Genomic DNA, 57671 nt, shown 5'->3' on the forward strand with positions numbered 1-57671 from the left:
GTCTGCCTGGATAGGAAAATAGTTTTTGGCAAATTTATGAAATTCCCGAATAAGCGTGGATTTACCGCTGCCACTAATACCCGAAAAAATAATGGCTTTGGGGCTCACTACACTCGTCAATCCAAAAGCAAATTTGGTATCTTCAAACCGTTCTTCAACGAGCTCTGGGCTTGGTTTAACTTCTCTAACCATTAACTATGCAAACGTAATTGATGATATTTATTTTGCAAACTTAGCACTTGCTCAATCACCGGCAAAACTTCCCGATAACGCTGTGGCACAAGTTCAAAATAGGCAGTTTCTAAATCTCGTAATAAGAGCCTATCTTGCTTACCTGCTTCTGTTTTTAGGGCTCCACTCATCATCATATCGGAAACGGTATCCGCACAAATCTCGTGAAAGACATCGCTAAAAGGCACATAGTCCTTAGCAAGGCTGGCTAGAATATGTTGTTTTTTCTCTTCTGTTAAGATCATAGATTTCCCCCAAGCAATGGATTTTACCCTGCTTTGGCTATTTTGCAAATTTTGCTGCTTTTTAGCCCGCTTGTTGGTTAAAAAAGCCTTTTACCGCCTGTACATCTCGCTCAATCTGGGCTTTCAATTCATCAAATGAGGCGAATTTGATTTCAGACCGCACCTTATGCAAGAAGGCCACTTCAATACTCTGGCCGTAAATAGACTGGTTAAAGTCGAAAATATGGACTTCCAAAAGCGGTTTTGTGCCGTTGATGGTGGGGCGGTTGCCTACATTGGCGATGCCCTGGAAGTCGCCTTGGGCGGTTTTAACCTGCACGGCATAGACCCCTTGAATAGGTGTAACCAGGCGGTTAAGCATAATGTTGGCCGTGGGGAAGCCGATGGTGCGGCCCAGCTTGTTGCCGTGGGCGACACGTCCTGCGATGGCATAGGGCTTGCCCAAAAGGCGTTGGGCCAGGGCTAAATCGTCCTTTTGCAGGGCCTCTCGAATCAGGGTGCTGCTAATGCGGTTTTCATCAAAATGATGGGTGTGGCTTTCCTCCACCGCAAAGCGGTATTTAAGGCCAGCATTACGCAAGGTGTGGTAATCACCCGCCCGCTTGGCCCCAAAACGGAAATCATCGCCTACGCTCAAATAACGCACCTTGAGCTGCCTAACTAAAAGCTCACTGATAAACTCTTCCGCACTGATTTGAGCGAATGTGTCCGAAAAGCGTACACAAAGCACAAAGTCCACGCCAGCATCTTCGAGTGCCTTGAGCTTGTCCCGCAGCCGCATCAGGCGGGCAGGCACCTTACAAGCGGTCAGATTTCCTGATTTTTTTGCAAAAAACTCCCGAGGCTGGGGTTCAAAGAGCATTACTACCGACGGCAGGCCTAATTCCATGCCCTTGTCGCAGAGGCGGGCCAGGATGTTTTGGTGGCCGATATGCACGCCATCAAAATTGCCAATGGAAAGGACACAGCCCTGGGCAAGCAGGGGAAAATTTGAGAGATTATGAAAGCCGCGGATCAGTTGCATGTTGGTGGTTTCTCGTTAAACATAGGGCCCATTATACGCATTAGTGGTTCTCAAACCAACTTTCTAAAATCAAACAGGCCGAAATGGAATCGACTTTGCCTTTTTTTAAGGCACGGTAGCCGCCCCGTTCAAAGATTTCTGCTCGAGCGGCCACGGTGGTCAGGCGTTCATCTTGCAATTCCACCGGCAGATTAAACCGCCCATTGAGGCGGTTGGCAAACTTTTTGGCTCGTTGTGTGAGTGGCTGCTCCGTGCCGTCCATATTGAGCGGCAGGCCCACGACTAAGAGATCAGGCTTCCATTCAGCAATGGTTTTTCCGATCTGCTCCCAATTGGGAATGCCGTCTTGGGCCTTAAAGGCGGGCAGGCCCTGGGCCGTGCCCGTAATACTTTGCCCGACCGCACAGCCGATACTGCTGGTGCCAAAGTCAAAGGCGAGAATGGTTTGGGTCATAAGTTATCCAGTAATTGTGTTTCAATTTCTTCAATCGTAGGTAGGCTACTCTTTAGATTATCAGGTAATTGCTTGGTCAATAAATATTCGCTTACCCCGATTGGGCTGTTGATATTGCGTAAGGCAAATTCGACATCAATATTATTTTTTTCCTTACAAAGCAGTAAACCGATGGTTGGGTTATCCTCAGGCATTTTAACCAAACTATCTACCGCAGACAGATAGTAATTAAGTTTACCCGTAAACTCTGGCTGAAAAGCGGTATTTTTTAGCTCAATGACGACATAGCATTTCAAGCGAATATGGTAAAAAAGCAGGTCAATATAATAGTCATTATTGGCGACCTTAAGATGATATTGCTGCCCCACAAAAGCAAATCCCTTGCCGAGTTCCAACAAAAATTTACTGACATAAGCTACCAACTGATTTTCAACATCACGTTCACGATAGGGTTCATCAAGGCTGACAAAATCGAAAATATAAGGGTCTTTTAAGGTTTGTTGAGCCAAATCTGAAACAAGAGGCGGTAAGGTTTGGGCAAAATTACTGACGGCCTTGCCTTCTCGTAAATGTAATTGATGTTTGATCTGTGTAGCTAATATATCCCTACTCCAGCCATTATCAATACACTTTTGCATATACCAAAAACGAGTCTTTCTATCCTTTATTTTCTCCATTAGCAGAATGTTATGGCTCCACGGCAATTTTGCCACAGCCTGTGGCAAAATTGATTTATCAGGATATTCTTTATAAAAAGCAAGCATTCTGCCTAAATTTCGCTCTGAATAACCTTTTAGATCACTAAATTCACTTTTCAGATCTTGGGCTAATCGTGGAATCACCTTAGCCGACCAACCTTCCTGATCTTGCCGTTGGGCGATAATTTTCCCTGTTTGCCAATAAAGCAAAATCATCTCAGCATTTACGGCCAGCATTGCTGTCAGCCTTGCTTGCTGGATGGTTTGTTTAATTTCGCTTAGTAGTGATTGATATGAAATAAGGCTCATCATATTTCCTTGCAAAATGTTGGTTTTTTTGCCCCGCTTGCTGGTTAAGCTCGTCCCGCCCGAGCCAAAATCCCCTCAATCCCGAACAACTCATTGGCTTCAACCCAGCGATCTAGGTAGCCTGTATCGAACAGGGTTTTGTGGTTGGCAGGCGAAACCAACCAGTAGTTTTTGGCGATTTCATATTCAAGCTGGCCTGGCTTCCAGGTGGAACAACCCAGGCAGACCAGGAATTTTTCTGGGGCGGTTTCTCGGCCGAAGGTGTCTAAAATATCGCCTGATGTGGTCAGCATAACATCATCAGCAATGGGGTAGCTGTGGAGGAAGTCCTGCCCAGTTTTGGTGTGGAGGATAAAGCCCCTGTCTTGGCTGACAGGGCCACCACTTAGCACGATCTGATCCTTGCTATAATCCCGCTGGTTGGCCATCATAAAATCCATTCGAGCCAGGAGCTCCAGCACAGAAAGATCGGTTGGGGCGGTGATCATCAGGCCCATGGCTCCGTTGTCGTTATGCTCACATACATAAATGACCGAACGGTCGAAATAATCATCGTCCATATCTGGGGTGGCAATCAAAAATTGTCCCTGTAAATTATTCAGTTCTAACATTATAAATCTCCAAAGCAGACCTGTAGGGCGGTGATGGCGGCTAGACCTGCGGTTTCCGAGCGAAGCACTCGCTTGCCCAGCAGGACTTCAGTAAAGCCCTGCTGCTCGGTCATGGCAATTTCCTCAGGTGACAGGCCCCCTTCCGAGCCAATCAAGAGTCGCACACCGGCAACTGGCATTTCAGGCAGGGAACGGATGTTGTACTTGGCCCGTGGATGCAGATTGAGCTTAAGCATGCCATCCTGCTCCGCACACCAATCGGCCAGCTTCATCATAGGGCGGATTTGAGGCACCACATTACGACCACACTGCTCACAGGCGGCAATGGCGATTTTCTGCCACTGCTGCAATTTTTTGTCTTGACGTTCAGTATCCAGCTTGACCCCGCAACGCTCCGACCAAAGCGGAGTAATCACACCCACCCCCAGCTCCACTGCCTTCTGAATGGTAAACTCCATCTTATCCCCCGGGAAATGACCTGGCCCAGGTGAATAGGCAAATTGGATTCCCGATCGTCCAAGGCACTCTCATAAATCTCTGCAAGAATTTGCTTTTTGCCAACCGCTTGCAGGCGGGCCTTAAAAATATGGTTTGAGCCGTCAAAGAGGATAATTTCATTGCCCTCAACCATACGCAGCACCCGGCCAACATGGTTGGTGGCGTCTTCGCTGAGGGAAACTATGGATTGATGAGCCAGTGGCTCGGGGTGGTAGATTCTTGGGATTCGCATATTGACTGCTCTTGATTAAAAACAGGCAAGGTGCGTTATAAACGCACCTCATAAAATAAGTGATTAAATAATTATGTCCTAACGCAATTTCAAAGTCACTAACCCAATCAAAACCAACATCAGGGTAATAATCCAGAAACGGACAATAACCCGTGGTTCTGGCCAGCCCTTGAGTTCAAAATGGTGGTGGATTGGGGCCATGCGGAAGATGCGTTTTTTGCGGATCTTATAGGAGCCCACCTGCAAGATAACAGACAGAGCTTCGACCACAAAGACCCCGCCCATAATCACTAAAAGTAACTCTTGGCGAACCAAAACGGCAATCACACCCAGGGCCCCACCTAGGGCAAGTGAGCCCACATCGCCCATAAAGACTTGGGCTGGGTAGGTGTTAAACCAGAGGAAGCCTAGGCCTGCCCCCACAATGGCGGTACAGACAATCACCAGCTCACTACTGAGTTTCACATAAGGAATGTGTAAATATTCGGCAAAATTGACGTTACCCGTAGCCCAGGCAATCAGGGCAAAGGCAGCTGCCACCATAATAATCGGCACAATAGCCAGGCCGTCTAGGCCGTCTGTGAGATTGACCGCATTAGAGGTGCCGACAATCACGAAGTAGGACAAGATAATATAAAATAAGCCCAGTTGTGGCATAAATTCTTTAAAGAAAGGCACAACCAACTGGGTGGCAGCGGTGTCCTTGCCCACAGCATACATGCCAAAAACGGCAATCAGGGCAATAACGGATAGCCAAAAATACTTCCAGCGAGCAATGAGGCCATCGGTATTTTTGCGGGTGATTTTGCGGTAGTCGTCCACAAAGCCGATGGCTCCGTAACCAAAGAGGACAAAGAGAGTAAACCAAACATAGGCATTACGCAAATCGGCCCATAAGAGGGTGCTGACCCCAATGGCAAAGAGGATCATAACTCCGCCCATGGTTGGCGTGCCTCGTTTGCTAAAGTGGCTTTCAGGCCCGTCATTACGGACTTCTTGGCCAAATTTGAGCAGCTGTAAGCGTTTAATCACTTTCGGCCCGATCCAAAGCCCGATGCCCAAGGCGGTAAGCAGGGCCATAATGGAACGGAAGGTAATATAGGAAACCACGTTAAATGCGGTATTAAGTTGAACAAGATATTCAGCAAGCCAAACGAGCATTGTCTAATCCTTCTATAACTAAAAGATTTTTTATGGGTAAGTAGGGTGGGCATCCCTGCCCACCGCTACGACATTATACTTTAAATGGTGGGCAAGGATGCCCATCCTACTTTATTTTAAGGCACTTTCAAGCAAAGCAATCAACTCTTCCATCTTCTGACTACGGGATCCTTTGGCCAGTAATACAAGCGGTTGATTTTCTTGGATTTTTTGCAAAATCACTTTCTTCAAAAAGTCAGCCATTGCAGCCTTATCGGTAAAATGATGTTGGGCATTAGCACTTATCACCGTACTTTCTCGGCCGAAAGAGACCACTAAATCCAAGCCAGCCTGGGCCACATAGTCCGCCACTTCTTGGTGGCAGGCCTCACTTTCTTGGCCCAGTTCAGCCATATCGCCCACAGCAAGAATTCGGTAGGCTGGATAGGCCTTGAGCACATCCACCGCAGACTTCATCGAGTCCACATTGGCATTGTAGCTGTCATCAATCAGCAAGAGCTTGTCGCTGATTTCAATGGGATAGAGCCGGCCCTTGACCTGGGAACGCTGTTCTAAACCTGCCTTAACCGCCTGCAAGTCTGCCCCCACAGCCATAGCCAGGCTGGTGGCCGCTAGGGCATTGCTAACATTGTGCTTGCCTAGATAAGGCAGGTTGATGTCAATTTCGCCCTGGGGAGAATGGAGGGTAAAGCGGGAGCCGTTGAGGGTCAGTTCCACATTTTCAGCCCAGTAGTCGGCATAGGAATCGGTATCAGAGCCTGTGTAGCTAAAGGATTGTAGCTCGTGGCTGCCAATCTCGGCCTGCCATTGCGGGTAGTAATGAGCCAGATTGACAATGGCCTTGCCGCCCTCTTTTAAGCCTCGGTAGATTTCCCCCTTGGCCTGAGCCACGCCTGCCAGTGAGCCGAAACCTTCTAGGTGGGCAGAGGCCACATTATTGACCAGGCAGGCATCAGGTTGAGCCAAGGCGGTAGTATAAGCAATTTCACCAATATGGTTGGCCCCTAGTTCGACCACGGCAAACTTATGCTCTGGGGTTAATCGAAGTAGGGTCAGCGGCACGCCTAAATCGTTGTTGAGGTTGCCGAAGGTGTAAAGTACTTCATCGTCACAAGCGGTGACTTTTTGCAGGATTTTTGCAACCATTTCCTTGACGGTGGTCTTGCCTGAGGAACCTGTCATGGCCACGGTTTTAGGATTGAGTTCGGCCTTGAGCCACTTGGCAAGCCTGCCCAGAGCTAGGCGGGTGTCGGCCACGATCACTTGTGGCACATCAATATCACATTCCTTTTCAACCACCACGGCCACGCAACCCTGTTGGACGGCTTGGACTAGGTAGTTATGGGCATCAAAGTTTTCACCCTTAAGTGCAAAAAAGAGGCCTTTTTCTACCGCTTGGCGGGTGTCGGTGCTGATATTTTTCACTTCCACATCAGGCTGGCCCAGCAGTTTGGCATCAAGGATATGGGCAATTTTATCTAAGCTTAGTTTGATCATTGTTTTTCTGTCTTGAGTTTATTTAAATCCCCAAGCCTGGCTTGAGGAAAAACCTCGCAATTCTAGCACTCTTAGGGCTGGGATTAAATCGCTTATACACAAAAGCAGGCATTTTTAGGCTTTTTGCAAAAAAATGAGGAAATTAGACCGCTTGTTAGCCCTAAGGCAATTTAAAAACACCCTCCCCCACTTCAATCACCCGCCCGCCAACGTAGATGGTCTGCTCGGCATCTAATTGAAGGGAAAGGCGGTTGGGCCTGCCCATATCATCGCCCTGGTGGATGGTGCGAGCTAAGGGAAACCGCCCCAAGGACAAGAAATAAGCCCCCAAATTGGCGCAAGCAGACCCTGTGCCGCTGTCCTCCACCAGCACGCCATTTTCAAAGGAAAAGAGGCGGGCATAGATGGTATCATTTTCTTCTGCCCAAAGATAAATCACCGAACGCCCTTCATCCTGTTCGCAAAGCTCAAAGAGCCTAGAGCCATCTATCTTGAGCCGGCTCAGGCTGGCCTTGTCATAAAGCTGTAAAAGCAACTGGGGCGACCCGCTGTTAAGCCAATAGGCCTGGGAGGCAAAATCACAGGTGGCTAAACCCGTTACGGCTGATAGTTGTTGGGCAGTCGCTAGGCTTGGGCTGATTTCATAGCCCTGAATGGCCATTTGCACTAAGCCATCTTGTACACTGATGCCAACTGGCTTGGCCCGGGTATTAACTTGGAAATGGGCAGGCAAGTTTTTCAGCTGCTGCAATACATAGGCACAACCCAAGGTAGGGTGGCCGGCCAAGGGCAGTTCCAGATGAGGGGTGAAAATGCGTAAATCCGCAGCTGCATTTTGCGAGGCAAAAGCAAAAACCGTTTCACTTAGGTTAAATTGACGGGCAATGGCCTGCATTTCAGCATCCGTCAGCCCATGAGCCTCAGGGAAAACCGCCAGGGGATTGCCGCCGAAGTGTTCTTGGGCAAAAACATTGACCAGTTTGAAGGGGTAGGTGCGTTGCATAAACTTCCTTAATCTTCATTTGCAAGTTTTTGGGAATATTTGACCGCTTGTTAAGCGGCCACTAAACAATCAGTAGGTTCTCACGAGAGGAGCTTGGTAGGAGGCAATAAAGGCCTCAATCTCGGCCAAATCTTCACTAAAGAGTAGCTTGTCAAAATCGGTCTGGGTCAGGAAGCCGGCTTCCATCATAGAGGCGTACATTTGCCTTACAGGGTTATAGAAGCCTTGTTTATTAAAGAAAATACAAGGGGAAGAATTTTGCCCGATTCTGGCCCAGGAATAGACTTCAGTGATTTCTTCCAGGGTGCCAGGCCCACCCGGCAGGGCAATACAGGCATCGGCCAGTTCCAACATTTTGGCCTTACGCTGGGCCATGGTGTCCACCAAAACAAATTCCGTTAAGGCAGGATGGGCAAGTTCTCGTTCTTGCAGAAATTTAGGCATTATGCCAATCGCCTTGCCGCCCTGGGCCAGCACGCTATCGGCAATCAGGCCCATCAGGCCAGCTCGGCTGCCGCCATAAACAAGCGTGTGTTGGTTAGAAACAATCCAGTTGGCTAGATCTTTTGTTGCTTCTTGGTGGGCGGGGTGATTGCCCAGGCTGGCGCCGCAATAGACAGTGATCTTCATCTTTGATCCTTGGTTTGATTTCATACACATAAACAAAAGGCGAACCGCAGTTCGCCTTGACACCAAATCTTATTGTTTTGAGAGCGGTGGTACGAAGGTGATGCCCAAGTCCCAAGGTTGCTCGATCCAGGTTTCTTGTGGGATGTCGATCACATAATCGTCTACTAAAGGCGCACCCTGTGGCTTAGCAAAAACAGTTACAAAGCGGGCCTTTGGATACATTCTGCGGATTTCCTTGGCTGTGTTGCCAGTATCGACTAGGTCGTCCACCACGATAAAGCCTTCGCCATCGGTCTCAGCCGCATGTAGCACCTTGAGTTCGCCCTGGCTGTCGTGGTCGTAGCTGGCAATGCAGACGGTTTCTACATGGCGAATGCTAAGCTCACGGGCAAGGACTGCTGCTGGGAAAAGCCCCCCACGGCTAACTGCAATAATCCCCTTCCACTGGCCGGCTGGCAGTAAACGCTCTGCTAATTTGCGGGCGTGCATATGGAACATATCCCACGTTACCACGTATTTTTCGTTTGTGTATTTTTCGCTCATACTCTTTACCTAGATATAAAAAATTGCCGAATTTTAGCGGAATTTTCGGGTTTTGGATAGCAAAAATCGCTAGGTCAGGCAAAAATGCTGGATCAGTTCCCGCAATAAGGCCTGGGTTGGGGCGATGAAATTCATATCCAAGTATTCATCTGGCTGGTGGGCCTGCTCAATAGACCCCGGCCCCAGCACCAGGGTTGGACAGAGGGTTTGGATAAAGGGGGCCTCGGTACAGTAATTAACAGCTTCACACTTTTCGCCCAAGAGCTTTTCAACTACCTGGACGATCTGGGCCGAATGTTCGCACTCATAGCCTGGAATACCCGCGTGCAGGTGGCGGATGTCAATCAGATCGCCCCACTTGTCTAAGAGGGGCTTGAGGCTCTCATCTAGCATGCCCCACAAATCTTGCAGGGCCAGGCCGGGCAGAGGGCGGATGTCTAGTTGCAGTTCGCAGCAGGCACAGATACGATTGACTGCATCGCCCCCATGGATACTGCCAAAATTCATGGTTGGGTGGGGGATTTGAAAGAGGGGGTTGTGGTACTTGGCTCGTAAATCCTGCTTGAGCTGGGACAGATGGCCGATGGCCTCGTGCATAAGCTCAATGGCATTGACCCCACGATCTGGATCGCTGGAATGGCCTGTTCTGCCTGTGATCCGCACCGCCTCACCCAAGTGGCCCTTGTGGGCACGGATAGGTTTAAGAGAAGTCGGCTCGCCAATGATGGCACAAGCGGGGCGAATATGGCTGGTAGCACTAAAGGTCCTGGCCCCCAGCATGGTGGTTTCCTCATCGGCCGTGGCCAGGATCCGCAGGGGCTTGGTTAATTTGCTTAAATCCAGCTGGCTGACCACATCCACCACAAAGGCAAAAAATCCCTTCATATCGGCCGTGCCTAAACCATAGAGCTTGCCGCCTTTTTCGGTTAGCTTGAAGGGGTCGAAAGTCCAGCGGCCCTCATCAAAGGGCACGGTGTCGGTATGCCCGGCCAGGAGCAAACCGCCCTCCCCCTCGCCATAGGTGGCCAGGAGATTGTATTTGTTGCGGGAGCCTTCCAAGGGAAGCACCTCGGTACGAAAGCCCAGATCAGCCAGCCAGTTGGCTAAAAGGTCAATCAGGGGCTTGTTGGATTGATCATACTCGGCCCTGAGGCTGGAAATGCTTGGAATGGCGATCAATTCTTGGTAGCGGTTGAGAAAGGGGATGTGGGGCATGGGGTGTCCTTAGCGATAGCATGATGGCACAAGCATCCTCGCTTGTGCCTTATCTACATAGTTTTCAGCACCAGCCCGGAGGCTGGTGCTATCAGTTCAGAGATTATAAACCCTTTCAATACTTTGACCTAGTTCACATTTTCAAACAAGCGGTCTGTTTTTTGCGGAAATTTACAAGCCCAACTTTTGGAAGATGGGCAAAATGGTGTTACTATTAGCACCAAATTTTTAGAGAATTAGAAGAAGAATGAAAGATACCCTACGCATTGCTACCCGCCAAAGCCCACTGGCCCTGTGGCAGGCAAATTTTGTCAAAGAGGCCTTAGAAGAACGCTTCCCAGAGCTGACTGTGGAACTGGTCACCATGGTGACCAAGGGCGATATTATTTTAGACACCCCGCTGGCCAAGATTGGCGGCAAGGGGCTTTTTGTTAAGGAATTAGAACTGGCCCTGCTGGAAAACCGAGCCGATTTGGCCGTTCATTCCATGAAAGATGTGCCTATGAGCTTCCCAGAAGGTCTGGGCTTGGCCGTAATTTGTGAGCGGGAAGACCCCCGTGATGCCTTTGTTTCCAACCACTTTGCCAGCCTGGCAGATCTGCCAGCCGGGGCGGTGGTGGGGACATCCAGCCTGCGTCGCCAGTGCCAGCTCATGGCCAAGTATCCACATTTGACGGTCAAATCCCTGCGGGGCAATGTGGGCACACGTTTATCCAAGCTCGATAGCGGAGAATACGATGCCATTATTTTAGCTTCTGCGGGCCTTATTCGCTTGGGCATGGCTGAACGCATCCGTGCCTTTATTTCTGTAGAAGATTCCCTGCCCGCCTGTGGCCAAGGGGCGGTGGGGATTGAAACCCGGGTTGATGATGAGCGGGTGCTCCGCTATATCAGTGTGCTCAACCACCAGCCAACCCGCTACTGTGTGGAGGCTGAACGGGCCATGAACACCCGCCTACAGGGTGGCTGCCAGGTGCCGATTGGGGGCTTTGCCACCCTTGAGGGCGATGAAATCAGCCTCAATGCCCTGGTTGGCTCCTTAGATGGAACGGAGATTATCCGGGCCTCTGGCAGGGCCAAGCTGGAAGAAGCCCAGCAGTTGGGCCAGCAAGTGGCTAAATCCCTCTTGGCCCAGGGGGCAGACAAGATTTTGGCCCAGGTCTATCAGGCAGGCTAGGATGAACGTACTGATTACCCGCCCCCAGCCCAGCGGCCAGGCCTTGGTGGATATGCTCAACAAGGTGCAAATTTTTGCCCTCCACCAACCGCTTGTTAGCATTGAAGCTGGCCGGGAACTGCCTCAGCTCCATGCAGCCCTTAATCAACTTAAGGCAGGTGACTATGTTTTTGCGGTGTCCAAGCATGCGGTAGATTTCGCCACAGATACCCTCAAACAAACGGGTTTTCACTGGCGGGAAGATTTAAACTATTTTGCGGTGGGCAGACAGACAGCCCAGCATTTCGCTGCCCAAAGCGAACAGCAAGTGGCCTACCCGATTGAATCGGAAAACAGCGAAGGCCTGCTCAATTTGCCCCAAATGCAGGACTTGACCGATAAAACCGTGCTTATTTTACGAGCCGAAACAGGCCGGGAACTTTTTCCTGAGGAAGCCAGCCGAAGGGGGGCAAAGATTGCCTATTTGGAATGCTACCAACGCCAACCTGTGGCGGATAATTTGGCAGATCAAATTAGCCTCTGCAAGCGGGCAGGGATTGATACCATCGTGGTGACCAGTGGCGAGATCTTACAGGCCCTCTATGATCAAACCCTGGCAGAAGATCGGGCTTGGCTAACCGCCTGCCGCCTCTTAGTGGTGGGGCCACGCTTGGCAGAGCAGGCTCAAGGCCTGGGTTGGCAGGCTGGCAATATTATACTTTCTGAAAAAGCAGACAACCAAAGTCTGTTTGACAGACTCATTCAGAATGTGGGACGTTAATTAACTAAGGTGGACTTATGTCAAAGCAAAAGAGAGAGGTTGAAGACCTAGAAGTAACTGAAGTGCCTGTAGAACAAACAGAAGCGACAGTGGAAGCAGAACAAGCGGTTCATTCTGAGCCAGAATTAACAAATGAACCTGAAGAAGGAACCCAAGAAGAACTTAAAGAGGAGCCCTTAATGGAAAATACCGAAAATACCCCGGCACCAGAAGCCAAAAAATCGGGCGGCACAGGCCTTGCCCTACTTGCCCTGTTAGTGGCCCTAGGCTTGGGTGGCGCAGGCTACTACTTTGGCAGCCAAAAACTGGCCAGCCTAGAAGCTAATGTCCAGCAGCAGCTTGCAGGCGCAGTCAATAAACTCAAGGAAGCCCAGCCAGAGCAAATGCAGATTGAACTGCCGAATTTCGATGCAGAAAAGGTGCAGATCGCCACACTTAGCAGCAATTACCAACAGGCTCAACAACGTATCAGCCAGCTTGAGCGTGAACAGGCCGTTTACACCCAACAGATCAACAGCCTCCAGCAGCAAATTCAGCAATTAGGCAATATGCCAAAAGCCGATACCTCCACCTTCCTCTTATCTGATGCCGACTTCCTACTCAACAATGCCATCCGCAAAATGGTCTTGGATAACGACATGGACACCACCAAAAACCTCTTGATTGAGGCTGATAAGGTGTTGGCCCAGGTGTCTGATTCAGGCGTACTGGCCGTGCGTGAAGCCATTAAGGCAGACCTTAACCAACTGTCTTCCATTAACGAGGTCGATCAAAACGCCCTCATGCTCCGCCTGACTCAGCTGGCCAACCGCCTCGATGATATGCCGCTCTTGGATAACGACAACCAAGAAGAAGGCTTAAGCACGGGTGAAGTGTCTGATTCCATCGCTGATTATGCGGAAAACTTGGAGAAGAGTGCCAATTCTTTCCTCAACCACTTTATCCGTGTTAGCGACAAGGGTGCGACCACAGAAAAAGCCTTTGTGGCCCCGCATCAGGAAATCTACCTACGTGAAAACATCCGTCTGCGTTTGCAAATTGCGATTTTAGCCATTCCACGCCAACAAAATGAGCTTTATAAGCAATCCCTTGATGCCGTGGGCACCTGGGTGCGCAGCTACTTCGATCTGCAAAACGAGAATGTAAAATCCTTCTTAAAAGATTTAGATACCCTTAATGAGCAGTCCATCTACATTGATGCGCCTAAGCAGCTCCAGAGCTTGAACGCCTTGGATCAGCTGCTCAACAAGCAATCGCCAAAGGTAGAAAAAATTGAGATGGAGGCTGAAAAAGCCCTTGAGCCAGCAGCAGAGCCACAAGGCCAGACGCCAGCCCTGCCTGAAGCGGAAGCTCAACCACAAGCCACCCCTGCCCAATAGGAGATTGTATGTTTAGAGTACTATTTTTAATGCTTGTCCTCCTTGCAGGACTGGTCGCAGGGCCTTATATCGCAGGCCACCAGGGCTATGTGAGAATTGAAACCGATGCCAAGGTAATTGAAATGAGCCTGGTCATGTTGGTGGTTTTCTTTGTGGTTACCCTAGCCCTAATCTATGGCCTAGAAACCCTGCTTAGAAAGCTCTTTAGCCTTAGCCGTGGCGCCTATAACTGGTTCGGCAACCGCAAACGTAAAAAAGCCCAACAGCAAACCCTTGAGGGCTTAATGAAGATGAGCGAGGGCAACTATGCCAAGGCAGAAAAACTGATTGGTAAAAACGCCAAACATGCTGACGAGCCGATTCTCAACCTGATCAAGGCTGCCGAAGCTGCCCAGCAAAATGGCGATGATCTGACCGCCAATAAATACCTGATTGAGGCCTCCAAACTGGCTGGTAAGGACAATATCGCCCTAGAAATCGCCCGCACCCGCATTCTTATGCAACAGGGCAAACTGCCTGCTGCCCGCAGTGCGGTAGATAGCCTGCTTGAGCTAGCCCCAAACAACGAAGATGCCAACCGCCTAGCCATCCAAATCTACCAAGATTCCAAGGCCTACAAGGCGCTGGACAAATTGCTGGACGATGTCGGCCAACGCAGTTTCCTCTCTGCCCAGGAATTTGAGGCACTAGAACACTTTGTCGATGATGGTTTACTGGATGAGATCCTCCACGAAGAAGGCCAAGAAGGCCTGCTCAACTGGTGGGAGCAACAACCAAGTCGCCGCCGTAAATCGGTTTACACTCGTGTAGCCCTGGTCACCCGCTTAATTGACAGCGATGACCACGAATCTGCCGCTGAACTGGCCCTTGAAACCGTGAAGAAATTTGAAGACGAGCAACTGGCCCCACTCTTCGCTCAACTGACCCGTCTCCAAGTGCCCGAAGACAGCAAGCTCATTAAGGTGTTAGATAAACGTGCGAGCAAGGCCATCGAAGAATACAGCGATGATTACGCCCGTGCCCTAGGTTACATCTACACCCGTGAGGGCCTCTTTGCCAAGGCCAAGCCGTATTTTGTTCAGGTTATCAACCACAAACAATGTACCGCCCAAGACAGAATTATGGCCCTACACATGGCCGAGCAGTTGCACGATGAGGAACTTATCGACCTTATCCGTGAACGCAACCTTAAAGAGGTCAATATGCAGCCGCAAGAGCCAACCCCGCTCCTGCCGGAAAACCTACCAAGGGCTGAATAAGCCCCAAACAAAAACCGCACAATGTGCGGTTTTTTTATCCCTAGAACAAGGGGGCTGAAATATGCAAGTTTTTGCAACAATCAGCCCGCTTGTACTTACTTTATGCAGCAAACGGATCACGCAGGATCATGGTTTCCACCCGATCTGGGCCTGTGGAAAGAATATCCACTGGCACGCCAACCACTTCCTCAATCCGCTTGATATAGTCAAGGGCGGCTTGTGGTAGGTCTTCACGCTTGGTGACACGGAAAGTGTTTTCGCTCCAGCCTGGCAGGGTTTCGTAGATTGGCTCTACCCCTTCCCAGTCGGCTGCTGCCATTGGGGCGTATTCCACCACACGGCCGTCTGGCATCTTATAGGCCACACAGATCTTGAGCTCATCAAAGCCATCTAGCACGTCTAATTTGGTCATACAGAAGCCTGAAATGGAGTTGATTTGCACGGCACGGCGAACGGCTACAGCATCAAACCAGCCACAACGGCGTGGACGGCCTGTTACTGCCCCAAATTCGTTCCCCTTACGGGCAATTTCAGCCCCGACTTCGTCAAAGAGTTCGGTGGTGAAAGGGCCAGAACCCACACGGGTGCAGTAGGCCTTGATAATGCCTAGCACATAGTCAAGGTTGCGAGGGCCGAAGCCTGAACCCGTTGCCACGCCACCTGCGGTGGTGTTGGAGCTGGTTACGAATGGGTAAGTCCCATGGTCAATATCCAACATGGTGCCTTGGGCGCCTTCAAAGAGGATATTGTCGCCATTTTTGCGGGCTTCGTGTAAGAGGGTAGTAATGTCGGCCACCATGCCCTTGATCACATCAGCCACAGCAAAGACGTCATCCAAGGTTTTTTGGAAGTCCACCGGCTCAACCTCGTAGTAGTGAACCAATTGGAAGTTGTAGTATTCTAGGATCTTCTTGAGCTTTTCAGCAAAGGCCTCTTTATTGAAAAGATCGCTGACCCGCAAGCCACGGCGAGCCACCTTATCTTCATAGGCCGGCCCAATACCACGGCCGGTAGTGCCGATTTTCTTGTCACCCAAGGCCGCTTCACGAGCGTGATCCATGGCCACATGGTAAGGAAGAATGAGTGGGCAGGCCTCTGAAATTTTCAGGCGACTGCGTACATCAATGCCCCGGGCCTCTAGTTCGCCCATTTCTTTGAGCAAGGCTTCTGGTGAAAGCACTACGCCATTGCCGATTAAGCAGGTTACATTATCCCGTAGGATACCGCTTGGAATCAGGCGAAGAACGGTTTTTTCGCCGTTGATAATGAGGGTATGCCCTGCGTTATGTCCGCCTTGGTAGCGAACCACATATTTAACACGATCGGTTAAGAGATCGACGATTTTGCCTTTTCCTTCGTCGCCCCATTGAGCGCCGAGGATAGCTACACTTTTGCCCATGTTATTTGCCTCTTAGTGGTTGGTAATTTAATTTAGGTTACATATCTGGTTTCGACCGCCGATTTCATCGGCGCTCGAGCATACTTTTCTTTGCTCGTGCAAAGACAAAACCGTTAGGTTTTGAATGTTGCCTTTAGGCAACAGCCTGAAAGGTGAGCAAAGCGAATAAAAGTAGCCAAAAGAAAACACGCCCTACTTCACCGCTTTTCCTCACTTAGCTGAAATTTTCTTAACGGAAAATAACCCTGTTGTTCGCTTCGCTCTCGCTCGGGATTATTTTCCTAAAAATTTCAGCACGTTCGGGCGGTTCAGAAGGGAACCCGATCGGGCTAATCCAATAACAAGCGGTCTAAAATTTATGATTTTTTGCAAATTTTTGAGGAATTTGCTCCGCTTGTTAGCTGCATAAAAAAGACCCTAATCAGGGTCTTTTGGGTAGAGCTATTTTGTGCCCTTGTCCATGAAGCGGAAGAATTCGCTCTTTGGACTTAATAACATCATGTTGTTTTGGCCTGGGCCGAAACTTTCTTCGTAGGCCTTGAGGCTGCGTACGAAGGCATAGAATTCAGGGGCTTGGCCGAAGGCTTCTGCGTAGATTTTGGCTGCTTGGGCATCGCCCTGACCTTTCAGTTCTTCAGCAGTCTTATTGGCAGTGGCTTGAATTAAGACCACTTTTTTGTCCACTTCAGCCCGGATAATTTCGGCCTTTTCTTCACCCTGAGAACGGTGTTCACGGGCTACCGCATCACGTTCAGCCCGCATACGTTGGTAGATGGAGCTGGATACTTCATTCGGCAGGTTGATTTGCTTAACCCGCACATCCACTACCGCAATCCCCAATTTTTCTGCCCCGTCATCGCCATCGTTAAGGGCCTTTTGAGCCCCGGCCATGAGTTCACCACGGGAACCTGATACGATATCCTTGATGGTGCGGGAACCGATTTCTGAACGCAAGCGGTCATTTACCTTACGTTGAAGGAGGTCGGCTGCTTTTTTGTAGTCGCCACCTGTTGAGGTGTAGAACTGGCCAAAGTCGCTGATCTTCCATTTAACGTAAGAATCGACCAACAAGTCCTTCTTCTCAACCGTAACAAAACGGGCCTCTTGGCCGTCTAGGGTCTGGATACGGGCATCTAAGACCTTGAGTTGGTCAATAAAAGGCACCTTGAAATGCAGACCTGGCTCATAGACCACCACCTTGTTATCGGCATCACGGTGTACCTTATTAAAGCGTAGCATAATGCCCCGCTGGCCTTCTTGAACAATCAATACCGATTGGAAAACCACAAAGGCGATAATCGCTAATAAGGGTAATAATTTACGCATGATTAGAATCTCCCCTTGCGAGTGTTGTCGGCGGGTTCAGTTGTTTGCACCTGTGGTGCAGCTTGCTGAACCTGTGGTTGGGCCATCTGTGGTTGAACCTGTGGCTGGCTGCTTGGTTGGGTCGTGGCAGCTGGTTTGCCGTTTAAGATTTTCTCAAGCGGCAGAACGGTCAAGTTATTGCCAGCCTCACCATTCATCAGCACCTTAGGTGTATTTTTCAGCACCTTTTCCATGGTTTGCAGGTATAAACGCTCACGGGTGACTTCTGGTGCAGCCTTATACTCTGGCAAAATCTGCTTGAAGCGTTCCACTTCCCCCTGGGCATTGAGCACCACTTGTTCCTTGTAAGCAGAAGCCTGCTCTAAGATCCGTTGGGCGTTACCACGTGCAATTGGCTCTTGGCCACGGGCATAGGCTTCGGCTTCACGGATTAAGCGTTGTTCATCTTCCTGAGCCTTGATGGCATCATCAAAGGCAGCCTTAACTTCTTCAGGCGGGCGGGCGTATTGGAAGTTAACGTCCGTCACCAAAAGGCCCATATCGTAGGTTTTGATGATCTCACGCAGGGCATTCCAGGTGTTTTCCCGCACAATGGCCCGGCCGGTGGTTAAAATATCGTCCATGGTCATATGGCCGATGACATAACGCAGAGCACTGTCGGTGGCCTGTTTGAGGCTGTCGTCAGGGTTTCGGACACTAAAGAGATACTTGGCTGGGTCTTCAATCCGGTATTGCACCGTCATTTCCACCAAAACCATATTTTCATCTTGGGTCAGCATGGCCCCGCTGGTGCTGAGTTCTGAAACCCGCTCAATATTGACTGGGCGAACCTCATCAATAAAGGTTGGCTTCCAGTTAAGGCCTGGCATAACGATGTCGTTGAGCTTACCAAAACGGGTCACAACCCCACGCTCGGCCTCTTGCACGGTATAAAGGCCTGAACCGGCCCAAACCAAAACCCCCAAACCGATTAAAAGCGGCAGGAACTTGCCTAAGGATGGCATAGGTTGGCTGTTATTTGAGCCATTTTGCTTGTTACCCCCGCCCATTTTTTTCAGCAAATTGCTGAAGGCTTCTTCCAAATCTGGCGGCTGGCCTTGATTATTCTGTGAAGGCTTAGGCTCTTGTTGATTGCCCTGCCCCTGCTGTTCTTCAGGCTTTTTTTGCCCTGGTTTTCCCCATGGGTCTTGCTGGTTGCCTGATTCATTCCACGACATAAATTTCTCCACGTTAAGAAAGTGTCTTTGCCTTTTTCGCAAGCCTTGGATTGTAACGATTTCGTTACCGTTTGGCTAGCCATTTCCTTGCAAAAAATTGCTCAAAAGCAACCGCTTGCCTACCTAGCACATCAATACCCAAACAAGCGGACAAAAAATCAGGTTATTTTGCAAAAATTGTGACTTTCTTCACATTTCCCTTGAAAAGGGCTTGACAAACCCCATTTAAGGTTTCGTTGATGAGGGGATTGTCCCCAACATCGAAGAATTAAGGAAAGATCATGAACATTGATAAATTTACCAGCAAATTTCAAGAAGCCATTGCCGAGGCCCAATCTTTGGCGGTTGGCAAGGATCATAACTATATCGAACCCGCTCATTTACTTTTAGCCCTGCTTAAGCAAGAAGGAGGTTCGGTTGCTCCGCTCTTTACGGCCTTAAAGGTCAATACGAGCCACTTAAAAAGTGAATTGGAAGCCCTTTTAAACCGCCTGCCGCAAGTACAAGGGGGAGTCAATACCCAACCTAGCCAGCAGCTCTTCCGCCTGCTCAACCAGTGCGATAAGTTGGCACAAGAAAAGGGCGACAGCTTTATTTCGTCTGAACTCTTTGTGCTGGCCGCCCTTGAGGACACAGGCGATTTAGGCCGCTTACTTAAAAAATTAGGCTTGAACAAGGCGAATGTAGATCAGGCCATCAACCAAATTCGTGGAGGGGAAAAAGTGAATAATCAAAATGCCGAAGAAACCAGACAAGCACTTAGCAAATATACCATCGACCTAACCGAACGCGCCCGTGCGGGCAAGCTGGATCCTGTGATTGGCCGAGATGAAGAAATCCGCCGAGCCATTCAGGTGCTGCAACGCCGCACTAAAAACAACCCTGTGTTGATTGGGGAACCAGGCGTGGGTAAAACCGCCATTGTTGAAGGCCTAGCCCAGCGGATTGTGAACGGCGAAGTGCCAGAAGGCTTGAAGAACAAGCGGGTTCTCTCTCTGGATATGGGCGCCCTCATTGCAGGGGCCAAATATCGGGGCGAGTTTGAAGAACGCCTTAAAGCCGTGCTTAACGAGCTGGCCAAGGAAGAGGGGCAGGTTATCCTCTTTATTGATGAAATCCATACCATGGTTGGAGCCGGCAAAACAGACGGAGCAATGGATGCGGGCAACTTGCTCAAGCCAAGCCTAGCCCGTGGTGAGTTACACTGTGTGGGGGCGACAACCCTAGACGAATACCGCCAATATATCGAAAAGGATGCCGCTCTTGAACGCCGTTTCCAAAAGGTTTTGGTGGATGAACCGACTGTGGAAGACACCATTGCCATCTTGCGTGGCCTGAAAGAACGCTATGAGATCCACCACCACGTGCAGATCACAGATCCAGCCATTGTGGCAGCGGCAACCCTATCCCACCGCTATATTAGCGACCGCCAGTTGCCAGACAAGGCCATCGATCTGATTGATGAAGCGGCTTCCAGCCTACGGATGGAAATTGATTCCAAACCTGAACCGCTTGATAAGCTGGAACGTCGCATTATCCAGCTCAAGCTGGAACGCCAGGCTCTACAAAAAGAAGAGGACGAGGCCAGCCGCCAGCGACTTGCAAAATTAGACGAGGAAATGACCGCTAAGGAGCGGGAATATGCTGAGCTAGAAGAGGTCTGGAAGGCAGAAAAATCTGCCCTACTTGGCACGCAACATATCAAGACCGAGCTGGAAAATGCCCGCATTGCCATGGAACAGGCTCGGCGGGAAAGCAATTACGAGAAGATGTCGGAATTGCAATATGGCGTGATTCCAAGCCTAGAAAAACAGCTCAAAGAAGCTCAGGAGCGTGAGGAACAGGGCAGCGAAAACCACCTACTCCGCACCAAGGTAACAGATGAAGAGATTGCTGAAGTCCTGTCCAAGGCCACGGGGATCCCTGTGTCTAAGATGATGGAGGGCGAAAAAGAGAAGTTACTGCGTATGGAAGAGGCCTTGCACAAACGAGTGATCGGCCAAAATGAAGCTGTCGATGCCGTGGCCAATGCCATTCGCCGCAGCCGTGCGGGGCTGTCAGACCCCAATAAGCCGATTGGATCCTTCCTCTTCCTCGGCCCAACAGGGGTGGGTAAAACCGAGCTTTGCAAGACCTTGGCCAACTTCCTCTTTGATGATGAAGATGCGATGGTGCGGATCGATATGTCAGAGTTTATGGAAAAACACAGCGTTTCTCGCCTAGTAGGTGCGCCTCCGGGCTATGTGGGCTATGAAGAAGGCGGTTACTTAACCGAAGCCGTCCGACGCCGCCCTTATTCCGTAGTGCTTTTGGACGAGGTGGAAAAGGCTCACCCAGATGTCTTTAACATCCTGCTCCAGGTGCTAGACGATGGCCGTTTAACTGATGGCCAGGGCAGAACCGTGGACTTCCGCAATACCGTGGTGATTATGACCTCCAACCTAGGATCGCATTTAATCCAAGAGCACGCCCACCAGGGCTATGAGGCGGTCAAGGCCATGGTGATGGAAATTGTCGGCCAACACTTCCGCCCAGAGTTTATCAACCGGATTGATGAGACTGTGATGTTCCACTCCCTTGGCCAAGAGCATATCCGCTCCATTGCCAAGATCCAGCTCCAACGGCTGATTAACCGTATGGCTAACCGAGGCTACCAAGTGCAGGTATCCGATGCCGCCCTAGATCACATCGGCCAAGCAGGCTTCGACCCACTCTTCGGGGCCAGACCGCTTAAACGGGCTATTCAACAAGAGCTGGAAAACCCATTGGCCCAAGAGATCCTCTCTGGTCGCTTACTACCAAATAAATTGGTGGTGGTTGATTATGTTGATGGGAAGGTTGTGGCTAAGCAAGAGGGCTAGTTAGGGCTGACAAGCGGTCTAAATCCGTAAAAAAGCTGCAAAATAAAATCGCTAGGTTGAAAAATCTAGCGATTTTTTTATTATACTGGCCACCTTATCGGCACAGATCTTCAGAGCCAGGAGCCAAAATGAAACTTAAAAACCCCCATCTTTTCAAACAAGCCTGCTACATCAACGGCCAGTGGGTAACAGCGCAAGGGCAAGCTGGAATTGAGGTGGTTAATCCCGCCACCCAGCAAATCTTAGGCACTATCCCAAATTTAGGGCGAGCAGAAGCCTTACAAGCAGTGGAAGCCGCCAGCCTGGCCTTTTGTGCTTGGAAGAAGAAAACTGCCAAAGAGCGTAGCCAGATCCTGCGCCGTTGGTTTGATTTGATTATGCAGAACCAAGATGACCTGGCCCTGCTCCTTACCCTTGAACAGGGTAAGCCTTTGGCAGAGGCCAAGGGCGAAATTGCCTATGGAGCAGCCTATATTGAGTGGTTTGCCGAGGAGGCCAAGCGGATTTATGGCGATACCATTCCTGCCTCATCCTCCCAGGGGAAAATTATCGTCACGAAAGCACCTATTGGCGTGTGTGCTGCCATTACCCCTTGGAATTTCCCCAACGCCATGATTACCCGTAAGGCTGCCCCCGCCCTGGCCGCAGGCTGTAGCTTTATTATCCGCCCAGCCTCGCAAACGCCTTATTCTGCGCTTGCCCTGGCTGTCTTAGCCGAAGAAGCAGGCATTCCTAAAGGCGTTTTTAACGTGATTACAGGCCATGCTCATGAGATCGGCAAGGTGCTGACCGAAGATGACAGGGTCAAAAAATTTAGTTTTACCGGCTCAACCCAAGTCGGCCGCCAACTTATGGCGCAATCGGCCTCTACTATCAAAAAGGTCTCCCTAGAATTGGGCGGCAATGCACCTTTTATTGTCTGTGACGATGCAGACCTGGATAAGGCAGTAGAAGGTGCCATCGCCTCTAAATTCCGCAATGCGGGCCAAACCTGCGTCTGTGCCAACCGTTTTTATGTACAAGCAGGTGTTTATGAGGCATTTCTTGCAAAATTTAGCCAGGCAGTCAGTAAACTTTCCACTGGCGACGGCACTCAGCCACAAAACCAAATCGGCCCCTTAATTGATGAAAAAGCCGTCCTTAATGTCGAAGCCTTATTAGCAGATGCTCTGGCTCAAGGCGGGAAAGTTATCACAGGTGGAAAACGCCTAGAACAAAGCCTCTTCTTTGAACCCACCATCATCGCCAAGGCAACCCCTGCAATGCGCCTGGCCAAGGAAGAAATTTTCGGCCCACTTGCACCTATTTTCAAATTTGATCACCTTGATGAGGTTATCCAGCAGGCCAACGACACAGAATATGGCCTTGCAGCCTATTTCTATGCCCAAAACATCAGTACTATTATGCAGCTTTCTGATGAATTAGAATACGGCATAATCGGCATCAACACAGGCCTCATTTCCAACGAAGCCGCCCCTTTCGGCGGCCTTAAACAATCAGGCCTGGGCCGTGAGGGATCCAAATACGGAATTGAGGAATATGTTGAGATTAAGTATTTGGCTTTGAGTTATTAAATTTGAGCCATTTATGCAGCGGGTTGAGGCTGATCCGAGTGTAGATGCTGTACGAGTGCAGGAAGGATTGAAAGGATAGGTTCACCAAGCGGTTGGGATTTGTGGTTTTCTTGCAAATCTCAACCGCTTGTCTTAAGTCTAGATAGCAAAAAACCGCTAAAGCTTTCACTCTAGCGGTTCTTCTTAATAAAACCCTGATGGTGTCCTACTCTCACATGGGGAAACCCCACACTACCATCGGCGTGACTGCGTTTCACTTCTGAGTTCGGGATGGGGTCAGGTGGTGCCACAGCACTATGGCCATCAGGAAAATTCTTTTCTCTGTTGTTTTTTGTTTTTGTTCTTTTTTGTAATCAAGCTGAAAACCTAGTAGTCTTTGTTATTCGTTGTTTCTTCGTTTTTGCTTCTTCGTTTCTAAAAACGCTTGAGCGTTGTATAGTTAAGCCTCTCGGGCAATTAGTATCAGTTAGCTCAATGGCTCACACCACTTACACATCTGACCTATCTACGTCGTAGTCTTCAACAACCCTTACTGACTTATAGTCAGGGAGAACTCATCTTAAGGCAAGTTTCGTGCTTAGATGCTTTCAGCACTTATCTCTTCCGCACTTAGCTACTCGGCAATGCGTCTGGCGACACAACCGAAACACCAGCGGTGCGTTCACTCCGGTCCTCTCGTACTAGGAGCAACCCCTCTCAATTCTCCAACGCCCACGGCAGATAGGGACCGAACTGTCTCACGACGTTCTAAACCCAGCTCGCGTACCACTTTAAATGGCGAACAGCCATACCCTTGGGACCTACTTCAGCCCCAGGATGTGATGAGCCGACATCGAGGTGCCAAACACCGCCGTCGATATGAACTCTTGGGCGGTATCAGCCTGTTATCCCCGGAGTACCTTTTATCCGTTGAGCGATGGCCCTTCCATTCAGAACCACCGGATCACTATGACCTGCTTTCGCACCTGCTCGACTTGTCTGTCTCGCAGTTAAGCTTGCTTATACCATTGCACTAACCTGACGATGTCCGACCGTCATTAGCAAACCTTCGTGCTCCTCCGTTACTCTTTGGGAGGAGACCGCCCCAGTCAAACTACCCACCAGACACTGTCCGAGTACGTGTTTCCATACTTCGTTAGAACATCAAACGTTAAAGGGTGGTATTTCAAGGACGCCTCCACAATGACTAGCGTCACTGCTTCTAAGGCTCCCACCTATCCTACACATCAAAATTCAATGTTCAGTGTCAAGCTATAGTAAAGGTTCACGGGGTCTTTCCGTCTAGCCGCGGGTACACCGCATCTTCACGGCGATTTCAATTTCACTGAGTCTCGGGTGGAGACAGCCTGGCCATCATTATGCCATTCGTGCAGGTCGGAACTTACCCGACAAGGAATTTCGCTACCTTAGGACCGTTATAGTTACGGCCGCCGTTTACTGGGGCTTCGATCAGGAGCTTCTCTTTAAAAGATAACACCATCAATTAACCTTCCAGCACCGGGCAGGCATCACACCCTATACGTCCACTTTCGTGTTTGCAGAGTGCTGTGTTTTTAATAAACAGTTGCAGCCAGCTGGTATCTTCGACCGGTTCAACCTTCATCCGCGAGGGACTACAATCTACGCCGGCGCACCTTCTCCCGAAGTTACGGTGCTATTTTGCCTAGTTCCTTCACCCGAGTTCTCTCAAGCGCCTGAGTATTCTCTACCTGACCACCTGTGTCGGTTTTCAGTACGGTTTAGATAAACCTGAAGCTTAGTGGCTTTTCCTGGAAGCGTGGTATCAGTTACTTCAGTGCCGTAGCACCTCGTCATCAGTTCTCGGTGTTAAGAGAGTCCGGATTTGCCTAAACTCTCCACCTACCGCCTTAAACAGACATCCAACAGTCTGCTAACCTAACCTTCTCCGTCCCCACATCGCAGTTTATCCAAGTACGGGAATATTAACCCGTTTCCCATCGACTACGCTTTTCAGCCTCGCCTTAGGGGCCGACTCACCCTGCCCCGATTAACGTTGGACAGGAACCCTTGGTCTTCCGGCGAACGAGTTTTTCACTCGTTTTATCGTTACTTATGTCAGCATTCGCACTCGTGATACGTCCAGCAAGCCTCTCGACTCACCTTCATCCGCTTACACGACGCTCCCCTACCCAACAATGTTTCCATTGATGCCGCAGCTTCGGTGCTATATTTGAGCCCCGTTACATCTTCCGCGCAGGCCGACTCGACTAGTGAGCTATTACGCTTTCTTTAAATGGTGGCTGCTTCTAAGCCAACATCCTAGCTGTCTAAGCCTTCCCACTTCGTTTCCCACTTAATATAGACTTGGGGACCTTAGCTGGCGGTCTGGGTTGTTTCCCTCTTCACGATGGACGTTAGCACCCACCGTGTGTCTCCTGAGTATCACTCTTCGGTATTCGCAGTTTGCATCGGGTTGGTAATCCGGGATGGACCCCTAGCCGAAACAGTGCTCTACCCCCGAAGGTGTCCGCTCAAGGCTCTACCTAAATAGATTTCGGGGAGAACCAGCTATCTCCCGGTTTGATTGGCCTTTCACCCCCAGCCACAAGTCATCCGCTAATTTTTCAACATTAGTCGGTTCGGTCCTCCAGTTAGTGTTACCCAACCTTCAACCTGCCCATGGCTAGATCACCGGGTTTCGGGTCTATACCTTGCAACTAGACGCCCAGTTAAGACTCGGTTTCCCTACGGCTCCCCTATTCGGTTAACCTCGCTACAAAATATAAGTCGCTGACCCATTATACAAAAGGTACGCAGTCACCTTGCGGCTCCCACTGCTTGTACGTACACGGTTTCAGGTTCTATTTCACTCCCCTCGCTGGGGTTCTTTTCGCCTTTCCTTCACAGTACTGGTTCACTATCGGTCAATCAGGAGTATTTAGCCTTGGAGGATGGTCCCCCCATCTTCAGACAGGATATCACGTGTCCCGCCCTACTTGTCGTAAGCTTAGTTCCACAATAAGGCTTTCAAGTACGGGGCTATCACCCGCTATGGCCCAGCTTCCCAGCTGATTCCTCTAACCTCACTGCTATAACTTACTGGCTCTTCCACTTTCGCTCGCCGCTACTCACGGAATCTCGGTTGATTTCTTTTCCTCGGGGTACTTAGATGTTTCAGTTCTCCCGGTTTGCCTCTATTGCCTATGTATTCAGCAATAGATAGTAGGTTCTTCACCTACTGGGTTTCCCCATTCGGATATCTTGGATTAAACGCTTCTTATCAACTCATCCAAGCTTTTCGCAGATTAGCACGTCCTTCTTCGCCTCTGATTGCCAAGGCATCCACCGTGTACGCTTAGTCACTTAACTATACAACCTCAAACGCTCTTCTAAGTTCGCTTCGTTTTATCTTAGCTTCACTTTTTCAAACACTTAGGTCTAATTAACAACTAGACTTGAACGCTTTTGTTCGTTCAAGATTTTTACTACTCAGACTTTTTCTTATCCTTTTGATATGTTGATTTCTCTTCATATCGGACTTGAAAGTCTCTTCAGTTTTTCAGCTTGTTTACAAATTTTTAAAGAACAATCAGACAAGGTCTTTCGACCATCATCATTTTTCAATGTTTTAGCTTACATCATTTGGCGCTTGCAAAAATTTCGCATTTTTACTCCGCTTGTAAAACATTCAAAAATGATGACTTGGTGGAGATAAGCGGGATCGAACCGCTGACCTCCTGCGTGCAAGGCAGGCGCTCTCCCAGCTGAGCTATATCCCCAAACATCTTTCCTTCCGGTTTTTCACTCTTCACACTCGCTTTGTTTTACTTCGCTTGGCTTGAGTGGTGGGTCTGAGTGGACTTGAACCACCGACCTCACCCTTATCAGGGGTGCGCTCTAACCACCTGAGCTACAGACCCAAAAGGATGCTTTGTCTTTCCTTCTATCAAACAATCTGTGTGAACACTTGCAGTCGTTCTTGTTTCGGTAAGGAGGTGATCCAACCGCAGGTTCCCCTACGGTTACCTTGTTACGACTTCACCCCAGTCATGAATCATACCGTGGTAAACGCCCTCCCGAAGGTTAAGCTATCTACTTCTGGTACAACCCACTCCCATGGTGTGACGGGCGGTGTGTACAAGGCCCGGGAACGTATTCACCGCAACATTCTGATTTGCGATTACTAGCGATTCCGACTTCATGGAGTCGAGTTGCAGACTCCAATCCGGACTTAGATGCACTTTCTGAGATTCGCTCAACGTCGCCGTCTCGCAGCCCTCTGTATGCACCATTGTAGCACGTGTGTAGCCCTACTCGTAAGGGCCATGATGACTTGACGTCATCCCCACCTTCCTCCAGTTTATCACTGGCAGTCTCCTTTGAGTTCCCATCTTTACATGCTGGCAACAAAGGATAAGGGTTGCGCTCGTTGCGGGACTTAACCCAACATTTCACAACACGAGCTGACGACAGCCATGCAGCACCTGTCTCATAGCTCCCGAAGGCACAGACTCATCTCTGAGTCCTTCTATGGATGTCAAGAGTAGGTAAGGTTCTTCGCGTTGCATCGAATTAAACCACATGCTCCACCGCTTGTGCGGGCCCCCGTCAATTCATTTGAGTTTTAACCTTGCGGCCGTACTCCCCAGGCGGTCGATTTATCACGTTAGCTTCGGGCACCAGAGTCAAACCCCAATCCCCAAATCGACAGCGTTTACAGCGTGGACTACCAGGGTATCTAATCCTGTTTGCTCCCCACGCTTTCGCATCTCAGCGTCAGTATTGTCCCAAGGGGCTGCCTTCGCCTTCGGTATTCCTCCACATCTCTACGCATTTCACCGCTACACGTGGAATTCTACCCCTCCCTAACATACTCTAGCTACCCAGTATGAAATGCAATTCCCAGGTTAAGCCCGGGGCTTTCACATCTCACTTAAGTAACCGCCTACATGCCCTTTACGCCCAGTTATTCCGATTAACGCTCGCACCCTCCGTATTACCGCGGCTGCTGGCACGGAGTTAGCCGGTGCTTCTTCTGTGACTAACGTCAATCGATTAGTCTATTAAACTAACCGCCTTCCTCATCACCGAAAGAACTTTACAACCCGAAGGCCTTCTTCATTCACGCGGCATGGCTGCATCAGGCTTCCGCCCATTGTGCAATATTCCCCACTGCTGCCTCCCGTAGGAGTCTGGACCGTGTCTCAGTTCCAGTGTGGCTGGTCATCCTCTCAGACCAGCTAGAGATCGTCGGCTTGGTAGGCCTTTACCCCACCAACTACCTAATCCCACTTGGGCTCATCTTATGGCATGTGGCCCGAAGGTCCCACACTTTACTCCTAAGAGACTACGCGGTATTAGCGACAGTTTCCCGTCGTTATCCCCCTCCATAAGCCAGATTCCCAAGCATTACTCACCCGTCCGCCACTCGTCAGCAAAGAAGCAAGCTTCTTCCTGCTACCGTTCGACTTGCATGTGTTAAGCCTGCCGCCAGCGTTCAATCTGAGCCATGATCAAACTCTTCAATTCAAAAAGTTTAATCGCTCAATAAACTGCTTAACTAAAGTTTACATATAAATATCAATCCAAAAGAACCAATATCTAATAATGAATTTCTAGTTTAAGCACCTATTAAGACTTTAATCAAAATTAAAAATATTTTAACAAGTCAATCAACAAGTGCCCACACAGATTGTCTGATATCTTTTTAAAGAGCAAAAAAGAACGACGCACTTGCAGAAAACTGATTTGCAACTGTGCGTCGTTGCGATGGGGCGTATTATAGAGATTTTACAAATCCTTGCAAGCGGTTTTTGCAAAAAATTTCAATTTTTTTACCGCTTGCAGATTAAATACTCAAAACTCTTAAAAACCCAACAAACCTCATCTATATTTTAGGCAATCGGCGGCACATAAGTGCCATTAGCGATGGAATCCTTAATCCGCTCGGCCTCTGCTTGAACCTGGGCCAGTAGGGCTTTCACGTTTTCAAGGGTGGCAATCGGGCTTAAGGTGGTCATCTTAAGGGATTGCTTATCACCAACCTTGGTCACACCAATGTTGGCCTCACCACGGGCGAAGAGTTCGTCTGCCACATTTTGGTTGAGGGCGTCGATAAACTCGGCTGGGTAGCCTGCTGGCACAACCCGGAAGAGGACGGAGGCGAACTGGCTTGGCACTAGCATTTCTAGGCCCTCTGCCTGGTTGATGTAGGCTTCTACTTCCTTGGTTAATTTGACTCCGTGGTCGATCATTGAAGCGTAGAGATCTTCGCCTAGGGCTTCCACCGTAAACCAGAGTTTGAGGGCATCAAAACGGCGGGTGGTTTGGAGCGACTTGGCCACCAGGTTCGGCACGCCGTATTCTTCGTCATATTCCGAGTTGAGATAGTCAGCCTTGTAGTCGATAAAGCGGTAGTTGGCTTCATCTTTGAGCAAGAAGGCCCCGCAGGAAATGGTTTGGAAGAAGTGCTTGTGGAAGTCCAGCGTGATGGAGTCGGTCAGCTCAATCCCATCTAGGAAGTAGCGGAAGTCTTTAGATAAGAGTAAAGCGCCACCCCAGGCCGCATCCACGTGCAACCAGACCTGGTGCTGGTCGGCTAGTTTGCGGATAGCCTTGAGATCGTCAATGGCACCCGCATCAGTTGTGCCTGCGGTAGCCACGATACAGGCCGCAATCTTGCCCTCGGCCTTGAGCTGGTTGAGGGTTTGCTCTAGGGCAACTAGATCCATTTGGGCATTGGCGTTAGATGGTACGGTAACGACAGACTGGAAGCCCATCCCCATCATGGCCATATTTTTTTGTACGGAGAAGTGGGCATTTTCAGAGCAGATCACCTTCACTTTTTTAAGGGCATCAGCCGGGATACCATCACGCTGTACCGACCATTCAGAGCCGTCCTCATTCTGCCAGTTTTTGGCAATGGCCCAGTCACGGGCAAGGAGTACGCCCATTAGGTTGGATTGGGTACCGCCTGAAGTGAATACGCCTGACGTGCCCTGACCATAGCCTACCTTCTGGCGGAGCCAGTCGATCAGGTGTTCTTCCATAATGGAACCGGCTGGGCTTTGATCCCAGGAATCCATCGATTGGTTGGTGGCGTTAATCAGCACCTCGGCAATTTGGCTGGCGACCATTGTCGGGCAATGGAGGTGAGCCAGTGAGTGTGGGTGATGAACCTTAAGGCTAGGCTTGAGGAAGATTTCAACCAAATGCGACAGGGACTGCTCCAGGCCCACGCCTTCCTTGCTTGGCTTAAAGCCGTCAATCAGGTCCCGCATTTGTTTGATGGAGCCACCAGTGTACATTTTGTCGTTTTTGAGCCAGGCAGATACTGCTTGCACCGCCTGGTTCATGGCCTTTTCGTAGTCGGCAATGGATTGTGGATCGCTACAGAAAAGGGATTGTTTGTGTTGGATTAGGTTTGACATAATTTTCTACATAAATTGATAAGCAAAAGGTGCGTTTACACGCACCCTACAAGCGGTCAAAATTTGCAAATTTTTTGCAAAAACAGACCGCTTTCTTGATTAGCCACGCACCGCTTTCAAGGCCTCAGCCACAGCCGCTTCAAAGCGTTGGATAAAGGCTTCACATTCAGCCTGGTTGATATTGACCGCACAGAGCACACGCACTACGTTACCGCCACGGCCGCCACGCTCAAGCAGGAGTTTGTGCTTAAAGCAGGCCTTTTGAATGGCTGCGGCTAGGTCGCCGTCTTTTGGATAGGCTCCTGTTGCGTCTTTTGGTTGGCGTTCATCCACAATATCAATGCCCATCATGAGCCCACGGCCACGCACATTGCCGATACAAGGATAGGTCTTGGCCAGCTCATTAAGGGCTTGAGTGAGGTAAGCACCACGCTCTTGGGCGTTTTGAGCCAGGTTCTCTTCACGCATAATCTTAAGAGAAGCATAGCCTGTGGCCATGGCCAACTGGTTACCACGGAAGGTACCTGTGTGGCCAGCCGGCTGCCAGGCGTCAAATTCTTTCTTAATCGCTAACACGGCTAACGGCAAGGAACCACCTACAGCCTTAGAAAGCACCACGATATCCGGCTCAATGCCAGCGTGTTCAAAGGCAAACATCTTACCTGAACGGCAGAAGCCGGCCTGAACTTCATCGACAATCATTAAAATGCCGTGTTTTTGGGTCACTTCACGCACTTTTTGTAGGAAGCTGACCGGGGCTGGCACCACACCGCCCTCGCCTTGGATGGCTTCTAAGATCACGGCCGCAGGCTTGACTACGCCACTTTCAACATCTTCGATAAAGTTTTCAAAATAGTGTTCAACCGCCTTGGCACCAGCTTCGCCACCAATCCCAAATGGGCAGCGGTACTCGTGCGGGTATGGCATAAATTGCACGCCTGGCATGAGGTTTTGTACGGCATTTTTAGCACCTAGGTTGCCAGTCAGCGACAAGGCCCCGTGGGTCATACCGTGGAAGCCGCCAGAAAAAGCGATCACATTGCCACGGCCGGTATAGGTCTTGGCCAACTTAATGGCAGCTTCATTGGCATCTGCACCTGAAGGGCCGGTAAATTGGAGGAGGTATTTATCCTTAGGGAAGAAGGACAGGAGTTCTTCGGTAAAGGCGTCCTTCAAAGGCGTGGTTAAATCTAGGGTGTGCAGTGGCAGACCGCTGTCTAACACGTCCTTGATAGATTGGATCAGCACTGGGTGATTGTGGCCCAGTGCCAGGGTTCCTGCGCCTGCTAGGAAGTCAAGATACTCATTGCCTTCAACATCGGTTACCCAGCAGCCTTGGGCCTTGGCATAGGCAAAAGGCAACTTGCGTGGGTAGCTACGCACGTTGGATTCCATTGCATCTTGACGATCTAAAAAGTGTTTGTTGGAAGCAAGCAGGGCTTGAACAGGAGTGGTAATTGTCATTTAAAATAAACCTTCTAAAAAGAGGTGAAAAAAATAAGTCGGGTGCCTTGCGGGAAGCCTAAGCTTTCTGTTTCTAAAAAACAGATGCCATGGGGCATTTGACTCGCTACTTATTAAAAAAAGCGTTTCAGCTTTTTTATTCTCAGGACGAGAAATGAGGTTTTGAGCGAACTCAAAAAACGGGGGGATTTTACCGATTTTCTCTAAAAAAGAAAGCATTTATTGGCTTCCAAAAGAAAAAATGCGACATTACCGAGAAGTAATGTCGCCATGACGATATTCGAGGAATCATTTTCTTATTGTTTGCAAGGATAATACGACAGCTGCCAAGAAAAAGCGAAATAATCTTTCATTTTTATTTCAAAAATTGGAGCAAGATCACACTTTTGCAAAAAATGGGCTGGATTTGGCCGCTTGTAAGAGCAAAAAACCCAACTTTCGTTGGGTTTTGCTGATTATTTCAAGCCTAACTTGTGCTCTAAATAGTGGATATTGGTGCCACCTTGCTGGAAGTTTTCGTCTTCCAAGATTTGGTGGTGAAGTGGGATATTGGTCTTGATGCCGTCCACGATGGTTTCGGACAGGGCATTCTGCATACGGCGAATGGCGATGTCCCGATCTTCTGCGAAGGTAATGAGTTTACCAATCATGGAATCGTAGTGCGGAGGCACGGCATAACCAGCATAAATGTGGGAATCCCAACGCACGCCTAGGCCACCTGGCACGTGTAAACGGCTGATCTTACCTGGCGATGGCAGGAAGGTGACTGGATCTTCGGCATTGATCCGGCACTCAATAGCATGGCCCTTGACCTTGATGTCCTCTTGAGTAAAAGAGAGTGGCAGGCCGGCAGCCACACGCAACTGTTCTTTTACCAAGTCCACGCCCGTGATCATCTCAGTAACCGGATGTTCCACCTGCAAACGGGTGTTCATTTCGATAAAGTAGAACTCGCCATTTTCATAGAGGAACTCAAAGGTACCTGCTCCCCGGTAGCCGATTTCTACACAGGCCTTGGCACAGCGTTCGCCGATAAATTGGCGTAACTCTGGGGTAATGCCTGGGGCTGGGGCCTCTTCCACCACCTTTTGGTGGCGACGTTGCATGGAGCAATCCCGTTCAGCCAGATAAACCGCATTGCCGTGGGTGTCAGCAATAACCTGAATTTCGATATGGCGTGGGTTTTCCAGGTATTTTTCCATATAAACCATATCGTTATTAAAGGCTGCCTTGGCCTCGGCCTTGGTCATGGCGATGGATTCTTCCAGATCTTTTTCCTGGTGAACCACTCGCATACCGCGACCACCACCGCCACCTGAAGCCTTGATGATAACAGGATAGCCAATCTTCTTAGCGATTTCCTTGTTCTTGGCCACATCATTCCCGATTGGGCCACCTGAACCTGGCACACAAGGCACGCCAGCCTTTTTCATGGCATTGATGGCTGATACCTTGTCACCCATCAAGCGAATGACATCGGCGGTTGGGCCGATAAAGATAATGCCCGAAGCCTCAACCTGTTCGGCAAAGTTGGCATTTTCAGACAAGAAGCCATAGCCTGGGTGGATGGCATCTGCCCCCGTCACTTCAGCCGCCGCGATAATGGCTGGAATGTTGAGGTAGCTCTTGGTGGAAGGAGGCGGGCCGATACAGATGGTTTCGTCCGCCAAGAGAACGTGTTTGAGTTCACGGTCGGCCGTGGAGTGAACCGCCACCGTTTTAATGCCTAGCTCCTTACAGGCACGCAAGACCCGCAGGGCAATTTCCCCCCGGTTTGCGATGACAACTTTTTCTAAAATAGACATAGGCCTTCCTATTCTTATTCAATGATGATGAGTTTTTGGTCAAATTCAACCGCTTCGCCATCGTTAACTAAGATGGCCTTAACCACGCCCGCCTTGTCAGATTCAATACGGTTCATCATTTTCATGGCTTCAACGATGCAAAGGGCATCGCCCACATTCACGCTTTGACCCACTTCAACGAATGGTTTAGCTTCTGGGCTTGGGCTGCGGTAGAATGTACCTACCATTGGAGAAAGCACAGCATGGCCGCTCACTTCAGCTGCTGGAGCTGGGGCAGACGCAGCGGCTGGCGCTGGCGCACTGACAGCTGGGGCAGCTGGTGCCACGGCTTGAGGGGCGGCCACATATTGGACTTGTGGGGCAGCACTTACAGGGGCGGCACGGCTAATACGTACTGTACCCTCTTCTTCAGACACCTCTAACTCAGTAATGCCTGATTCTTCAACAAGTTCGATAAGTTTTTTAATTTTGCGAATATCCATAGTGAGATTCCGTTTTGAAAGTGAATTAAGATGGGATTAAACGTGCAAAGATTACCTGAATTTGAGGCATTTTGCGATGAAAATCTCTCAAAATTGACGAAAATGTCACATTTTCAGCCACTCATCGTAGCAGTTTCAACTTGCCAAAAAGAAAAAAGCAGCTTTGAAAGCTGCTTTTTTAGACAAAAATTTCCTACCCCTGTCTAGCCTTAAAGCGGGGATTGGACTTACAAATCACATAAAGTTTGCCCTTACGACGCACAATTTTGCAGTCTGGGTGGCGGGTTTTCGCACTTTTTAAAGAATTAAGTACCTGCATGATTGCTCCTATTTTTTAGTAGTAATGGCCATTTTGAACTTATCTGCAAAGCGGCTGGCACGGCCTTCGCTGTTGGCTTCACGACGTTTACCAGTGTAAACTGGGTGGGAGGCTGAGGAAGTATCTAGGGTATAAAGTGGGTATTCCTTGCCGTCTGTCCAGACCATGGTTTTGCTGGTTTGGGCGCAAGAACGGATAACCCAGCCCTGCTGGACGCTGCTGTCATAAAATAATACTTCACGATAATTGTCAGGATGAATGCCTTTTTTCATTGAGATTTGTCTCCGATATAAAACCATAATTAAAATATGGGATAATTCTACCTCAATTTCCAATAATAGCAATAAAAATTTTATGGCTTTAGGCTGATTTGCAAAAAATCATAAAAAAAGACCCGCTTGTTGTGAACTAAGCGGGTTTTTAGGAGCTTTTTGAGTGATAGTTGATACAGTGTTAGCCCCCCTCCGCCTTCGGCACCTCCCTCCGCTTGCGGGGGGAGCTGCCCGAAGGGCTGAGGGGGGAATAAACAGCTCCTAGTCAGTATTGAAAATAACCCTCCAAAACCCCCACAATCCGCTCACTGGCCCTGCCATCGCCATACAGATCTTGCACCTGGGCCAGTTCTTCATAAGCAGCCTTATCTCCTAACAAGCGGTTAATTTGGCTGACAATTTTGCAAGAATCCGTACCCACCAAAACCACATTGGGGTTTTCTGTCCGTTCTGTCTGCTCCCGCATCAGTAAAACAGGCTTACCTAGGGCGGCAGCTTCCTCTTGAATGCCGCCCGAGTCGGTTAAGATGGCCCAAGCCTCCTGCATGAGGGCTAGAAAGGTGGCATAATCTTGAGGCGGTAGGAGCTGGACTTGGCTTAAGCCACCCAGCATTTGTTGAACAGGTGCCTGCACCTTGGGGTTGAGGTGTAGGGGGAAGATAATCTCCAGATCAGGCTGGGTTTGTACCAGTTCTCGCAAGGCTTGACAGAGGTTATCTATCCCCTGCCCCAGGTTTTCTCGGCGATGAACCGTTACCAAGAGTTTTTTGCTGCCTGCAAGCGGTGGATTTTGGGGCTTTTTCTGCAAAATAGTTTGCAGGGCATCAATGACCGTATTGCCGGTCACAAAAACCTGTTCTGGAGAAATGCCCGCTCGCAAAAGATGGGTTCTAGCCTGATCTGTTGGGGCCAAATGCAGGTGAGCCAACTGACTGATTAAGCGGCGGTTGGCTTCTTCTGGAAAGGGGGAATAAAGATTTGAAGTCCGCAGGCCTGCCTCAATATGGGCCAAGGGAATTTTCTGATAAAAAGCGGCCAGACTGGTGGCCAGAGCCGTGGTGGTGTCGCCATGCACCAAGACGAAATCAGGCTGGAAGGCTTTTAAGATAGGCGTTAGGCCTTGCAGAATATGGGCGGTCAGGTCGCTTAAGTCCTGCTCGGCCTGCATAAGGTTGAGGTCAAAATCTGGCTCAATCTCAAACAACTCCAGCACCCCATCTAGCATTTGGCGGTGCTGGCCCGTCACACAGACCTTGGCCTCAAACTGGCGACTTGAAGCCAGTTGTTTGACCAAAACAGCCATCTTAATGGCCTCGGGCCGGGTGCCGAAGACAGATAAAATTTTAGGCCTGCTCATAGGCTTTGGGCTTGAGCTTGCGGCGGCGAATGCGGCGAACCAAGCGGGTAATCCGCCAGGCGTGAGTGATGGAATAGGCATAGGCCAAGAAGAGCAAGATAAAGCCTGCAAACATGGCCCATTGGTTCCAATAGTTGATCTCACCCATGACCCCAATGGCAGCACAGGAGGCTGCTCCTAGGGTAATGACCGCCAGGGCCTGACGGTGGCTAAGGCCTGCCCGCACCATAAGATGGTGGAGGTGCAAGCGGTCTGGCCGGAAGGGGCTCTTGCCCTTTTTAAGACGGCGAATAATCACGGCTGCCATATCAATCAAGGGCACCGCAATCAGCCACAGGCCTGTTACCGGGCTAATGGCATAACCCTTACCTTGTGTGCTTAGGAGCAAGATCCAAATCATGGTAAAACCAATCAGGGTACTGCCAGAATCGCCCATAAAGACCTTCCATTTAAGGCCAAAAACACTGAGGTTAAAGAGGGCGTAGGGCAGGAGAATCACAATAAAGGCAAAGCACCAATAGGCCAAATGATATTGTTCATCAGCCCACATGAGAATGCCGATCCCGGCAAAACTAACACTAGATAGGCCCGCCAAGAGGCCATCAATCCCATCAATCATATTAAAGGCGTTAATTATGCCGATGGTGATAAAGACGGTCAGCACCACGCCCAAGGCCCCTAGTTCCAGACTAAAGGGGGCAATAAGCTGACCCAGGCTTTCAAGGGAAAGCCCACTGTAGATCATGGCCCCAGCCAAGGCCGCCTGAATGCCTGCCCGCAGAAAGGGGCTGATATCAAAGCGATCATCCAGCACGCCAATTACTAGCAGCACAGTAGTAGAAATCAGGTAGAGATGGGGCAGCCGCATTTGCTCCCATTCCATTAGGCAAAAGGTAACCGTGCCCAGAAAGAGGGCAATCCCACCGATAAGGGGAATCACGCCCTGATGGCGTTTGCGGTAGTTGGGCTTATCAACCAGCCCAATCTTCTCCGCCACCGGCCGCATTATGATGAGGCTGGTCAAGGAAACGATAAAAACAGTGAGAAATGTAAGCCACATAAATGGTTTACCTCGTGTGGGTGATTTGATTAGGGAAAATGGGTAAAGGATAGCATATCGGTAAAAATGCTCAATTTTTTTTGGTGGATTGGTGTAGAATACCCTGTTTATTTTCGCCTTTCAGGCGACCCGACCTACTTTCTTTGCTTCGCCAAAGAAAGTAGGCAAAGAAAGGCGACCCCAAGCGTTTCTTTTCCCTCCGCTTGTTGCTAACTTTTGGGACGAACTTTCCAAACTCGCTTGCTTCGCAAGCTCAAACAAGGAAAGTTGTCCTCAAAAGTTTACGCAACCGCTACGGCGAAACGCAGGGGCAAATGTCTGGCTTATCACAAGCGGGGAAAAATCTATTATTTTTTGCAAATCGTGATGAGCCATGTCGGGTTCCCTTCTGAACCGCCCGAACGTGCTGAAATTTTTTAGGAAAATAATCCCGAGCGAGAGCGAAGCGAACAACAGGGTTATTTTCCGTTAAGAAAATTTCAGCTAAGTGAGGAAAAGCGGTGAAGTAGGGCGTGCTTTCTTTTGGCTACTTTGCTTTGCACGAGCAAAGAAAAGTATGCTCGAACGCCGATGAAATCGGCGGTCGAAACCTATTTTATAACGAGGAACCACCATGACAACTTCATCCCAACTCTTCCAACAAGCCCAAAAAGTTATCCCCGGCGGGGTAAACTCCCCTGTCCGTGCCTTCAAGGGCGTGGGTGGCACACCAGTCTTTATCCAAAAGGCCCAGGGCGCCTATGTTTTTGATGCCGAGGGCAAACGCTATGTGGACTATGTCGGCTCCTGGGGCCCGATGGTTCTGGGCCACAACCACCCTGCCATTCTCAAAGCGGTGGTAGAAACCGCCCAAAACGGCCTAAGTTTCGGAGCCCCAACCGCCCTGGAAATTGAACTGGCCGAATTGGTCTGCAAGATTATGCCAACCATCGAAATGGTGCGGATGGTCAGTTCAGGCACAGAAGCAACTATGACCGCCATCCGCCTGGCCCGGGGCTACACAGGCAGAGACAAGATCATCAAGTTTGAGGGTTGCTACCACGGCCATTCGGATTCCCTTTTAGTGAAGGCTGGCTCAGGAGCACTCACCCTAGGCCAGCCAAGTTCACCAGGTGTGCCGGAGGACTTTGCCAAACATACCCTTACCTGTGAATATAACAATCTGGAATCAGTCAAACAGGCCTTTGAGCAATATCCAGACCAAATCGCCTGCCTGATTATCGAACCCGTTGCCGGCAATATGAACTGCATTCCACCGCGTGAAGGCTTCTTACAGGGCCTTCGTGAACTCTGTACCCAGTACGGGGCGGTCTTTATTATTGATGAGGTTATGACCGGCTTCCGTGTCGCCCTGGCCGGGGCTCAAGCCTACTATGGCGTGACCCCAGATCTCACTACGCTGGGCAAGATCATCGGCGGTGGTATGCCAGTGGGAGCCGTGGGCGGTAAGCGTGAAATCATGGAATACCTGGCTCCAACCGGCCCGGTCTATCAGGCAGGTACGCTTTCGGGCAACCCCATTGCCATGGCGGCCGGTCTGGCCTGTTTAAGCGAGCTTTCCAAGGCCGGCAATGAAGCCCTTTTGGCAGAGAAAACCCAGCAACTGGTTCAGGGCTTAAAGGCTGCAGCAACCAAGCATGGCATTCCTTTGGTGGTGAATTCTGTAGGCGGGATGTTCGGCCTCTTCTTTACCAATCAAGAAAAAGTGGAAAGCTATGCGGATGTGATGAAGTGTGATGTTCAAGCCTTTAACACCTTCTTCCACAAGTGCTTGGAAGAGGGCGTTTACTGGGTCCCATCGGCCTTTGAGGCAGGCTTTATGTCTTTAGCCCATTCCGACCAAGATTTAGCCTATACCCTTGAGGTGGTTGATAAGGTTTTTGCCCAAATGAAATAAGCCACAAGCGGGCAGGTTTTGCAGATTTTTTGCAAATCCTGCCCGCTGGTCTCTTTTCTCGAAGAACTTTTCAAATTTGTGATCCAGCTCACACTCCCTCTATGACATTTGTCATAATCGTTTTTTTCACCTGGTATTAAGCTTATCCTGTCTTTAAATTCCTAAATTAGGAGGAAATTATGTGGCTGACAGTGATTAGCTTTTTAGTGGTAACGGGGATCGTTGCCTATGTCTCCTGGCTAAAAACCAAGGGGGATGATTTGACCACCTCCAAGGGTTACTTCTTGGCAGGTCGGGGCTTGAGTGGCCTGGTAATTGGTTGCTCAATGGTCTTAACTTCGCTTTCCACCGAGCAGTTAATCGGGGTAAATGCGGTGTCCTACACCGGCAACTTCTCCATTATTGCTTGGACGGTGCAATCGGTGATTCCGCTTTGTTTCTTGGCCCTCTATCTTTTGCCAAAATATATCAAAAACGGTTACACCACCATCCCTGAGTTCTTTGAAAACCGTTTCGACCGTCAAACCCGTTTGATTATGTCCACCCTCTTCTTGGTTTTCTATCTCTTTATCGTCATTCCAACCGCCCTTTATACTGGGGCCATTGCCTTTAATAAGATCTTCAATCTAGAAGTGATTTTTGGGCTTAGCTATGGCGAGGCCATTACCTATACCGTCATTGCTATCGGGATTGTCGGGGCCATTTATGCCATCTTCGGGGGCTTAAAAGCGGTCGCTGTGTCAGATACCCTTAATGCGGTCTTATTGGTCATCGGGGCCTTACTGGTGCCAATCTTCGCCCTTATTCATCTGGGGGATGGCAGCTTTACTGAAGGTGTGCGGATTATCGGTACCACCCATGTGGAAAAATTTAACGCCATCGGTAGTGCCACCGATGCGGTGCCATGGCCAGCCATGTTTACCGGTATCTTAATCGTTAACTTCTTCTACTGGACGACTAACCAAGCCATTGTGCAACGGGCTTTAGGGGCCAGAGATTTAAAAGCAGGCCAAAAGGGTATTCTTATTGCCGCCCTCTTCTTGCTCACCCTGCCTTTAATCCTTAACCTACCAGGGCTTTTGGGCTTCCATATCTTTGGCGACACCCTAAAACCTGCGGATACTTCCTATCCAACCTTGGTGAATAAGGTTATGCCAACTGCTCTGCAAGGCTTCTTTATTGCAGCACTCTTTGGGGCGATTTTAAGTACCTTTAACTCCTTCTTAAACTCTGCTGCGACCATTTACTGTAAAGACTTGCTGCCATCAATCAGCAAGAAAACCTGGAAGGACCAAGAGTTGATTGCCCACGCCAAAAAAGTTTCAACCGTGATGGCCATTCTCACCATGATTATCGGCCCACTCTTGATGTTCGGTACAGATGGTATCTTCCTCTTAACCAAACGTTTTGCCGGCTTTGTCAATATTCCAATCGTAGCCCTCTTTGCAGTCGGTCTCTTTAACAAAACTGTGTCAGGTTTGGCCGCCCGTATTGCATTATTAACCCATGTTGTGCTTTACTTCTGCATTGTTTGGGTCTTCCAAGTGAAATGGAACTTCGTTTATGTAATGGCTTGCTTGTTTGTCTTTGATGTCGTGCTAATGTTGGTGTTAGGTCAATTCCTTAAACGCGAACCTTACCAAGACAGCAAAGAAAACGTGTCAAATGTTGATTTAACCTACTGGGAACACGCCAAAGTAACCGTGGCTTCCCTGGTACTTGGCTTAATCGCCCTACACGCCTTCCTATCACCAATCGGCATTGCCTCACCTGATGGCCAACCGCTTACCGTGTTGGGTGTCTATGCCGTGTTGCAAGTCATTGCCTTGATTGTCTTCCGCAATAAGAAACAAGGGGCATAAATATGAATATTCTTTACATCTTGCTCGATCAAGTGCGTAAAGATATGTTGGGGGCCTACGGACACCAGATTGTCAAAACCCCCAATTTAGACCGCTTGGCCACCGAGGGCATTCGCTTTAACAATGCCTTCACTCCGGCTTCTGTCTGTGGCCCGGCCCGTACTTCGCTCTTTACCGGCCTTATGCCCTCCTCCCACGGCATTCTCAAAAACGGCGAAAAGGGCGGCACGGGCGAAATCAGCCAGCAGGCGGCTAATATCGGACGACTTGAGGGCTACAACACCTATGTGGTGGGCAAATGGCACGTCGGCACAAAATCTGTACCTGAAGACTACGGTATTAAGGGGCATAACTTTGATGGCTATGGCTACCCTGGCAGCGGGGTTTATAAAAACTTGGTCTTTAACCAACCGCCTACCCACTCCAACCGCTACCGTGAATGGCTGGAAGAAAAAGGCTTTGAGATTCCGGAAGTCAGCCGTGCCTATTTTGGCGACAACCCACATTTGCGGGTTCAGGAACTCTGTGGCCTCTTGTCTGGCACCAAAGAGCAGACCATTCCTTATTTCATTATTGATGAAGCCAAACGCTATATCACCGAATCGCTGGCGGAAGGTAAACCGTTTTTTACCTGGATTAACTTCTGGGGGCCGCATACCCCCTGCGTAGTGCCAGAGCCCTACTACTCCATGTACAGCCCTGATGAGGTAATCTTGGATGAAAGTTTCTTCACGCCACTGGAGGGTAAACCTAACCACTACCGCACCATTTCCAAAATGTGGGGCATGTGGGAGGCCAGCGAAGATCACTGGAAAGAAGTCATTACTAAATTCTGGGGCTACATCACACTGATTGACGATGCCATTGGCGAACTCTTTGATTTTCTTAAGGAAAAGGGACTTTATGAAGAAGCCTTTATCGTGGCAACCGCCGACCACGGCGATGCCATGGGGGCCCATCGAATGATTGAAAAGGGCGAATTTATGTTCGATACCACCTACAACATTCCGATGATTATAAAAGATCCGAAATCAGCTAGAGTTAATCAAACCGATGATAATTTGGTTTACTTGCACGACTTAACCTCCACGGTTTACGACATCGCCCAGCAGGCCATTCCAACTGCCTTTGAGGGCGAAACCATCCTGCCAATCACCCGAGGCGGCGGTCAAAACCAACGCAAGGGCATTCTGGCCCAACTGGCAGGGCATTTTGTCTATTTCGAGCAACGTATGTGGCGGCGAAAGGACTACAAATTGGTCTTTAATGCGACTGATGTATGCGAGCTCTATGATGTGCGAACTGACCCAGAGGAAATGCATAATCTCTTCTATGATGAGCGTTACAAGGCCATCAAAAAAGAAATGTTAGAGGAAATGCGACAGGAAATGCAGAGGCTCAAAGACCCTTTGGAGAACTGGGTTTATCGGATTATTGATGAGATTTAATTAAGGCAAGCTGGTCAAAAATTTTGGATTTTTGACCAGCTTTTTTGATAAGAGTTAAATTTTGTTTAAGCACTGTTTAAATATTTTATCCACACGCTCCTGACGATTATAAATATTATTGTTTTGTTTAAACATCGCAGATAACTCGCTCAAGGTAAATTCTTGTACAATCCCCTTGGAGTGGCAATCACATAACTTTTCTTTAAAAACAAGAGAAAGTTTAATTTCATAATATTTTTCGGCACTAGAAAGCATTATTCCTTTACAGAAATCTTTAAAAAGCAAACTAAATTCTTCTTTAGCATTACTTGACTTCAGTACTTTTCTGTTTTTAGCTTCTAACTCTGCTATTTCGTGTAGTTCATTATTAATATGAGCATAAGATGATATATAAAAGAACACAGAAAATAAACATAATAGTTTTTTCATATATACACACCTAAGAAAATGATCAATTAAAGATCAGATAAATTCTGCTTTAAACACTCATTAAATATCCTTTGACCTTTTTGCCTTTCTTTATCCCCTCTATGTAATTCTCCCATAAGCATAAACTCTTCTGAAGTAAATTCGTGTATAATTCTTTGAGAAAAACAACCACATGACTTTTCTTTAAATGTAGAAGAAAACTTCATACCCACATAATTTTCAGCAGATGGCATTAACTTTATCTGACATATATTTTTCATAAGTGGGTAAATGATTTCTTTTTCAGCAATCATATCTACTTTGGAAAAATCCCCATATTTAGCCTCATACATTGATTCATTATTAATAAAAGCATTAGCAGGCAGTGAAAAAAACACTGATAACCAACACACCAACTTGTTCATATTAATCCCCAAACATAAACATCAAGCTACGAATAATTCCTAGTGGTGCTATGGCGTAATCAAGTAAGGCAAGAAAATAATCACCATTCTGAAAATCTTTATAAGCTGCATAAAAAGGTGCAACCAACCAGATTACACTTAGTGGGATACCAAAAATTGCAGCTGTTGTGTCTTCTTTACTCATTATGAAATCCTCCAAAGGGCTAGTTATTAAACTAGCTTCAGTTTAACATAAACCAAAATGGTTTTCAAGAGTTTTTTCAATTAGCCGATAATTTAGCTTATGAAAGCACTAAATGAAAAAAACCAGTTTAGCGAACGGCTGAAATTCGCCCTCAAACTACACTACCCCAAAGGCTACAAAACCAGCCAAATTGCCATTAAATTTAACCTTCAGCATCCCAACGAACCTGTTACTCAACAAGCGGTGCATAAATGGTTGAATGGCTTGGCGATCCCATCAAATGATAAAATTGAAACTCTGGCAAAGTGGCTAAATGTAACAACGCTGTGGTTACGATATGGTGAAGAAGAAGAGGAAGTTGATGAAGAAGAAAATTTAACCGAAATACTTAACACCTTAATTGGAGGACTATCTGAAGAGCAAAAACGCTTACTAGTTTCGTTGATTATGCAATTTAAATAGCGGTTAAGAAGAACAAACGTGGTAAAAAATAAAAAAATCGCATTACTAATCTAGAGAATCGATTAGTGAGAAAATTTAATCTCAAACACGCACGCAGGCCGTGCGTGTTTTTTTATGCTACTATATTGCCCATTCTACGATATTCAAGAGATAACACTTATGCACACCTTACCTATCAGCCTCTCTTCCTTACTTGGCAAGGGTAGCCTTGAAAGTGAACGGATTGAATACAAGGCAAGTTGGAACCCCGAGGCGGTTTTACACAGTATTTGTGCTTTTGCCAATGACTTCCATAACCTAGGCGGCGGTTATATTGTTATTGGCCTTGAAGAGCAAAATGGGCGGCCTCTCTTACCGCCTAAAGGCTTACAGCCTGAACAAATTGATGCCATCCAAAAAGAACTCTTATATTTAGAACGCACAGCCATCTTGCCCAGCTACAACAGTTTGACTGCAACCTATGAAATTGAGGGGAAATTAATTTTGGTCATTTGGGCTATGGGCGGTGAAGTGCGGCCTTATAAGGCGAAAAAGAGCCTGAGCAAGGACAAAAATGATTGGGCCTACTATATCCGTAAGCACACCAGTACCGTACAAGCCACAGGAAGCGATGAACAGGAACTCATCAGCCTGGCCAATACAGTTCCCTTTGATGACCGCTATCGCACCCAAGCTAGCCTTGAGGATTTAGAGCCCCACCTTATGCGTGAGTTTTTGCAAGCCGTTAAAAGCGACTTAGCAAAAGAGGCTAGAGATTTATCAGTGGAAGAATTGGGGCTAAGAATGAACATTGTCGGTGGCGTGCCTGAAGCCCGCTTCCCAAAAAATGTCGGACTGATGTTTTTTAACAGCCAACCTGATCGTTTCTTTCCCTATACTCAAATTGATGTGGTGCATTTTCCCCAAGGCACTGGGGCCAACACCTTTGAGGAAAAAACCTTTAAGGGCCCCTTAGCCCAGATTATCAGTTCAGCCCTAAACTATATTTATGATCGCTATTTGGTTGAAACCGTTATCAAACATCCCGACCGCCCTGAAGCAGAACGCTTCTTTAACTATCCACTGGTTGCCATTGAAGAAGCGCTGGTAAATGCCGTTTACCACCGTTCTTATGAGATCAGGGAACCGATTGAAGTCCGTATTCACCAAGATGAGTTGATTGTCTTAAGTTACCCAGGCCCTGATCGCTCCATTAAATTAAGCGATCTGCAAAAAGGTAGGGCTGTCAGCCGCCGTTATCGTAATCGCCGAATTGGAGAGTTTCTTAAAGAACTGGATCTCACCGAAGGGCGCTCAACAGGTATTCCGAAAATCTTAGAAGCCATGCGTAATAATGGCTCACCAGATCCTATTTTTGAAAGCGACGAGGACAGAAGCTACTTTATGATTCGCCTGCCGATTCATAGCAAGGCAATGCAAATCAGCACGCCTACCCCTCAAGATGCACCAGTTACCATACAAGAAAACATACAAGAAAACATACAAGAAAGTGACTTGCACAAACAACTTATTCAGGTTTTGGATCAACCTTATTCAACAAAAGAATTGATGGAAAAATTAGGTTTACAAAATAGGCCTCATTTTGCGAAACATTATCTAAAACCTAGCTTACAAGCTGGCGTGGTGGAAATGACCATTCCTGACAAGCCTAACAGCCGCAACCAAAAATACCGTTTAACGGCTAAGGGCAAACAGCGTTTACAAGCCCTGCAAAGGGGGAAGGAATAATGTCCTTCTTCACCCCCCAAGCTCAATTTCACCTTATGGCCAAGCCAAGCAGCTTTCACTGTAATATTCAGTGCGAGTACTGCTTTTATTTGGAAAAGGAAAGCCAATTCGGTAGGAAAGCGGCCTATATGTCGCAAGAGACGCTACGCAATTATGTGAAGAACTATATTGAATCGGTTGCCAGTCAGCGGGTGGAATTTGCTTGGCAGGGTGGTGAGCCAACCTTATTGGGGCTGGATTTTTTTAAGCAAGCGGTCAAATTTCAGCAAGAATTTGCAAATGGCAAGCAGATTACTAACGCTTTTCAAACCAATGGCCTAGCCCTTAATCATCAGTGGGCGGATTTTTTCAGGCAGAACAATTTTCTCATCGGCCTCTCCATTGATGGCCTAAGTGCCGTGCATAATCGCTACCGCATTACCAGCCAGAGCAATGGCACATTCGATAAAGTGGTTAAGGCACTGGAACTACTAAAAAGCCACCAAGTTGAATTTAACACGCTCACTGTGGTAAACGATCAAAACTGGAACAAGGGAAGAGCGACCTATCAGGCACTCAAAGAACTGGGTTCAACCTTTATGCAGTTTATTCCTATTGTAGAAACCGATGGCTTTGCAAAAAATCCACCAAAACCGACCGCTTTCTCCGTGCCACCTGATGGCTTTGGGCGGTTTTTGGTGGATGTGTTTAACGAGTGGCAAAAAGAAGATGTGGGCAAGATTTTTGTACTGGAATTTGACAACCTGTTGGGGCAGTATCTGGGCTATCCGTCTAGCTCCTGCGTTCATCAGCCCACTTGTGGCAAGTCGCTGATTGTTGAGGCCAGCGGCGAGGTTTATGCCTGCGATCACTTTGTTTACCCTGAATTTAAGGTCGGCAACCTCAACCAACAACCACTGACAGAAATCGTCCTCTCCCGCCCCCAACAAGCCTTTGGCCTAGACAAACAGCGCAAACTCACCAGCATTTGCAAGCAGTGCGAATTTAAGCCGCTCTGCCAAGGCGGTTGCCCTAAACATAGGATTGTTGCCCTACCCAACGAGAAAGAAAGGCACAACTATTTGTGTGCCTCCTACCGCCATTTTTTCAGCCAAACGAAAGAGGCGATGCAAGCAATGAAAAAGGCTATTCAAACTCGCCCGAATTAAAGGCCTGTAGAGCCTTGACCAAACGCTGATATTGCCGGTATTTGCTTTGATATGCCGCAAAATTAGCCGGATTTGGTTCAAAAGTCTGCATGGCCGTTTTCTGCCCCAAATTCTCAAGCGGCTTTTGCATGGCCATTAAGGCCGCGCCAAAACAACCGGTCTCTTCCACTTGCGGAATTTCGAGTTTCATACCTGTTAGATCGGCCAACATCTGCATCCAGACCGCAGATTTGGCTGGCCCGCCTGTTACCCTTAGCACTTGGGTCTTAGGGAAGCGTTGCAGCATTCGATTGAGGTGGTGCATGAGGCTAAAGAGCACCCCTTCATAAATGGCTTGCAAGAGGTGGAATTGGCTGTGGTAGGACTGCATACCGTAGAAGCCTGCCTGCATGCCTAGGCCTGCATTTGAGCCGTAAAGAAAGGGCACGAACAGCACGGAACTGGCCGCTGGTGGCAGCTCGGCGATCCCCTTGTTAATTTGATCGTAGCTCAAATTGCTCCACTGTTTAGTAAACCATTCCAAATTGCCTGCCGAAGTTGGGCTGGCCTCGTGGACAATAAACTTGCCAGCCTCGGCATATCTGCCGTAAACAAAGGGTAAGCTCTGATTTGGATCGATATGATCGGTAATGCCGCTAACCACCGACCAGGTGCCTAAGACCACATTGAGCTTGCTTTCGTCATCAAGTTCGGCACAGATAGCCGTGGATACCACATCAAACAAGCCCCCAACCACGGGCGTTCCCAGGGCTAAGCCGGTTAGTTTCGCTGCCTCTTCGGTGATAAAACCTGCTACTTCATTTGAGCCAATCACAGGCGGTAGGCAGTCTATCATTTCAGGAATACCCAAAAGCTCGGCAAGGGTTGGATCGTACTGGCCGGTGTTCATATTGTAGAGGTTGCTTTCGGAAATATTGGTCTCTTCGCAGTGTAGCTGGCCAGTTAAGCAAAAACGCAAATAGTCGTGAGACATCAGCACCGAACCGATTTGAGCATAGCGTTCAGGTTCATTTTCCTTGATCCAACGCAGAATGGAAACAGGGTGGCCCGTCCAGAGGGTTTGGCGGGTATGGGGGTAGAGCTTTTCGGGAATGCCCTCTGCCTGCCACTGTTTGACGATCTCAAGTGAGCGTTGATCCGAAGATAAAATCGCCCGCCCTAGTGGCTGGTTCTGTTTATCCAACAAAAAGGCCCCCTTGCCTTGGGCGGAAATCCCGACCCCTACGATCTGGCTGGGCTCAATTTGGCTCTCTGCCACGGTTTTTCGCACCACCTCAGCACACACCTGCCAAAGCTGGCTCATATCTCGCTCTGCCCTGCCCGCCCTTTCGCTAATCACAGGTACGTTTTCCCGCACACAAGCAGCCATCTTGCCTGCTTGGTCAAACAAGCTGGCTTTAATAAAAGTGCCACCGCAGTCAATGCCTAGGTAGTAGTTCATAGTATCCTCTTGGATTATTAAATGTACAAATAGGGAAGAACCTCGATCTTGTACAACATAAACATCCTTTACATTTTTCTCTAAGGACATCGTTTACATTGTATGGTTAATATGCCAGCTACTTGCTGGAGTAATTTTCTTCTCTCGGTCATCCATTTGACCCAGAAAATGAAAACGGTAATAAATGTGCCAAATACCATCGGCGTAAGGCACAAAAGCAACGGTTTCTTGCTTTAAAATTTGGCTCAGGTAGTAAATTTCACCTTGCCAACAGAGTTCGCCACTGGGTTTAACTCGACGAAGTTCAACACCTTGACCGTAGTCATAGTCTTCAATCTTGCCGGTATAAATACGACTTGAGGGCTGATAAAGACTTGCTGGCGTCTGACGTTTTTTGTCATCATCAAGCAGGCTTTCGTGGCTACGCTCATGGTTATATTCGTGCACAAAAGCATCGAACATGGCCTGTTGGTCTGCAAGATTCCCTGCAATGGCCTCACGCTTGAGTAAACAAGCCTTGAGGCTACGGTGCATTCGCTCATGATGCCCATTTTGTTCGGGGTGGGCGGGGCGAATACGCTCGGGCCGAATGCCCAGGTCAATCCACCATTTGGCCAGCTTGCTTAAGCCACCCAGGGCAGTTGAGGCAAAGGGCGAGCCATTGTCGCTACGAATATTCCAAGGCAGCCCGAACTCGTAAAAAAGTCGTTCAAACTGGGCTTTTACAGGGTCACCCAAGGTATTGGGCAGGGCCTGACAAAGCAATAAGTAACGGCAAAACTGGTCGCTCACCGTTAGCGGGTAGCACCATTTCTGGTCACCTAGCTGGAATTGCCCCTTGAAATCCACGCACCAGGTTGTATTAGGGGCGTCACATTCGGCAAAGGGCAAGCTGTCTGCTGGCGTGTGACGGCGAACCTTGCGGGGCTTGACCAGTCCTGCTCGAGCCAAGATTAAATCGCCTGTGCTATCAGCCGGTTTCTTGGCTTCAGGAAAGCGTTGCTCAAACAGGTCAAGCAGCTTTTTTGCCCCCCAATCGGGGCGTTTGCGTCGCTCACTGACCAGCCACTCAACAATCCATTGTGGCGTGGCATTGGGCGAATAATGTGGCTTTCTGGATAGCTCTTGCAAACCAGGAAAGCCGCCTTGTTTAAAGCGTTCAATCCATTTATTGGCTGTTGGACGACTGATTCCGAACTGTTCACACAGGTCGGATTTTGTAAAGCGTTGGGACAACCAAGCCTTGATAAATAACGTTTTTTGTTCCATAGGATTCGTTTGTTTCCAAGCCATTTTCTTCACCAAAGATAAGATGTTTGGTGCGATTTTACGGCAAAGAATGTAAACGATGTCCTTGGGTTATGATGTAAAGGATGTTATCAGGTTGTACCATCTAATTCCCCCTCTTTAGCAAAGAGGGGTTAGGGGAGATTTGGCAGAAGCAGTAGCAACGAGAGAGATAAATTCGGAGTAAAAATTACAAAGACTAATTACTCCCTCACTCCGTTATTTATGCTGTCAAATCTCCCCCTGCCCCTCTTTTCTAAAGAGGGGAGTTTGATCGAGTAGGGATTAACTACTTCGTCAAAGCATCAATCTGCTTAACAAGTTCATCACCATTTTTCTCGATAAAGGCTTTACGTACGTCGGCTTCGATAATGGCTTTGAATGGGGCGGTGTCGATTTCCTCGATCACTTCAATGCCCTGTTTTTGCATTTTGGCGATGATGTCTTTTTCGTTTTGCTCGTTAAGCTGGCGTTGGTAGGCACCTGCTTCTTTGGCAGCTTCAACAAGGGCGGTTTGCAGTTCTGGGGCCAGGCCGTCAAATTTGGCCTTGTTCATCACCACGATAAGCGGGGTGTAGCCGTGGTTGGTGAGGGATAAGTATTTTTGCACCTCATAAAGTTTAGACGACCAGACAATACCCACTGGGTGTTCTTGAGCGTCCACCGCACGGGTTTCAAGAGCAGTATAGAGTTCAGCCAAGGGCATTGGCACTGGGTTAGCCCCAAGCAGGCTGAAGGCTTGAATGTACATCGGGTTTTGGTTGGTACGCACCTTCAAGCCCTTGATGTCGTCTGGGGTTTTGATTGGGTGTTTGGAGTTGGTGAAGGAGCGGAAGCCCACATCCCAGAAGGCTAGACCTTTCAAGCCCTTATCTTCAAGGGATTTGAGCAGGCCTTGGCCGACCTCGCCGTCTAGCACCTTGTAAACGTGTTCACGGTTTTGGAAGATGAAGGGAATGTCGATCACGTTAAGTTTTGGCTCAAGCCCTGAGAAGTTTGGCGAACCTGACATTTCGATGTCGATGGTGCCTCCGCGTACACCGGCAATCATGGTTTGGGCATTGCCTAATGTGCTGTCTGGGAAGAGTTTGAGGCTGACCTCGCCCTTGGTTTTTTCTTTGACTAAGTCGTTAAATTTTTTGGCGGCGGTGTGTTGGGTGTCGGAACGCGGGGCTTCATAGCCAAAGCGTAGGGAAACGTCCGCATTAACGTTGGCCGCGAAGAAGAGACTTGTGGCTAAAGTGGCAAGGGTTTTGAGGTTAAAATGTTTCATGGGTAACTCCTTTGGGGTTGGGTTTAAATATGGGTAACTAAATCCTACTCCGATCTGATCCCCCTCTTTAGAAAAGAGGGGTTAGGGGAGATTTGACAGACTATCCTTTCACTCGTAAGTGATTTTGCAAATTTTTGTGATTTTTGCCCCGCTTGTAAGAGCATTATTTACTCTCTCACTTCGCTATCACGGCTGCCAAATCTCCCCATGCCCCTCTTTGCTAAAGAGGGGAGTTTGATCGAGCGTAGTTCACTATCTAACTAATCCACGCCAGTGGCACAGTAATCAATTCTGGCACAAAAATAAAGACAAACAACAAGCCAATCATCATCAAGAGATAAGGCAGAATGCCCTTGGCGGCTTGGTCGAATGGCAGCTTAGACACGCCGGTAATCACGTTCAAGACATTGCCCACAGGCGGGGTAATCAAGCCAATCGAGGTGTTGAGGATAAAGAGCACGCCGAAATAAACCGGGTCAATTCCGGCTTCTTCCACCAGTGGCATTAGCACAGGGGTGAGGATTAAGACGGTCGGGGTCAAGTCCATCACCATGCCAATCACAAAGACTGATAACATAATCACGATTAAAAGCGTGGTTGGCGAGTCAATCAGTGGCTCAAGCAGTTCCGTCATCATTTGTGGCAGTTCGGCAACGGTAATCAACCAGCCTGTTACTTGGGCAGCAGCAACCAGGAACATAACCACCGCGGTGGTTTTACCTGCGGCAAGCACCACTTTGTAGAGCTGGCTGATTTTCATCTCCTTATAGACAAAGAGCGAGACGATCAAGGCGTAGAAGGCTGCCACTGCCCCTGCTTCGGTTGGGGTGAACATGCCTGAGCGGAAGCCGCCGATGATGATGACCGGCAACATCAAGGCCCAGATACTGTTTTTGAAGGAAATGCAGAGTTCTTGCTTGGTGGCCTTGGAGAAGGTCATCAAATCCAGCCGTTTTGCCTGCCACCACCAGAGGGCAGCTAAGCATACGCCCATCAAGATTCCTGGGAAAATGCCGGCTAAAAAGAGTTTGGTGATGGATACGCCACTTGCTACGCCGAAGATAATAAAGGGAATCGAAGGCGGAATAATCGGGGCGATAATGCCGGCTGTGCCGATTAAGCCTGCCGATCTGTCCACAGGGTAGCCCGTGGTTTTCATCATTGGCAAGAGCATAGCAGCAACAGCAGCGGTATCGGCAACGGCTGAACCTGATAGGCTGGCCATAATCATTGCGGCGATAATGGCCACAAAGCCTAACCCCCCACGTTTATGCCCAACCAACTTCATTGGCAGGTCAATAATCCGTTTAGACAAGCCGCCTTCATTCATAATTTCACCAGCCAAAATAAAGAAGGGAATGGCCATAAGCGAGAAGCTGTCTGCTCCGCTAATGATTTGCTGGGCAAGGATTTGAGCGTCAAAAAGATCCAAATGTAGCATGAGGGCTACACCGCATAAGAGCAGGGCGAAGGCAACTGGCACGCCCAAGAGGATTGCCCCTAAAAGGGCCGAGAGGAAAATCACAACGGTCATTTGGCTTCTCCCTTAATACAAGCGATTAGATTACCCACCATTCTTGCAATTAACAAAAGGCCAATTGCAATACTGGCTACCACGCAGGCTAAGAAGGTAATGCCGGTTGGAATGCCTGAAATCGGGGCGATGTTTTCCCAATTGAGTTCAAACTGCACCCAGCCGCCTGTTAGCATTAAATAGCAGCAGAAAAGCATGAGGCTGTCGGTTACTAACGACAGGATTTTCTGTCCACGAGGGGAAAGTTTATCCACCAGCATGGTTACTCTCACATGGGAATTTTCGCCAAAGGCTAAAATTGCCCCCAAAAAAGCCAGCCAGACGAAGAGATAACGGGAAACTTCCTCAGTTACGCTAATGCTGCTGTTAAAGCCGTAACGCAAGACCACGTTGAGAAAGACCAAAATCGACATGGTCGATAAAATCGCCACTACCAGAAACTCAAGGCTCTTGGTTGCAAATTTGACGAGCGGGTTCATATCAGCTCCTTAGTCATCAAGTAGGGACACAGCCACCTTGACCACCACCTTACGAATGGCAGACGGTTGCCCATCGGCAATGGCTGGGCGGTGGGCATCTTGCGGGAAAAAGACTGCAAAATTGCCAGCACGGAAGGTCAAATAGGCCTCGTTTTCGCCCTGGGTGTAGAAGGCAATATCCCGCTCGGCATCGTAGGGTGTTGCCACTTGGTACTTGCCCTGATCGACCGACACCGCTATTTTTTCTACGCCAGATTGAAGGAACTGCACGTCAATCCAGTTGCGGTGAACTTCGGGCAGGATTTCTTCATCGGGCTTGGTGGTTAGATCTAAAACCTGTACATACATTTTTTCAGGCTCAAGATCGTAGCGACCGGCGGGTATGGCGGCTAAGTCCGTTTCCTGCAAGTAACGCAAGGCACGGCCAATGGCGGCGGGGTATTGTCTAAAATCGACGTGGTTAATGTGTCCGAAAAACATAGGGATTTCCTGTTTTGGTATATTGTAGGGGCGAACTGCGTTCGCCCTTTCTAATCCACATTGGGCGTACGCGGTACGCCCCTACAAGCGGTGCAAAATTTTCAAAAATTTGCACCGCTTGCACTCTTATTACAAGGCCTTCAACTTCGCCCAAACACTATCATCAACAGGAATACCGTTGGCTTGGTTGTCGGCTTTGAGTTGGACGAACTCGTGGCCTGGCAAGCGGATGGCTACGTTTGGATCGGCACGTTCAGCGGTGCGGACGTAGTCCATAATGCGGTTGAGTTTTTCATCGCGGGTTTTACCGTCAATGAGGCGATCCACTTCAATGGCGATAAAGATTTGCGACACGCAGTATTCATCATCTTTATCCTCAGTGACGGAGGCCACGGATTCGCCGTTGGAGAGTAAGGTGGCGATCATATCTAACACAATGGACAAGCCCGACCCCTTCCAGTAGCCCATTGGCAACAAGCGGCGGTTTTTCTCAACCGTGCCTGGGTCTTTGGTTAGGTTGCCGTCATCGTCAAAGCCAGCGTCCACAATGGTTTGGCGACCTGCAAGACGATTAACTTCCAACATGCCGTAGGAATACATGGAGCAAGACATATCCACCATGGTAATCGGGTTGCTTGGCACAGCGATAATCAGCGGGTTTGTCCCGATACGGCACTCTTTGGCTCCCCAAGGAGGCATTACGGCGATAGAGTTGGTCCAGCAAATACCGATGTAGCCTTTTTCCGCCGCTTGGTAGCCATAGCCGCCGCCCCGCATCCAGTGGTTGGCGTTTTTGAGAGCCACCACGCCAATCCCGTTCTGATCAGCAAGTTCCATCGCTCTGTCCATCATTTTTTTGGCGGTAAGGTTACCGATGGCTTGATGAGCGTCCCACTGCTCAATCGCCCCAGCGAAAGCACCTTGGTTGGCTCAGCTTCAGGCTTAATATCGCCCTTTTCTAACTGCTGGATAAAGCGTGGGAAACGGTTCACCCCGTGGGAATAAACACCTGCTTCGGTGGTGTCGGCAAACATAGTGGCACAGTCCTCGGCGATGTCCTCACGTACGTTGCGAGCTAAGAGAACGCGTTTAAATTCGGCTTTAAGATCTTGATAAGAAACTTTCATTGCAAACCTCTGATTTCATATAATAAAATAACGTTTCATAAATTACGCCTAATGGGCCAATAAGTCAATCAAGGCCTAAAAATAATTAACCTTATAAATCAATAAGTTATATGTAAATTTTTAGTTTTGTGATCTAGATCTCATTTTTGGAACAGGGTTTTACTTTGTGAAATGAGAAAAAAGTGGGCAAAATAAGGAAAACAAGGAGCAAGTAAGCGATGGAACAAGAAAAAAAAGCCAGCAGCAACCAGAGTTTGGTGCGGGGGCTAAAATTATTGGAAATTTTAAGTGATTACCCCAACGGCTGCCCGCTGGCAAAATTGGCGGAGTTGGCAGGGCTGAACAAGAGCACTACCCACCGCATGTTGCAGAGCCTGCAAACCTGTGGCTATGTCAAACCTGCCAATACGGTCGGTTCTTATCGGCTGACCACCAAATGCCTGGCCATTGGGCAGAAAACCCTCAATTCGCTCAACATTCTCAATGTGATTTCGCCCTATTTGGAACAACTTAATTTGGATACGGGCGAAACGGTCAATTTCTCTATGCGGGAGGGCGACTACGGCATTATGATCCACAAGCTCGAACCCACTACGGGTATGATGCGAACCCGTGCCTATATTGGGCAACGGCTGCAACTCTACTGCTCGGCCATGGGCAAGAACTTTATGGCCTATGATAACCCCGACTATGTGGCAGGCTACTGGCAGCGGCAGGCGGACATTATTCAGCCACTTACTCAACATACTATTACTGATTTGGAACTAATGTATGAAGAACTGGCAAAAATCCGCCAACAGGGCTTTGCCTTGGACGATCAGGAAAATGAGCTAGGCGTGATTTGTATCGCCTGCCCCATTTTTGATGCCAATGGCAAGGTCAATTATGCCATGTCTGTTTCTCTTTCCACCGCAAGGCTTAAACAGATTGGACAGGCCGAAATGCTGGCCCAAATCCAACAAACAGCACAAGCCATTTCTCGAGAACTTGGGGCAGTATAGCCACAAGCGGGCAGGTTTTGCAGATTTTTTGCAAATCCTGCCCGCTTGTTATTGTCTTGACTGGCAAATCCCCTCCCCCAACAAGGCCTTCAAGCCTTCGCTGATCAAGCCCTGCCAGGCCAAATAGCCGTGGGCGGTGGAGGCTTCCTGATAGGTCACGGGGTAGCCCTTGGCCAAAAGCACATCTTTCAAATGGCGGGAGGTTTCCAGTATGTTTGACTTGCCGCTTTCATAAAAACCTGCACTCATAAAAAAGCAAAGCGGCATTTTAGGTTTTACTGCAAATTGGTGGGCGATATAGTGGCTGTTTTCACTGACGGTTTCTTTAGGCTTCCACCAGAAAGATCCCGACAAAATCAAGGCCTTGTTAAAGACCTGCGGATAGTTCAGCACCGTATAGGCAGAAGCCAGGCCACCAAAACTAGAGCCGCCAATAATCCGCTCGAAAGCGGTGAAATTCGCTGATTTTTCTGCAAAAGGCACGAGTTCTTGAACCAACACTTCCGCAAAGGCTGGGTTGGCGGGCAGTTCCGTACGGCGGGCTTCTTGGGAAGGGTTTTCGATGAGAACAGTCACAAGAGGCGGAATAAGGCCTTGAGCAATCATATTATCCAGAATGGTCGGGGTCGGCACCTTGTGTAGATAGTCCACACCATCAAAGAGATAAAGCACAGGATAGGCTTGCTCAGGCTTGAAACCTGCGGGTTTATAGATAAAGAGACGGCGTTTGTTACCCAACTTTTCACTCTCAAAAACCAGCTCTGATAGCTGCCCTTTTGCAACATTAGGATCGGGTATGAGATAGGCCTGATCAGGAGCTTGGGGCAATTTTAAGATAGAAGAATAGTTATATTTATCCGTATTGGACTTATCATTGCCAACGCCATCAAAATAAGGGGACTTGTTAAGCGGATCGGCCTGTACCGTAGCTAAAATGGCACGGCGTTGAGCCATGGGATCTGCTGGCAAGGCTGGCACATCAGGAGCCAAGCGGTAGTCCACCAGGGTATCGTTAGGCACAGTATAGGTGCGATACCAAATGTCCGTTCCACCCAAGCGTTGCATAAAATCGTGATCGGTCGTTACTCCGCCCCAAATCCGCACATTCCGCTCTGCCCCCCGCCAAAGGAAGGTCACACGGCTTTGTTTCTCATCAATCGGCTCAATCAGGGGCGTACCTTGGGCTTTGACCTTCTGCCAAAAATTTTCAAGCACTTGGGCTGACTGGTCAGGCTTTTCAGCCAACGTCTCAACCAATTCAGCCAACATGGCATTTTCTAACCTAGCAGGCGGAACAACTTGCTGGCTTTCAGGCAGATGTTGATCGATATGCAGTTGATAGGTTTCAGGGGAGGCAGTTTGCTGATCGTTTTTCACGCTAAAAACCGCTTGGCCGGCCTGCTCCGCCTTAAACATAAAGGATTGCTGACCAAAAACATTCTTTAGCAAAACCCGCTGGCTTTGATCGGGAAAGATGATGGATAGCGAGAGGTTCTGATCGGCAAGCTGAATAAGCCTGCCCTGCACAAAGTCGTTCTTGGCAAGTTCGATGGTAAGGGGTTGGGCGGCAAGCACAGTTGAGAACAAAAGGGTGCTACAAGCGGTCAGTTTTTTCATGTTTTTTACATTTAGGTTAAGGGCTTCTCGACAAGTTGGTCAAAATAACCAAACTTGGCTATAAAGCATAACAAAAAACCGCCTGTTCTTCCAAACAAGCGGTTCTTTTTAGCTCAAAATTTGCCACTAGGCAGTAGCTAACCGAGGCTTGGCCACCTTGACTCGATAGCGTCTATCCAGCATACAGAGCAAGCCACCCAGAGCCATAAAGACCCCGCCCAGCCAGATCCAGCGGATGAAAGGCTTATAGTAGAGCCGGAGGGCCCAGGAGCCGTCTTCAAAGCGTTCGCCTAAGGCACCGTATAAATCCCGAGTAAAGCCCCAGTCGATAGCCGCTTCGGTCATGCCCATGCGGCTGACGGTGTAGAAGCGTTTTTCGGCATTGAGGGTGGCTTCATACTTGCCATTTTTAGTGAT

48 protein-coding genes, 2 tRNA genes, 3 rRNA genes and 2 pseudogenes (2 of these 55 cut by a window edge) are annotated in these 57671 nt (G+C 48.8%); 13 read left to right on the top strand and 42 right to left on the bottom strand.

The features are described 5' to 3' along the window. From A4G20_09790 to A4G20_09850, 13 genes and pseudogenes are all read right to left on the bottom strand, one after another. Window positions 1-192, bottom strand: partial view of an antitoxin/toxin system zeta toxin, signal recognition particle GTPase gene (locus tag A4G20_09790; GenBank protein QIW16602.1) — the 5' portion only. It extends 456 nt beyond the left edge of the window; the window shows 192 of its 648 coding nt (coding positions 1-192); the start codon lies at window positions 190-192; its stop codon lies beyond the left edge, outside the window. Continuing rightward, window positions 192-476 carry a hypothetical protein gene (locus A4G20_09795; GenBank protein QIW16895.1) on the bottom strand — a complete coding sequence of 95 codons (285 nt, stop codon included), beginning with the start codon at window positions 474-476 and terminating at the stop codon, window positions 192-194. Before A4G20_09795 ends, A4G20_09790 begins: the two co-directional genes overlap by 1 nt. Before the next feature lie 61 nt (window positions 477-537). After that, window positions 538-1500: a riboflavin biosynthesis protein RibF gene (locus A4G20_09800; protein ID QIW16603.1), complete on the bottom strand. Its 963-nt coding sequence runs from the start codon at window positions 1498-1500 to the stop codon at window positions 538-540. Window positions 1501-1540: 40 nt separating this feature from the next. Next, the gene (locus A4G20_09805) at window positions 1541-1954 is read right to left on the bottom strand and encodes a Holliday junction DNA helicase RuvA (GenBank protein ID QIW16604.1); all 414 of its coding nucleotides are present in this window, start codon (window positions 1952-1954) and stop codon (window positions 1541-1543) included. Continuing rightward, entirely contained in the window at window positions 1951-2964 is a 1014-nt protein-coding gene (locus A4G20_09810) for a hypothetical protein (protein QIW16605.1), read from the bottom strand. Before A4G20_09810 ends, A4G20_09805 begins: the two co-directional genes overlap by 4 nt. A gap of 41 nt (window positions 2965-3005) precedes the next feature. Beyond that, window positions 3006-3572, bottom strand: a complete 567-nt coding sequence (locus A4G20_09815; GenBank protein QIW16606.1) for a hypothetical protein — start codon at window positions 3570-3572, stop codon at window positions 3006-3008. Then, window positions 3572-4302 (bottom strand): annotated as a pseudogene (locus A4G20_09820) (16S rRNA (uracil(1498)-N(3))-methyltransferase). The gene A4G20_09815 and the pseudogene A4G20_09820 overlap by 1 nt, the downstream one beginning before the upstream one ends. A gap of 78 nt (window positions 4303-4380) precedes the next feature. Continuing rightward, a complete protein-coding gene (locus tag A4G20_09825; GenBank protein ID QIW16607.1) occupies window positions 4381-5463 on the bottom strand; it encodes a phospho-N-acetylmuramoyl-pentapeptide-transferase in 1083 nt (360 codons plus the stop codon). Window positions 5464-5574: 111 nt separating this feature from the next. Beyond that, on the bottom strand, window positions 5575-6960 hold the full coding sequence (gene murF / locus A4G20_09830; protein QIW16608.1) for a UDP-N-acetylmuramoyl-tripeptide--D-alanyl-D-alanine ligase: 1386 nt from the start codon (window positions 6958-6960) through the stop codon (window positions 5575-5577). Between the two features lie 160 nt (window positions 6961-7120). After that, entirely contained in the window at window positions 7121-7963 is an 843-nt protein-coding gene (locus A4G20_09835) for a phenazine biosynthesis protein PhzF (GenBank protein QIW16609.1), read from the bottom strand. Between the two features lie 69 nt (window positions 7964-8032). After that, window positions 8033-8593, bottom strand: a complete 561-nt coding sequence (locus A4G20_09840) for a Rossman fold protein, TIGR00730 family (GenBank protein ID QIW16610.1) — start codon at window positions 8591-8593, stop codon at window positions 8033-8035. Between the two features lie 69 nt (window positions 8594-8662). Next, the gene (locus A4G20_09845; GenBank protein ID QIW16611.1) at window positions 8663-9136 is read right to left on the bottom strand and encodes a xanthine phosphoribosyltransferase; all 474 of its coding nucleotides are present in this window, start codon (window positions 9134-9136) and stop codon (window positions 8663-8665) included. 69 nt (window positions 9137-9205) lie between these two features. Beyond that, a complete protein-coding gene (locus A4G20_09850) occupies window positions 9206-10351 on the bottom strand; it encodes an acetylornithine deacetylase (GenBank protein QIW16612.1) in 1146 nt (381 codons plus the stop codon). Between the two features lie 247 nt (window positions 10352-10598). Here A4G20_09850 and A4G20_09855 point away from each other — a divergent pair, with 247 nt between their 5' ends. The 4 genes from A4G20_09855 to A4G20_09870 are packed head-to-tail and all read left to right on the top strand — an operon-like array spanning window position 10599 to window position 14926. After that, a complete protein-coding gene (locus A4G20_09855; GenBank protein QIW16613.1) occupies window positions 10599-11528 on the top strand; it encodes a hydroxymethylbilane synthase in 930 nt (309 codons plus the stop codon). Window position 11529: 1 nt separating this feature from the next. Next, complete coding sequence (locus A4G20_09860) at window positions 11530-12288, top strand: uroporphyrinogen-III synthase (GenBank protein QIW16614.1); 759 nt, start codon at window positions 11530-11532, stop codon at window positions 12286-12288. Between the two features lie 17 nt (window positions 12289-12305). Further along, complete coding sequence (locus tag A4G20_09865; protein ID QIW16615.1) at window positions 12306-13667, top strand: HemX protein; 1362 nt, start codon at window positions 12306-12308, stop codon at window positions 13665-13667. 8 nt (window positions 13668-13675) lie between these two features. Continuing rightward, window positions 13676-14926, top strand: a complete 1251-nt coding sequence (locus A4G20_09870; protein ID QIW16616.1) for a heme biosynthesis protein HemY — start codon at window positions 13676-13678, stop codon at window positions 14924-14926. Between the two features lie 100 nt (window positions 14927-15026). On the opposite strand, the gene A4G20_09875 is transcribed toward A4G20_09870, so the two are convergent. The 3 genes from A4G20_09875 to A4G20_09885 form a co-directional block, all read right to left on the bottom strand. After that, complete coding sequence (locus A4G20_09875; protein ID QIW16617.1) at window positions 15027-16325, bottom strand: adenylosuccinate synthase; 1299 nt, start codon at window positions 16323-16325, stop codon at window positions 15027-15029. Window positions 16326-16766: 441 nt separating this feature from the next. Beyond that, on the bottom strand, window positions 16767-17651 hold the full coding sequence (locus A4G20_09880; GenBank protein QIW16618.1) for a protease modulator HflC: 885 nt from the start codon (window positions 17649-17651) through the stop codon (window positions 16767-16769). 2 nt (window positions 17652-17653) lie between these two features. Continuing rightward, entirely contained in the window at window positions 17654-18868 is a 1215-nt protein-coding gene (locus tag A4G20_09885) for an HflK protein (protein QIW16619.1), read from the bottom strand. Window positions 18869-19149: 281 nt separating this feature from the next. On the opposite strand from A4G20_09885, the gene A4G20_09890 reads away from it, so the two are divergent. Both A4G20_09890 and gabD read left to right on the top strand, forming a co-directional pair. After that, a complete protein-coding gene (locus A4G20_09890; protein QIW16620.1) occupies window positions 19150-21729 on the top strand; it encodes an ATP-dependent chaperone ClpB in 2580 nt (859 codons plus the stop codon). A 128-nt stretch (window positions 21730-21857) separates the two neighbouring features. Then, window positions 21858-23303, top strand: coding sequence for a succinate-semialdehyde dehydrogenase (NADP(+)) (gene gabD, locus A4G20_09895; protein ID QIW16621.1), 1446 nt, complete (start codon window positions 21858-21860; stop codon window positions 23301-23303). 192 nt (window positions 23304-23495) lie between these two features. Here the strand turns inward: gabD and rrf are convergent. The 14 genes from rrf to A4G20_09965 form a co-directional block, all read right to left on the bottom strand. Further along, window positions 23496-23611 (bottom strand): 5S ribosomal RNA (gene rrf / locus A4G20_09900). A gap of 111 nt (window positions 23612-23722) precedes the next feature. Next, a 23S ribosomal RNA gene (locus A4G20_09905) occupies window positions 23723-26640 on the bottom strand. Between the two features lie 327 nt (window positions 26641-26967). Next, window positions 26968-27043 (bottom strand) — tRNA-Ala (locus A4G20_09910). A 64-nt stretch (window positions 27044-27107) separates the two neighbouring features. Further along, window positions 27108-27184 (bottom strand) — tRNA-Ile (locus A4G20_09915). 66 nt (window positions 27185-27250) lie between these two features. Beyond that, window positions 27251-28795, bottom strand: a 16S ribosomal RNA gene (locus A4G20_09920). Together the 16S, 23S and 5S rRNA genes with 2 tRNA genes alongside form the textbook arrangement of a ribosomal RNA operon. Before the next feature lie 363 nt (window positions 28796-29158). Continuing rightward, complete coding sequence (locus A4G20_09925) at window positions 29159-30694, bottom strand: 2,4-diaminobutyrate decarboxylase (GenBank protein ID QIW16622.1); 1536 nt, start codon at window positions 30692-30694, stop codon at window positions 29159-29161. 99 nt (window positions 30695-30793) lie between these two features. Further along, window positions 30794-32158, bottom strand: coding sequence for a diaminobutyrate--2-oxoglutarate transaminase (locus tag A4G20_09930; GenBank protein ID QIW16623.1), 1365 nt, complete (start codon window positions 32156-32158; stop codon window positions 30794-30796). After that, the gene (locus A4G20_09935) at window positions 32159-32377 is read right to left on the bottom strand and encodes a hypothetical protein (GenBank protein ID QIW16624.1); all 219 of its coding nucleotides are present in this window, start codon (window positions 32375-32377) and stop codon (window positions 32159-32161) included. 236 nt (window positions 32378-32613) lie between these two features. Then, window positions 32614-33957 (bottom strand): acetyl-CoA carboxylase biotin carboxylase subunit, encoded by a 1344-nt coding sequence (locus tag A4G20_09940; protein QIW16896.1) that lies wholly within the window; start codon window positions 33955-33957, stop codon window positions 32614-32616. A gap of 20 nt (window positions 33958-33977) precedes the next feature. Then, entirely contained in the window at window positions 33978-34445 is a 468-nt protein-coding gene (locus A4G20_09945; protein ID QIW16625.1) for an acetyl-CoA carboxylase, biotin carboxyl carrier protein, read from the bottom strand. 193 nt (window positions 34446-34638) lie between these two features. After that, window positions 34639-34764: a 50S ribosomal protein L36 gene (locus tag A4G20_09950; protein QIW16626.1), complete on the bottom strand. Its 126-nt coding sequence runs from the start codon at window positions 34762-34764 to the stop codon at window positions 34639-34641. A gap of 8 nt (window positions 34765-34772) precedes the next feature. Beyond that, window positions 34773-35036, bottom strand: coding sequence for a 50S ribosomal protein L31 (locus A4G20_09955; GenBank protein ID QIW16627.1), 264 nt, complete (start codon window positions 35034-35036; stop codon window positions 34773-34775). A 265-nt stretch (window positions 35037-35301) separates the two neighbouring features. Beyond that, a complete protein-coding gene (locus A4G20_09960; GenBank protein QIW16628.1) occupies window positions 35302-36393 on the bottom strand; it encodes a UDP-N-acetylglucosamine 2-epimerase in 1092 nt (363 codons plus the stop codon). Then, on the bottom strand, window positions 36380-37453 hold the full coding sequence (locus A4G20_09965; protein QIW16629.1) for an undecaprenyl-phosphate alpha-N-acetylglucosaminyl 1-phosphate transferase: 1074 nt from the start codon (window positions 37451-37453) through the stop codon (window positions 36380-36382). The genes A4G20_09960 and A4G20_09965 overlap by 14 nt, the downstream gene beginning before the upstream one ends. A 613-nt stretch (window positions 37454-38066) precedes the next feature. On the opposite strand from A4G20_09965, the gene A4G20_09970 reads away from it, so the two are divergent. The 3 genes from A4G20_09970 (at window position 38067) to A4G20_09980 (ending at window position 42660) form a co-directional block, all read left to right on the top strand. Further along, entirely contained in the window at window positions 38067-39350 is a 1284-nt protein-coding gene (locus tag A4G20_09970; GenBank protein QIW16630.1) for a glutamate-1-semialdehyde-2,1-aminomutase, read from the top strand. Window positions 39351-39529: 179 nt separating this feature from the next. Continuing rightward, window positions 39530-41212 (top strand): solute:sodium symporter family transporter, encoded by a 1683-nt coding sequence (locus A4G20_09975; GenBank protein QIW16631.1) that lies wholly within the window; start codon window positions 39530-39532, stop codon window positions 41210-41212. Between the two features lie 2 nt (window positions 41213-41214). Continuing rightward, a complete protein-coding gene (locus A4G20_09980) occupies window positions 41215-42660 on the top strand; it encodes an arylsulfatase (protein QIW16632.1) in 1446 nt (481 codons plus the stop codon). Window positions 42661-42714: 54 nt separating this feature from the next. On the opposite strand, the gene A4G20_09985 is transcribed toward A4G20_09980, so the two are convergent. Genes A4G20_09985 through A4G20_09995 form a run of 3 tightly spaced genes read right to left on the bottom strand, consistent with a single transcriptional unit; the run spans window position 42715 to window position 43680 of the window. After that, a complete protein-coding gene (locus A4G20_09985) occupies window positions 42715-43089 on the bottom strand; it encodes a hypothetical protein (protein QIW16633.1) in 375 nt (124 codons plus the stop codon). Between the two features lie 26 nt (window positions 43090-43115). Then, a complete protein-coding gene (locus A4G20_09990; GenBank protein ID QIW16634.1) occupies window positions 43116-43493 on the bottom strand; it encodes a hypothetical protein in 378 nt (125 codons plus the stop codon). A 1-nt stretch (window position 43494) separates the two neighbouring features. Further along, the gene (locus A4G20_09995; GenBank protein ID QIW16897.1) at window positions 43495-43680 is read right to left on the bottom strand and encodes a hypothetical protein; all 186 of its coding nucleotides are present in this window, start codon (window positions 43678-43680) and stop codon (window positions 43495-43497) included. A 96-nt stretch (window positions 43681-43776) separates the two neighbouring features. Between A4G20_09995 and A4G20_10000 the strand changes: the two genes are divergently transcribed. From A4G20_10000 to A4G20_10010, 3 genes are all read left to right on the top strand, one after another. After that, window positions 43777-44139 carry a transcriptional regulator gene (locus A4G20_10000; GenBank protein ID QIW16635.1) on the top strand — a complete coding sequence of 121 codons (363 nt, stop codon included), beginning with the start codon at window positions 43777-43779 and terminating at the stop codon, window positions 44137-44139. A gap of 159 nt (window positions 44140-44298) precedes the next feature. Then, window positions 44299-45867: a transcriptional regulator gene (locus tag A4G20_10005; protein QIW16636.1), complete on the top strand. Its 1569-nt coding sequence runs from the start codon at window positions 44299-44301 to the stop codon at window positions 45865-45867. Continuing rightward, on the top strand, window positions 45867-47015 hold the full coding sequence (locus A4G20_10010; protein ID QIW16637.1) for an anaerobic sulfatase maturase: 1149 nt from the start codon (window positions 45867-45869) through the stop codon (window positions 47013-47015). The genes A4G20_10005 and A4G20_10010 overlap by 1 nt, the downstream gene beginning before the upstream one ends. Here the strand turns inward: A4G20_10010 and A4G20_10015 are convergent. From A4G20_10015 to A4G20_10045, 7 genes and pseudogenes are all read right to left on the bottom strand, one after another. After that, window positions 46993-48456, bottom strand: coding sequence for a carbohydrate kinase (locus A4G20_10015; GenBank protein ID QIW16638.1), 1464 nt, complete (start codon window positions 48454-48456; stop codon window positions 46993-46995). The genes A4G20_10010 and A4G20_10015 overlap by 23 nt on opposite strands. A 93-nt stretch (window positions 48457-48549) precedes the next feature. Continuing rightward, window positions 48550-49749 carry an integrase gene (locus tag A4G20_10020; protein ID QIW16639.1) on the bottom strand — a complete coding sequence of 400 codons (1200 nt, stop codon included), beginning with the start codon at window positions 49747-49749 and terminating at the stop codon, window positions 48550-48552. Window positions 49750-50032: 283 nt separating this feature from the next. Next, on the bottom strand, window positions 50033-51016 hold the full coding sequence (locus tag A4G20_10025) for a hypothetical protein (protein ID QIW16640.1): 984 nt from the start codon (window positions 51014-51016) through the stop codon (window positions 50033-50035). A gap of 256 nt (window positions 51017-51272) precedes the next feature. Further along, window positions 51273-52550 carry a C4-dicarboxylate ABC transporter permease gene (locus A4G20_10030; GenBank protein ID QIW16641.1) on the bottom strand — a complete coding sequence of 426 codons (1278 nt, stop codon included), beginning with the start codon at window positions 52548-52550 and terminating at the stop codon, window positions 51273-51275. Beyond that, complete coding sequence (locus A4G20_10035; GenBank protein ID QIW16642.1) at window positions 52547-53029, bottom strand: C4-dicarboxylate ABC transporter permease; 483 nt, start codon at window positions 53027-53029, stop codon at window positions 52547-52549. The genes A4G20_10030 and A4G20_10035 overlap by 4 nt, the downstream gene beginning before the upstream one ends. A 9-nt stretch (window positions 53030-53038) precedes the next feature. Further along, window positions 53039-53509, bottom strand: coding sequence for a hypothetical protein (locus A4G20_10040; GenBank protein QIW16643.1), 471 nt, complete (start codon window positions 53507-53509; stop codon window positions 53039-53041). A gap of 129 nt (window positions 53510-53638) precedes the next feature. Then, window positions 53639-54636 (bottom strand): annotated as a pseudogene (locus tag A4G20_10045) (3-dehydro-L-gulonate 2-dehydrogenase). A gap of 218 nt (window positions 54637-54854) precedes the next feature. Between A4G20_10045 and A4G20_10050 the strand changes: the two are divergent. Next, a complete protein-coding gene (locus A4G20_10050; protein QIW16644.1) occupies window positions 54855-55637 on the top strand; it encodes a transcriptional regulator in 783 nt (260 codons plus the stop codon). A gap of 48 nt (window positions 55638-55685) precedes the next feature. On the opposite strand, the gene A4G20_10055 is transcribed toward A4G20_10050, so the two are convergent. Next, on the bottom strand, window positions 55686-57053 hold the full coding sequence (locus A4G20_10055) for a short-chain isoprenyl diphosphate synthase (GenBank protein ID QIW16898.1): 1368 nt from the start codon (window positions 57051-57053) through the stop codon (window positions 55686-55688). Window positions 57054-57380: 327 nt separating this feature from the next. Continuing rightward, window positions 57381-57671: the end of a c-type cytochrome biogenesis protein CcmF gene (locus A4G20_10060; GenBank protein QIW16645.1), read on the bottom strand. It continues 1668 nt past the right edge of the window; only the last 291 of its 1959 coding nucleotides appear in the window; its start codon lies beyond the right edge, outside the window; the stop codon is at window positions 57381-57383.

This window comes from Pasteurellaceae bacterium RH1A, assembly GCA_012221805.1.
In the GTDB taxonomy this organism is placed as follows: Bacteria; Pseudomonadota; Gammaproteobacteria; order Enterobacterales; family Pasteurellaceae; genus RH1A.

What these genes read in the sequence shown, in the direction of transcription:
- A4G20_09985 (QIW16633.1), bottom strand. Translation starts at nt 43,089, where the DNA reads ATGAAAAAACTATTATGTTTATTTTCTGTGTTCTTTTATATATCATCT.
- A4G20_09925 (QIW16622.1), bottom strand. Translation starts at nt 30,694, where the DNA reads ATGTCAAACCTAATCCAACACAAACAATCCCTTTTCTGTAGCGATCCA.
- A4G20_09875 (QIW16617.1), bottom strand. Translation starts at nt 16,325, where the DNA reads ATGGGCAAAAGTGTAGCTATCCTCGGCGCTCAATGGGGCGACGAAGGA.
- A4G20_10015 (QIW16638.1), bottom strand. Translation starts at nt 48,456, where the DNA reads ATGAACTACTACCTAGGCATTGACTGCGGTGGCACTTTTATTAAAGCC.
- A4G20_09890 (QIW16620.1), top strand. Translation starts at nt 19,150, where the DNA reads ATGAACATTGATAAATTTACCAGCAAATTTCAAGAAGCCATTGCCGAG.
- A4G20_09955 (QIW16627.1), bottom strand. Translation starts at nt 35,036, where the DNA reads ATGAAAAAAGGCATTCATCCTGACAATTATCGTGAAGTATTATTTTAT.
- A4G20_10055 (QIW16898.1), bottom strand. Translation starts at nt 57,053, where the DNA reads ATGTTTAAGGCGGAGCAGGCCGGCCAAGCGGTTTTTAGCGTGAAAAAC.
- gabD (QIW16621.1), top strand. Translation starts at nt 21,858, where the DNA reads ATGAAACTTAAAAACCCCCATCTTTTCAAACAAGCCTGCTACATCAAC.
- A4G20_09930 (QIW16623.1), bottom strand. Translation starts at nt 32,158, where the DNA reads ATGACAATTACCACTCCTGTTCAAGCCCTGCTTGCTTCCAACAAACAC.
- A4G20_10030 (QIW16641.1), bottom strand. Translation starts at nt 52,550, where the DNA reads ATGACCGTTGTGATTTTCCTCTCGGCCCTTTTAGGGGCAATCCTCTTG.
- A4G20_09850 (QIW16612.1), bottom strand. Translation starts at nt 10,351, where the DNA reads ATGCCCCACATCCCCTTTCTCAACCGCTACCAAGAATTGATCGCCATT.
- A4G20_10025 (QIW16640.1), bottom strand. Translation starts at nt 51,016, where the DNA reads ATGAAACATTTTAACCTCAAAACCCTTGCCACTTTAGCCACAAGTCTC.
- A4G20_09885 (QIW16619.1), bottom strand. Translation starts at nt 18,868, where the DNA reads ATGTCGTGGAATGAATCAGGCAACCAGCAAGACCCATGGGGAAAACCA.
- A4G20_09865 (QIW16615.1), top strand. Translation starts at nt 12,306, where the DNA reads ATGTCAAAGCAAAAGAGAGAGGTTGAAGACCTAGAAGTAACTGAAGTG.
- A4G20_09870 (QIW16616.1), top strand. Translation starts at nt 13,676, where the DNA reads ATGTTTAGAGTACTATTTTTAATGCTTGTCCTCCTTGCAGGACTGGTC.
- A4G20_09835 (QIW16609.1), bottom strand. Translation starts at nt 7,963, where the DNA reads ATGCAACGCACCTACCCCTTCAAACTGGTCAATGTTTTTGCCCAAGAA.
- A4G20_09845 (QIW16611.1), bottom strand. Translation starts at nt 9,136, where the DNA reads ATGAGCGAAAAATACACAAACGAAAAATACGTGGTAACGTGGGATATG.
- A4G20_10040 (QIW16643.1), bottom strand. Translation starts at nt 53,509, where the DNA reads ATGTTTTTCGGACACATTAACCACGTCGATTTTAGACAATACCCCGCC.
- A4G20_10010 (QIW16637.1), top strand. Translation starts at nt 45,867, where the DNA reads ATGTCCTTCTTCACCCCCCAAGCTCAATTTCACCTTATGGCCAAGCCA.
- A4G20_09805 (QIW16604.1), bottom strand. Translation starts at nt 1,954, where the DNA reads ATGACCCAAACCATTCTCGCCTTTGACTTTGGCACCAGCAGTATCGGC.
- A4G20_09840 (QIW16610.1), bottom strand. Translation starts at nt 8,593, where the DNA reads ATGAAGATCACTGTCTATTGCGGCGCCAGCCTGGGCAATCACCCCGCC.
- A4G20_09970 (QIW16630.1), top strand. Translation starts at nt 38,067, where the DNA reads ATGACAACTTCATCCCAACTCTTCCAACAAGCCCAAAAAGTTATCCCC.
- A4G20_09975 (QIW16631.1), top strand. Translation starts at nt 39,530, where the DNA reads ATGTGGCTGACAGTGATTAGCTTTTTAGTGGTAACGGGGATCGTTGCC.
- A4G20_10035 (QIW16642.1), bottom strand. Translation starts at nt 53,029, where the DNA reads ATGAACCCGCTCGTCAAATTTGCAACCAAGAGCCTTGAGTTTCTGGTA.
- A4G20_09990 (QIW16634.1), bottom strand. Translation starts at nt 43,493, where the DNA reads ATGAACAAGTTGGTGTGTTGGTTATCAGTGTTTTTTTCACTGCCTGCT.
- A4G20_09815 (QIW16606.1), bottom strand. Translation starts at nt 3,572, where the DNA reads ATGTTAGAACTGAATAATTTACAGGGACAATTTTTGATTGCCACCCCA.
- murF (QIW16608.1), bottom strand. Translation starts at nt 6,960, where the DNA reads ATGATCAAACTAAGCTTAGATAAAATTGCCCATATCCTTGATGCCAAA.
- A4G20_09880 (QIW16618.1), bottom strand. Translation starts at nt 17,651, where the DNA reads ATGCGTAAATTATTACCCTTATTAGCGATTATCGCCTTTGTGGTTTTC.
- A4G20_10020 (QIW16639.1), bottom strand. Translation starts at nt 49,749, where the DNA reads ATGGCTTGGAAACAAACGAATCCTATGGAACAAAAAACGTTATTTATC.
- A4G20_09960 (QIW16628.1), bottom strand. Translation starts at nt 36,393, where the DNA reads ATGAGCAGGCCTAAAATTTTATCTGTCTTCGGCACCCGGCCCGAGGCC.
- A4G20_09855 (QIW16613.1), top strand. Translation starts at nt 10,599, where the DNA reads ATGAAAGATACCCTACGCATTGCTACCCGCCAAAGCCCACTGGCCCTG.
- A4G20_09810 (QIW16605.1), bottom strand. Translation starts at nt 2,964, where the DNA reads ATGATGAGCCTTATTTCATATCAATCACTACTAAGCGAAATTAAACAA.
- A4G20_09825 (QIW16607.1), bottom strand. Translation starts at nt 5,463, where the DNA reads ATGCTCGTTTGGCTTGCTGAATATCTTGTTCAACTTAATACCGCATTT.
- A4G20_09935 (QIW16624.1), bottom strand. Translation starts at nt 32,377, where the DNA reads ATGCTTTCTTTTTTAGAGAAAATCGGTAAAATCCCCCCGTTTTTTGAG.
- A4G20_10000 (QIW16635.1), top strand. Translation starts at nt 43,777, where the DNA reads ATGAAAGCACTAAATGAAAAAAACCAGTTTAGCGAACGGCTGAAATTC.
- A4G20_09945 (QIW16625.1), bottom strand. Translation starts at nt 34,445, where the DNA reads ATGGATATTCGCAAAATTAAAAAACTTATCGAACTTGTTGAAGAATCA.
- A4G20_10005 (QIW16636.1), top strand. Translation starts at nt 44,299, where the DNA reads ATGCACACCTTACCTATCAGCCTCTCTTCCTTACTTGGCAAGGGTAGC.
- A4G20_09800 (QIW16603.1), bottom strand. Translation starts at nt 1,500, where the DNA reads ATGCAACTGATCCGCGGCTTTCATAATCTCTCAAATTTTCCCCTGCTT.
- A4G20_09860 (QIW16614.1), top strand. Translation starts at nt 11,530, where the DNA reads ATGAACGTACTGATTACCCGCCCCCAGCCCAGCGGCCAGGCCTTGGTG.
- A4G20_09980 (QIW16632.1), top strand. Translation starts at nt 41,215, where the DNA reads ATGAATATTCTTTACATCTTGCTCGATCAAGTGCGTAAAGATATGTTG.
- A4G20_09965 (QIW16629.1), bottom strand. Translation starts at nt 37,453, where the DNA reads ATGTGGCTTACATTTCTCACTGTTTTTATCGTTTCCTTGACCAGCCTC.
- A4G20_09795 (QIW16895.1), bottom strand. Translation starts at nt 476, where the DNA reads ATGATCTTAACAGAAGAGAAAAAACAACATATTCTAGCCAGCCTTGCT.
- A4G20_10050 (QIW16644.1), top strand. Translation starts at nt 54,855, where the DNA reads ATGGAACAAGAAAAAAAAGCCAGCAGCAACCAGAGTTTGGTGCGGGGG.
- A4G20_09950 (QIW16626.1), bottom strand. Translation starts at nt 34,764, where the DNA reads ATGCAGGTACTTAATTCTTTAAAAAGTGCGAAAACCCGCCACCCAGAC.